The 57,671-nt window shown below is 42.9% G+C and carries 41 protein-coding genes, 1 tRNA gene and 10 pseudogenes (1 of these 52 running past the window's edge); 24 read left to right on the plus strand and 28 right to left on the minus strand.

The genetic code is table 11. From position 1 onward, the window contains the following. Both JCM16496_RS01555 and JCM16496_RS01560 read left to right on the plus strand, forming a co-directional pair. A partial coding sequence (locus JCM16496_RS01555; protein ID WP_025831847.1) for a hypothetical protein occupies positions 1-226 on the plus strand: 226 nt, incomplete at its 5' end. A 1-nt stretch (position 227) separates the two neighbouring features. Further along, entirely contained in the window at positions 228-995 is a 768-nt protein-coding gene (locus JCM16496_RS01560) for a metallophosphoesterase (RefSeq protein ID WP_025831849.1), read from the plus strand. A 627-nt stretch (positions 996-1,622) separates the two neighbouring features. Here the strand turns inward: JCM16496_RS01560 and JCM16496_RS01565 are convergent. After that, the gene (locus tag JCM16496_RS01565; RefSeq protein WP_025831851.1) at positions 1,623-2,048 is read right to left on the minus strand and encodes a YdeI/OmpD-associated family protein; all 426 of its coding nucleotides are present in this window, start codon (positions 2,046-2,048) and stop codon (positions 1,623-1,625) included. A gap of 159 nt (positions 2,049-2,207) precedes the next feature. On the opposite strand from JCM16496_RS01565, the gene JCM16496_RS01570 reads away from it, so the two are divergent. The 6 genes and pseudogenes from JCM16496_RS01570 (at position 2,208) to JCM16496_RS01595 (ending at position 9,416) form a co-directional block, all read left to right on the plus strand. After that, on the plus strand, positions 2,208-2,411 hold the full coding sequence (locus JCM16496_RS01570; RefSeq protein ID WP_025831852.1) for a helix-turn-helix domain-containing protein: 204 nt from the start codon (positions 2,208-2,210) through the stop codon (positions 2,409-2,411). 1 nt (position 2,412) lies between these two features. Beyond that, positions 2,413-5,642, plus strand: a pseudogene (locus tag JCM16496_RS01575) (type I restriction endonuclease subunit R). A 5-nt stretch (positions 5,643-5,647) separates the two neighbouring features. Further along, positions 5,648-7,308, plus strand: a pseudogene (locus tag JCM16496_RS01580) (HsdM family class I SAM-dependent methyltransferase). Next, a pseudogene (locus JCM16496_RS01585) lies at positions 7,301-8,300 on the plus strand (virulence RhuM family protein). The pseudogenes JCM16496_RS01580 and JCM16496_RS01585 overlap by 8 nt, the downstream one beginning before the upstream one ends. A 133-nt stretch (positions 8,301-8,433) precedes the next feature. Beyond that, entirely contained in the window at positions 8,434-8,736 is a 303-nt protein-coding gene (locus JCM16496_RS01590; RefSeq protein WP_025831853.1) for a hypothetical protein, read from the plus strand. Then, a complete protein-coding gene (locus JCM16496_RS01595; protein WP_025831854.1) occupies positions 8,733-9,416 on the plus strand; it encodes a restriction endonuclease subunit S in 684 nt (227 codons plus the stop codon). Before JCM16496_RS01590 ends, JCM16496_RS01595 begins: the two co-directional genes overlap by 4 nt. On the opposite strand, the gene JCM16496_RS01600 is transcribed toward JCM16496_RS01595, so the two are convergent. Both JCM16496_RS01600 and xerA read right to left on the minus strand, forming a co-directional pair. Then, positions 9,352-10,623, minus strand: a complete 1,272-nt coding sequence (locus tag JCM16496_RS01600) for a restriction endonuclease subunit S (RefSeq protein ID WP_025831855.1) — start codon at positions 10,621-10,623, stop codon at positions 9,352-9,354. The genes JCM16496_RS01595 and JCM16496_RS01600 overlap by 65 nt on opposite strands. 56 nt (positions 10,624-10,679) lie before the next feature. Beyond that, a complete protein-coding gene (gene xerA / locus JCM16496_RS01605) occupies positions 10,680-11,672 on the minus strand; it encodes a site-specific tyrosine recombinase/integron integrase (RefSeq protein ID WP_025831857.1) in 993 nt (330 codons plus the stop codon). Positions 11,673-11,734: 62 nt separating this feature from the next. On the opposite strand from xerA, the gene JCM16496_RS01610 reads away from it, so the two are divergent. Next, a complete protein-coding gene (locus tag JCM16496_RS01610) occupies positions 11,735-12,415 on the plus strand; it encodes a restriction endonuclease subunit S (RefSeq protein WP_025831859.1) in 681 nt (226 codons plus the stop codon). A gap of 52 nt (positions 12,416-12,467) precedes the next feature. Continuing rightward, positions 12,468-13,190: a DUF2971 domain-containing protein gene (locus JCM16496_RS01615; RefSeq protein ID WP_439644504.1), complete on the plus strand. Its 723-nt coding sequence runs from the start codon at positions 12,468-12,470 to the stop codon at positions 13,188-13,190. An 86-nt stretch (positions 13,191-13,276) separates the two neighbouring features. Here JCM16496_RS01615 and JCM16496_RS01620 read toward each other — a convergent pair whose 3' ends face one another. The 6 genes and pseudogenes from JCM16496_RS01620 to JCM16496_RS01645 all read right to left on the minus strand — a co-directional run bounded on the left by JCM16496_RS01620 (position 13,277) and on the right by JCM16496_RS01645 (position 18,002). Then, entirely contained in the window at positions 13,277-13,681 is a 405-nt protein-coding gene (locus JCM16496_RS01620) for a hypothetical protein (RefSeq protein WP_025831865.1), read from the minus strand. A 35-nt stretch (positions 13,682-13,716) separates the two neighbouring features. Further along, positions 13,717-14,657, minus strand: a pseudogene (locus JCM16496_RS01625) (relaxase/mobilization nuclease domain-containing protein). After that, positions 14,647-14,955 carry a MobC family plasmid mobilization relaxosome protein gene (locus JCM16496_RS01630; protein ID WP_025831866.1) on the minus strand — a complete coding sequence of 103 codons (309 nt, stop codon included), beginning with the start codon at positions 14,953-14,955 and terminating at the stop codon, positions 14,647-14,649. The pseudogene JCM16496_RS01625 and the gene JCM16496_RS01630 overlap by 11 nt, the downstream one beginning before the upstream one ends. Before the next feature lie 138 nt (positions 14,956-15,093). Then, positions 15,094-16,173 (minus strand): DUF6371 domain-containing protein, encoded by a 1,080-nt coding sequence (locus JCM16496_RS01635; RefSeq protein ID WP_025831867.1) that lies wholly within the window; start codon positions 16,171-16,173, stop codon positions 15,094-15,096. 75 nt (positions 16,174-16,248) lie between these two features. Beyond that, complete coding sequence (locus JCM16496_RS01640) at positions 16,249-17,625, minus strand: DUF3987 domain-containing protein (protein ID WP_025831868.1); 1,377 nt, start codon at positions 17,623-17,625, stop codon at positions 16,249-16,251. Between the two features lie 11 nt (positions 17,626-17,636). Next, on the minus strand, positions 17,637-18,002 hold the full coding sequence (locus JCM16496_RS01645; RefSeq protein ID WP_025831869.1) for a helix-turn-helix domain-containing protein: 366 nt from the start codon (positions 18,000-18,002) through the stop codon (positions 17,637-17,639). 160 nt (positions 18,003-18,162) lie between these two features. Here JCM16496_RS01645 and JCM16496_RS01650 point away from each other — a divergent pair, with 160 nt between their 5' ends. Both JCM16496_RS01650 and JCM16496_RS01655 read left to right on the plus strand, forming a co-directional pair. After that, a complete protein-coding gene (locus JCM16496_RS01650; RefSeq protein WP_008018663.1) occupies positions 18,163-19,347 on the plus strand; it encodes a hypothetical protein in 1,185 nt (394 codons plus the stop codon). Positions 19,348-19,356: 9 nt separating this feature from the next. After that, positions 19,357-20,397 (plus strand): hypothetical protein, encoded by a 1,041-nt coding sequence (locus JCM16496_RS01655; protein ID WP_025831875.1) that lies wholly within the window; start codon positions 19,357-19,359, stop codon positions 20,395-20,397. A gap of 175 nt (positions 20,398-20,572) precedes the next feature. Here the strand turns inward: JCM16496_RS01655 and JCM16496_RS01660 are convergent, their stop codons facing one another. From JCM16496_RS01660 to JCM16496_RS01700, 9 genes and pseudogenes are all read right to left on the minus strand, one after another. Then, on the minus strand, positions 20,573-21,460 hold the full coding sequence (locus tag JCM16496_RS01660; protein ID WP_025831877.1) for a hypothetical protein: 888 nt from the start codon (positions 21,458-21,460) through the stop codon (positions 20,573-20,575). Positions 21,461-21,725: 265 nt separating this feature from the next. Further along, positions 21,726-22,091, minus strand: a complete 366-nt coding sequence (locus JCM16496_RS01665; protein ID WP_025831878.1) for a hypothetical protein — start codon at positions 22,089-22,091, stop codon at positions 21,726-21,728. A gap of 8 nt (positions 22,092-22,099) precedes the next feature. Continuing rightward, positions 22,100-23,206, minus strand: a complete 1,107-nt coding sequence (locus JCM16496_RS01670; protein WP_025831880.1) for a site-specific integrase — start codon at positions 23,204-23,206, stop codon at positions 22,100-22,102. A gap of 84 nt (positions 23,207-23,290) precedes the next feature. Continuing rightward, the gene (locus JCM16496_RS01675; RefSeq protein WP_025831881.1) at positions 23,291-24,202 is read right to left on the minus strand and encodes a helix-turn-helix domain-containing protein; all 912 of its coding nucleotides are present in this window, start codon (positions 24,200-24,202) and stop codon (positions 23,291-23,293) included. A 266-nt stretch (positions 24,203-24,468) separates the two neighbouring features. Beyond that, positions 24,469-25,862, minus strand: a pseudogene (gene mnmE, locus JCM16496_RS01680) (tRNA uridine-5-carboxymethylaminomethyl(34) synthesis GTPase MnmE). Positions 25,863-26,141: 279 nt separating this feature from the next. Further along, positions 26,142-27,020 (minus strand): nucleoside phosphorylase, encoded by an 879-nt coding sequence (locus tag JCM16496_RS01685; RefSeq protein ID WP_025831882.1) that lies wholly within the window; start codon positions 27,018-27,020, stop codon positions 26,142-26,144. Positions 27,021-27,114: 94 nt separating this feature from the next. Further along, positions 27,115-28,115, minus strand: a pseudogene (floA, locus tag JCM16496_RS01690) (flotillin-like protein FloA). Positions 28,116-28,163: 48 nt separating this feature from the next. Next, positions 28,164-28,633, minus strand: a pseudogene (locus JCM16496_RS01695) (NfeD family protein). A gap of 8 nt (positions 28,634-28,641) precedes the next feature. After that, positions 28,642-30,072 (minus strand): tetratricopeptide repeat protein, encoded by a 1,431-nt coding sequence (locus JCM16496_RS01700; RefSeq protein WP_025831883.1) that lies wholly within the window; start codon positions 30,070-30,072, stop codon positions 28,642-28,644. Between the two features lie 470 nt (positions 30,073-30,542). On the opposite strand from JCM16496_RS01700, the gene JCM16496_RS01705 reads away from it, so the two are divergent. After that, positions 30,543-31,292: a PP-loop family protein gene (locus JCM16496_RS01705; RefSeq protein ID WP_025831884.1), complete on the plus strand. Its 750-nt coding sequence runs from the start codon at positions 30,543-30,545 to the stop codon at positions 31,290-31,292. Positions 31,293-31,306: 14 nt separating this feature from the next. Continuing rightward, the gene (locus JCM16496_RS01710; protein WP_005826856.1) at positions 31,307-31,675 is read left to right on the plus strand and encodes a DMT family protein; all 369 of its coding nucleotides are present in this window, start codon (positions 31,307-31,309) and stop codon (positions 31,673-31,675) included. 21 nt (positions 31,676-31,696) lie between these two features. Here JCM16496_RS01710 and JCM16496_RS01715 read toward each other — a convergent pair whose 3' ends face one another. From JCM16496_RS01715 to JCM16496_RS01745, 7 genes are all read right to left on the minus strand, one after another. Beyond that, entirely contained in the window at positions 31,697-32,713 is a 1,017-nt protein-coding gene (locus JCM16496_RS01715) for an FAD:protein FMN transferase (protein ID WP_025831891.1), read from the minus strand. Positions 32,714-32,739: 26 nt separating this feature from the next. Continuing rightward, positions 32,740-33,318 carry a manganese efflux pump MntP gene (locus tag JCM16496_RS01720; protein WP_025831893.1) on the minus strand — a complete coding sequence of 193 codons (579 nt, stop codon included), beginning with the start codon at positions 33,316-33,318 and terminating at the stop codon, positions 32,740-32,742. Positions 33,319-33,325: 7 nt separating this feature from the next. Then, entirely contained in the window at positions 33,326-34,096 is a 771-nt protein-coding gene (locus JCM16496_RS01725) for a DUF6048 family protein (protein ID WP_025831895.1), read from the minus strand. Continuing rightward, on the minus strand, positions 34,065-34,550 hold the full coding sequence (locus JCM16496_RS01730) for a DUF6452 family protein (RefSeq protein ID WP_025831897.1): 486 nt from the start codon (positions 34,548-34,550) through the stop codon (positions 34,065-34,067). Before JCM16496_RS01730 ends, JCM16496_RS01725 begins: the two co-directional genes overlap by 32 nt. Positions 34,551-34,552: 2 nt before the next feature. Continuing rightward, complete coding sequence (locus JCM16496_RS01735) at positions 34,553-35,506, minus strand: glycosyltransferase family 2 protein (RefSeq protein WP_025831899.1); 954 nt, start codon at positions 35,504-35,506, stop codon at positions 34,553-34,555. A gap of 54 nt (positions 35,507-35,560) precedes the next feature. Further along, the gene (locus JCM16496_RS01740) at positions 35,561-36,106 is read right to left on the minus strand and encodes a DUF4199 domain-containing protein (protein ID WP_025831900.1); all 546 of its coding nucleotides are present in this window, start codon (positions 36,104-36,106) and stop codon (positions 35,561-35,563) included. A gap of 147 nt (positions 36,107-36,253) precedes the next feature. Beyond that, positions 36,254-36,327, minus strand: a tRNA-Thr gene (locus tag JCM16496_RS01745). Positions 36,328-36,756: 429 nt separating this feature from the next. Between JCM16496_RS01745 and JCM16496_RS01750 the strand changes: the two genes are divergently transcribed. From JCM16496_RS01750 to bglX, 7 genes and pseudogenes are all read left to right on the plus strand, one after another. Continuing rightward, positions 36,757-39,648: a triple tyrosine motif-containing protein gene (locus JCM16496_RS01750; protein ID WP_025831902.1), complete on the plus strand. Its 2,892-nt coding sequence runs from the start codon at positions 36,757-36,759 to the stop codon at positions 39,646-39,648. A 291-nt stretch (positions 39,649-39,939) separates the two neighbouring features. Next, a complete protein-coding gene (locus JCM16496_RS01755) occupies positions 39,940-43,143 on the plus strand; it encodes a SusC/RagA family TonB-linked outer membrane protein (RefSeq protein ID WP_005826839.1) in 3,204 nt (1,067 codons plus the stop codon). 18 nt (positions 43,144-43,161) lie between these two features. Further along, positions 43,162-44,751, plus strand: coding sequence for a RagB/SusD family nutrient uptake outer membrane protein (locus tag JCM16496_RS01760; RefSeq protein ID WP_025831903.1), 1,590 nt, complete (start codon positions 43,162-43,164; stop codon positions 44,749-44,751). 31 nt (positions 44,752-44,782) lie between these two features. Beyond that, complete coding sequence (locus JCM16496_RS01765; RefSeq protein ID WP_025831904.1) at positions 44,783-46,156, plus strand: hypothetical protein; 1,374 nt, start codon at positions 44,783-44,785, stop codon at positions 46,154-46,156. Between the two features lie 498 nt (positions 46,157-46,654). Next, complete coding sequence (locus JCM16496_RS01770) at positions 46,655-47,650, plus strand: family 16 glycosylhydrolase (protein WP_244440192.1); 996 nt, start codon at positions 46,655-46,657, stop codon at positions 47,648-47,650. 89 nt (positions 47,651-47,739) lie between these two features. Further along, positions 47,740-49,031: pseudogene (locus JCM16496_RS01775) on the plus strand (glycoside hydrolase family 2 protein). A gap of 2 nt (positions 49,032-49,033) precedes the next feature. Next, the gene (gene bglX / locus JCM16496_RS01780; protein ID WP_025831905.1) at positions 49,034-51,286 is read left to right on the plus strand and encodes a beta-glucosidase BglX; all 2,253 of its coding nucleotides are present in this window, start codon (positions 49,034-49,036) and stop codon (positions 51,284-51,286) included. A 111-nt stretch (positions 51,287-51,397) separates the two neighbouring features. Here the strand turns inward: bglX and eno are convergent, their stop codons facing one another. The 3 genes from eno to crcB all read right to left on the minus strand — a co-directional run bounded on the left by eno (position 51,398) and on the right by crcB (position 53,272). After that, positions 51,398-52,687, minus strand: coding sequence for a phosphopyruvate hydratase (gene eno / locus JCM16496_RS01785; protein ID WP_025831906.1), 1,290 nt, complete (start codon positions 52,685-52,687; stop codon positions 51,398-51,400). Positions 52,688-52,752: 65 nt separating this feature from the next. Continuing rightward, positions 52,753-52,881 (minus strand): hypothetical protein, encoded by a 129-nt coding sequence (locus JCM16496_RS24520; RefSeq protein WP_262482738.1) that lies wholly within the window; start codon positions 52,879-52,881, stop codon positions 52,753-52,755. 13 nt (positions 52,882-52,894) lie between these two features. Then, a complete protein-coding gene (gene crcB, locus JCM16496_RS01795; RefSeq protein ID WP_025831908.1) occupies positions 52,895-53,272 on the minus strand; it encodes a fluoride efflux transporter CrcB in 378 nt (125 codons plus the stop codon). Between the two features lie 185 nt (positions 53,273-53,457). On the opposite strand from crcB, the gene JCM16496_RS01800 reads away from it, so the two are divergent. From JCM16496_RS01800 to JCM16496_RS01810, 3 genes and pseudogenes are all read left to right on the plus strand, one after another. Continuing rightward, complete coding sequence (locus JCM16496_RS01800; RefSeq protein WP_025831909.1) at positions 53,458-54,297, plus strand: helix-turn-helix domain-containing protein; 840 nt, start codon at positions 53,458-53,460, stop codon at positions 54,295-54,297. A 16-nt stretch (positions 54,298-54,313) separates the two neighbouring features. Further along, positions 54,314-57,035: pseudogene (locus JCM16496_RS01805) on the plus strand (PAS domain-containing hybrid sensor histidine kinase/response regulator). A gap of 151 nt (positions 57,036-57,186) precedes the next feature. Continuing rightward, positions 57,187-57,671, plus strand: a pseudogene (locus JCM16496_RS01810) (glycoside hydrolase family 97 protein); it runs 1,675 nt beyond the window's last position.

A 57,671-nucleotide genomic window follows, 5' to 3' on the forward strand; every position in this document is an offset into this window, starting at 1 on the left:
GAACCATTATCCTTTTCTATGCTTTGATGGTGGATACAAAGATGTGTGGCAATTGTTTGGGCACGTTCACACGAGGAAAAATAACACTGGAATTGACGCTGCCCGGCTTCAGTATCTCTATCCAACGCAATACGATGTCGGAGTTGATAATAACAACTTCACACCTGTATCATTTGAACAGGTTAAGAGAATTATAAACAAACAAATAGAAAAAGGAGAACAGTAATATGAAGATACAATATATGAGCGACCTGCATTTGGAGTTTAGTGATAACAGCAGGTGGTTAAAACATAATGAATTACCTGTAATAGGTGATATTTTGGTGCTTGCCGGAGATATATTTTACTTGAAAGACAAGGTTGCACCTTTGACGAATTTCTGGAAATGGGCATCTGCTAATTATCGCCAAGTACTTATTGTACCCGGAAACCATGAGTATTATAATTATTGCGATGTGATGGATAGAGGATTGCAATGGAAATGGATGTTCAAGGAAAATGTAGGGTATTATCAAAATCAAGTGGTATGGATAGATGATACAGATTTTATCATGAGTACTTTGTGGTCTCAGATTTCTCCTGCTGATGAATATTTTGTATGGAAGGGTATGAATGATTTTCGTCAGATAATGTATCAGGGTAAATTGCTTCAAACGGAGGAGTTTAATCAGATGCATACTTTCTGTTTGGATTTCATCAAGCAAAGTCTGGCAGAAAGTACAGCAAAGCACATTGTGGTTGTGACACATCATCTTCCGACATTGGAGGTGGTAGCCAATCATCATAAAGGTTCTGTTCTAAACAGTGCGTTTGCCACTGATTTGAGCGAACTTATATCCAATAATCGTATAGATGCTTGGATTTATGGGCACTCACACACCAATATTGATACTGAAATAAATGGTACAAAGGTTGTCTGCAATCAGATGGGATATATCTTTCAAAATGAACATATAACCAATGGCTTTGACCCAAGTAAATGTTTAATCTTGTGATAGGTGATTGCTTATCCTATAATTAATCTTATGCCTCAATGTGTCATATAGTAAATAAAAACGAATGGATTTATATACTATATGATATGTTGAGGCTTTTGGTTGGGCAAATAGGTATGTTACCGATATTCAGAATAAATATCTTGTAACGTATCATAGAATCTCCAACCGCAATCAGATACGCTGTCAATAAGTTCTCGTTCCACTTTCGATTGAACTATCCCAATTTTTCGGATAGTTGCCTCTTTTAGTATGCTCTACTGATTCGTAAATCTGTCTAAGATGGTAGTTGATAGTTCGTACATTTACTCCAAACAAATCAGCCATACATGTTAAATGTATATTTTACACGTTGCGAAATGAGCCGAATACTAATCTAACCATTTCAACCGTATGGTTAAAATGCTCTGTTGTATTAAGTCCTTTATGGTTGGCTATCGCAATGGCTTTGCTTATTGTGCGTGTGAATTTTGATAGGTACTATAACCTGATGCAACACACAAATCACGAGAAATCTAATACTCTGAACCGCTTTTATGCAGCTTTTTTATTTGTTCAAAATCAGAGCGGATAGGGGATGTGTTGTTTTCTTCCATTGTCCTTATTACATTTTAGAATTGCGAAAGCCTACTTATATAAATCCGGTCTCAATTCAATATTATGCTTCTTGATAATTTCTTCTATCGGAGAGCCTTTGGGAATTACTTCGTAGGAATAAGATTTCTCAAATGCTTGTCGTCCGGCATCTGTCGTAAGTCCTCGGTCTTCAAGATTCATACAGCGTTCTTTGTTTAACTCAGTCCAATGACTTCTTTTGCGACGAGGTGAAAGCCGTTGTGCAAGACGTCCGTCAGGCAATTTCTTTATGGTTGAATCAATCCACCCGAAGCATAATGCTTCCTCAACGACCTCAATGTATGGAATACATGTGTATGTGGGCTGTTTAGAGCGTGAAGTGATAACCCAACACGATTTCGCTTGGTTGTGGTTATCCTTCAGCCAATTCCTTAGCTCGTTGCGGTCTGTGAAGTCCAGTAGATTGATAATTTCCATTTCTGCCTCTTGCTTGTAATTCAATTGATATAGTTATAATTCAATTGTTTTTGATTATTATGGGGCATAACTCATTTGAGAATTGCCTTTTCTTAATGCAAATATACTCTATTGTCGAATATAATTCACTATATTTGCACTATAAAATCGAATCAAAGAATGAAACTGAATAGAATAAAGGCTGTATTATCTGAAAAAGGTATCTCTCAGACATGGTTGGCAAAGAAACTTGGCAAGAGTTTCAGTATGGTAAATGCTTATGCCTGTAATAGGATTCAACCGAATTTGGAAACCTTGCAACAGATAGCAGAGATATTGCAGGTCGATTTGAAGGATTTGATAACCGACAAAAAGGATAGGTGATATGAAGCAGTTTTCGGAAGCTACACGGGTGCAGATGCCTGCAATGGTTCACCTGACCCGAATAGGATATACTTACTTTGGTAAGTTGAGTGAAGATAAGAATGGCACGGTCTATGACGGTGACACGAATATTCTTTTGCAGGTATTTGAACGGCAGTTTAAAAATCTGAATCCCGGACACGAGGGAGAGTTTCTTCAAGTTTTGAAAGATATTCGCAAGGAACTGAACGATGATGATCTCGGTCGAGGCTTTTACAATCGCCTCAAAGCCGTTTCGCCTGTAAAGCTGATAGACTTTGATAACATTGGGAATAATACGTTCCATTTCACAGCCGAATTTACCTGTAAGAACGGACAGGATGAATTTCGTCCTGACATTACTTTGTTCGTAAACGGGTTGCCACTTTGTTTTGTAGAAGTGAAGAAACCCAACAATCATGGTGGTATGTTGGCAGAGAGCGCACGAATGAACAAAGAACGTTTTCCCAATAAGAAATTCCGCCGTTTCATCAACATTACGCAGTTGATGATATTCAGCAATAATATGGAATATGATGCGTTGGGCGGTATCGTACCCATACAAGGGGCTTTCTATTGTACTGGGGCACGTTCATACGCACCATTCAATTGCTTCCGTGAAGAAAATTTAAGCGGTCAGAAAATTGCACCATTCCATCGTGACTACCTGTATAAGGAGATTGACAAAACGGTGGAAAAACTGATATTGTCTGATTACAACTGCCAAGTTATTCATACAAGCCCTGAATATCAGACAAATCTCGGTTTCAATACTCCTACAAACCGAATTTTAACCTCTATGTGTTCACCTGAACGGTTGTTGTACATCATTCGATATGGTATTGCCTATGTCCGTATGGAGCGTGAGGTGGATGGAAAGATAGAATCTACCGACCAAAAGCATATCATGCGTTACCAACAATTGTTTGCATCGTTAGCTATTCGCCAAAAACTGGCAGAGGGGATAAAATCGGGCGTAGTATGGCATACACAAGGGAGTGGTAAAACCGCCTTGTCATACTATCTGACCGATATTCTTAACGATTTCTACTCCAAGCAGAACAAGGTTGCCAAATTCTATTTCATAGTTGACCGTCTTGACCTTTTGGAACAAGCCACACAAGAGTTTGAAGCTCGTGGACTGGTAGTATCTACTGCCAATACAAGAGCCGAACTGATGGAGCAGTTTCGCAGTAATCAGGCTCAACAGGGTGTAAGCGGACAGGCAGAAATTACGGTTGTGAACATTCAACGCTTTGCCGAGGATAAAGAAAAAGTACGCATCAGCATTATGCAACCAATCTTCAACGCATCTTCATTCTTGACGAGGCACATCGAGGATATAAACCCGGTGGCTGCTTTCTTGCCAATCTCTTTGATGCCGACACCGATGCTGTCAAAATCGCACTTACTGGTACACCGTTGTTAAAAGAGGAACGTGCCAGTTGCAAGGTGTTCGGTAATTATCTGCACACCTACTATTACGACAAGTCCATTGCCGACGGCTACACGCTGAAAATCATACGCGAGGATATAGAAACCTCCTACAAAGAACGTTTGTCTGATGTGTATGACAAACTGGAAACCCTTGTGCAAAAAAAGGACATCCGTAAGTCGGAAATCATAGAGCATCCAAGTTATGTAAACGAGTTAGCTCGTTACATTATGACGGACTTAAAAGAGTTTCGCAAGATACAGGGTGACGATACTTTGGGTGGTATGGTTATCTGTGAAACCAGCGAACAGGCAAGACGGCTTTATGATGTATTCCAAGAAGAGTGGCAGAAGTATCAGCCGAAGCCCATCAAGATAAAACTTGCCGATGGTTCGTATGTGGTGGGTGAGCCGGAAGTGGATTACAAATCAAAATACAGACCGCTGAAAGCCGGAATCATTCTTCACGATACGGATGATAAGGAAACTCGTAAGCAGATAGTCAAGGACTTCAAGAAAAATATGACAGTGGATATTCTCATTGTCTTCAATATGCTTTTGACTGGTTTTGATGCGCCACGTTTGAAACGCCTGTATTTCGGGCGCAAATTGAAAGACCACAATCTGCTTCAAGCCATAACACGTGTAAACCGCCCTTATCCCGGTATGCGTTACGGTTTTGTCATTGACTTTGCCGACATCAAGCGCAACTTCAAGGAAACTAATGAAGCATATTTGCAAGAGCTAAACCGCTTTAATGATGTAGATGAGACTGGCGAATCCGCTGCTACCGACACCTTTACCCAAGTCATTGAGGACAAGGAAGAGATATTGAACCAAATGAAGAAAGTTCGGCAAACGCTCTTCAATTACACATATGACAATGCAGAAGAATTTTCTTCTGAAATCTCCACTGAAGAGGATAAAGCTGTATTGCTCGACCTCAAACAGGCATTGGAATCAGCCAAGAACATGGCGAACATCGTGCGTACATTCGGTGATGATGAAATGAAAGAGCAATTTGTCAAACTCGAAATCACCAAGTTGCCGCAACTACTCTCTGAGGTACAGAGACGGATTAGTATCATCAATCAGAAAGAGGCTTTCAATACAAACGAGGAAACGAAAACTCTTATCAATGAGGCAATGATGGATATTGAGTTCACTTTCTCCAAAATAGGACAAGAGGAAATGCACCTTATATCCGGTGGTGTGGAATTGAAAGAGAAATGGCAGCGTACCATTTCTTCGTTTACCCAGAACTTTGACCAAGACGACCCGGAGTTCATTTCGTTGCGTGAAGCATTTATGGAACGCTTCAAGGAACATGGTTTTGTGATTGACACGATAGCCAAGTTCAACGAGGAAACACAGGCTTTGGATGAAATCATCGGTCGCCTGCAAGACCTACAAAAGCGCAACAATGTCTTGTTGAAAAAGTACAAGGGCGATGAAAAATTTGCTCGTGTACACAAGCGCATACGTGAAGTGAATAAGCAAAGGGAAGATAAAGGACAGAAGCCTATGTTCTCTTTCCTTGATGAAGAGATTGCAGCTATCCTCAATATTATAAAAGAGGATGTAGATGCCAAAGTGTATGACCGTAACGACATTCTGAAAAAAGATGCTTATTTCGGGCGCACGGTAATGGCTCTCATCAACGGATGCCTGTTTCATTTTCCGCAAATCAAGCCGGAGATGGACGATTACAAGTTCATCCAGACACGTATTTCACAACAGTATATCAACCAATATAACGCCACTTACGGCATTGCATAAAGATTATGTCAGGGATTAAAGAAAAAACATTAAAACTCATCGATGGGCTTAAAGCCACCTGCCAATCATACGGTATGGGAAACGATGGTAACGAATATAAGATTATCACTCAGGTATTTCTATATAAATTTCTGAATGACAAATTCGGCTATGAACTGAAAAATGCGAAAAGCGAAATAGCCAAGAAACTGACAGGAAATGTAAAATGGGAAACGGCATACGAGAATCTTTCAGACGATGAACGTATGCTTATTCAGAGTGCCATTTCGCCTGATGTTCCAATGCTCGAACCATACCATCTGATTGCCAATCTTTGGAATCAGCAAGGGAAAGGTGATTTTGACGCGATATTCGACTCCACGATGACGGATATAGCGGAACTGAATGCAGATATATTCTCCACGCAGACCACAGCCAACACAAAGATTCCATTGTTCGAAGCATTGACACCGTTTGTGACCGATTCGGCACAACGTGCGCCATTTGCCCGTGCTCTGGTGGATAAGCTCGTGAATTTCTCTTTCGAGGAAGCGTTTGCACAGAATTACGACTTCTTCTCCAGTATCTTTGAATATCTGATTAAAGACTACAATACAGCCGGAGGTGGCAAGTATGCGGAATATTATACGCCTCATGCCATTGCCACGATTATGGCTCGTCTGTTGGTGGGCGACAATGCCGACCTGCATAGCATGGAGTGTTACGACCCCTCGGCAGGAACAGGTACATTGCTTATGGCGCTCAGTCATCAAATAGGCGAAGACCGCTGCACCATCTTCTCGCAGGATATTTCCCAGCGAAGCAATAAGATGCTGAAATTAAATCTATTGCTTAACGGACTTGTGTCTTCGCTTGACAATGCTATTCAAGGCGATACACTTGTAAGCCTTATCACAAGAGTGATGACGGACAGCAGTTGCGCCAATTCGATTTTGTGGTGAGCAATCCGCCCTTCAAGATGGACTTCTCTGATACCAGAGAGAAGATTGCTGCCATGCCAGCCCGTTTTTGGGCGGGAGTACCTAATGTGCCTGCCAAAAAGAAAGAATCAATGGCTATATATACCTGTTTTATTCAGCACGTTATCAATTCACTGAAAAAGACAGGCAAGGGTGCGATTGTTATCCCTACTGGTTTTATTACGGCCAAAAGTGGCATTGAGAACAAAATTCTTCATCGGATTGTAGATGACAAAGTTGTGTTCGGATGTGTTTCCATGCCAAGCAACGTGTTTGCCAATACTGGTACGAATGTCAGTGTGCTGTTCTTTGATAAGTCGGCAACCGCTGACAAAGTAATCTTGATTGATGCCAGCAAATTAGGCGAAGAATATAAAGATGCTAACGGGCTGAAAAAGGTGCGCTTGAACGATGACGAGATAGAAAAGATTGTCGGCACATTCCAGCGAAAAGAAGCTGTGGAAGATTTCTCTGTGGCTGTTACTTACGATGAGATAAAGGAAAAGAACTATTCTCTTTCTGCCGGACAGTATTTCGACATCAAGATAGATTATGTAGATATTACGGAAGAAGAGTTTAATTCCCGAATGGCGGACTACAAGCAAATCCTTTTCGAGCAATTTGCAGAGAGCCATCGTTTGGAAGAAGAAATCATGAAACAGTTGGATGCTTTGCACTTCAACGTAAATGTAGGCAACAATGAGTAACGAAATACAGTTTTTGTTATATAGCCTCCCCGATGAAGAGGTAAGGTGCAGGTAGTTATAAAAGACGAGACCATTTGGTGTACACAAAAGGCTATGGCAGAGCTTTTCGGTATTGATAAATCGGGTATCAGTCGGCATATAGCAACATCTTTAAGGATGAAGAATTACAGCAAGACACGACAGTTGCAAAAATTGCAACCGTCGTAAATCGAGGTATAAGAGGTGAGGTTGAAGAGTTGGTCGATTTCTATAATCTCGATATGATTATTGCAGTAGGCTATCGTGTTTCTTCTCCCAAAGCAACCAAGTTCCGCCAATGGGCAACTAAGATTCTTAATGAGTATATTAAGAAGGGCTTTGTGCTTGACGATGAACGCTTAAAGCAAGGCACGGCACTATTCGGTAAAGACTATTTCCGTGAATTGCTTGAAAGGGTACGCTCCATCCGTGCCAGTGAACGGCGTATTTGGCAACAGATTACTGATATATACGCAGAATGTAGTATCGATTATGACAAGAACTCGCCTACCACACACGATTTCTATGCCATGATACAAAACCGTTTTCACTATGCCATTACTGGGCAAACGGCAGCAGAGATCATCTACACGAAGGCTGACCATACCCAAGAACACATGGGGCTGACCACATGGAAGAATGCACCTGATGGGCGTATCTTGAAATCAGATGTGTCAATAGCCAAGAACTATTTGCAGGAAAATGAAATTCGTCGGCTGGAACGTGCCGTAACAGGGTATTTTGATTATATCGAAGACCTCATAGAGCGTGAGAATGCGTTTAATATGGAGCAATTTGCAGCCAGTGTCAATGAGTTCTTGACTTTCCGCAAATATCAGATATTGCCGGATAAAGGATGTATTTCTGCGGCACAAGCCAAGGCAAAGGCTGAAAGCGAATACGATATTTTTAATAGAACCCAACGGATTGATTCTGACTTCGACAAACAGATTAAAGGAATGTTGGATAAGTAATTCTTCCACAAGTTGTGGAAAATTTATTTATCCAATGTCTACATTTACTCCACAAGTTGGGGAGCAAATACGGTTATTATAGAAGAGAATGAAGCTAAGTTGGGATACATAAACAATAAATTGAAGGAAAGACATGATTGATTACGATAAGATTTCACAATATGAAACCACTATGGCAATGAACCTTGTTAGTGGTGCTAATTTAATTGGCATGGCGATTTCAGACCTTATAGGAAACAAAACTCGATGTATATCTGAGAATGATTTACATAACGGTATTGAATACTTGATTGCCAAACAAAAGAAAGAAATAGAAGAAAACCAAAATCTTTCTACAACACAGAAAAATATAGCAAAAGAACAAGACGAATACCAATTAAAGATTCTGGAAGAATGGATAAAATCATATCTTAAGAACCAAAATAGATTACAATGAAATTGACAAAATATAAACTGAAAGAAATCCTTGACGTTACAAGAGGAGCAAGTCTCAGTGGCGAGTTTTACGCCACTGAGGGACAATATGTTCGTTTAACTTGTGGAAACTTCGACTATCAAAATAATTGTTTCAAGGAAAATAAGTCAAAAGACAATCTTTATTATGTCGGTGATTTCAAGTCGGATTTCTTAATGGATGAAGGGGATATTATTACCCCTCTGACAGAACAGGCTATTGGTTTGCTTGGCTCTACCGCCATTATCCCAGAAAGCGGTAAATATATTCAAAGTCAAGATGTGGCAAAGATTATTTGTAAAGAAGAACTGTTAGACAAGGATTTCGCTTTCTATCTCATATCTTCTACTTTAGTCAAACAGCAATTAAGTGCAGCTGCCCAACAAACAAAAATTCGCCACACTTCACCAGATAAAATCAAGGATTGTACCGTATGGATTCCTGAATTAACTGAGCAGAAACGTATTGGCAAGTTGCTTCGTAGCCTTGATCGTAAAATCGAGCTTAACCGAGCGATAAATCAGAATTTACGTACAAGCCGAGTGCAAAGCCAAACGAAATTTGAGTTTTGCCGAGACGCAACCGTAAATGCCGATGTCAGTCGGAATTTACCGACACTTGACCATTCATCAGAAGAGGTAGAAGCTCGTCACGCTGCTTGATTAACTGAGATATTTCTTGATTATTTTGCACAATAGCCTTACGAATAGCATTCGCTTTTCTATTATACGACATTAATATATCCATAGACGGAATAAAGCACTCTGTCTTACAGAGTTCAACAGGACTAAGATTTGCTTGTGCTGCACCATTAGCCAAATTGTCAACAACTGTTCGCATTGTGCCACTATTAAGATAATTGTAGAAATACTCCAAATACGATGCGTCACAATACAACAATCCTACACGCTGATTTAACAATAGATTTTTTTCACATACAATACACAATCTTCCACAATTTCCAGTTAACGAAATCAACCTGTCTCCGATTTGGAGAGAGATGTAATTTTTTGCACGGTTCGGAATCTCGTCAACATAATCACAGCCAGATGTTACGAGTTCGCCGTCTTGAACATTCTTAATGGTAATAATTTTATAGCGTCCTAATGGCTTGTATGTCTCAGATTTGAATGGAAACCCTGACTTTATTTCAAGCCAACTATTGAGAGGTTTCACTTCCCAAGACTTTGGTATATATTTTTTCAGTTTCTCATTCCACACCATTTCGCCACCACTTGATTTATATGGCTTGCCCTCTTCATTCGGGAAATCAAATTGCACAAACCAGTAATCATAGAGTTGCTTTGCCATTACCTCTAAATTCTGATTTATCTGACGATTGAGCTCAATCTTTTTGTCTAAAGCAGAAAATATTTCGCCAATTTGCTTCTGTTCATGCAATGGAATTATTGGGACAGGAAAAGAATTGAGTGCTTCTACGGATAACGCATAGCGTTGTCCGCTTCCAGAGGCATTGCAAGCGAAATATTTTTTTGCGTAGTCAGTATGTAGAAGTGCATTCAGATAACGTCCATCTAAAATATCTTTGTTTGGAGATATTAGAGCGCAATGATAGCCCAGTATAACATCCTCAAAATCAGCTGCTATATAAGTAGGAATACCAATGTCATAACGAGTTTCACTGTCCTTTGTTAATGCAACTTGCCCTTTCTTCAGTTGGAACTTGGAAATTTCATTGGGACGAGCAGTGGCAAGCATAAAACTATCATGCTGAGCTATGGTGATAGCCCAGTTATAATAAACATCGACAAAATTACAGAGACGGATTTCTTTTTCTCCGTCTGTTATTTTTTTATCAACGCCACTGATTTCAACAGTAGCAATGTCTCCCAATTTATATTTTTCCATTTGCATCCAAATTAAGATGCAAAGTTATATAATTTTAGGCAGATTCCTGTGTTCGGTTACCCCAAATATTTCTTATGAGCTAACTTTACATTGTTTTGATTCACAATAGCATAATGCAGTGTGGTGTCAATGCGTACATGACCAAGTAATCGCTGTACCTGTTCGATGGGCATCCCTTTGTCGATAGCCATTGTTGCAAGGGTACGACGGAACTTGTGAGGATGAATTTTAGGCATAGAAAGGGATTGACCTAACTTTCGGATTCTGACTTCCACACCGCTGATAGTCAGTCGTGAATGTGGCAAATTGAGTGAAACAAATAAGGCGGGATTACTGTCTGTTCGCTCATTAAGATATTGTTGCAAATGTAATTTTGTACGGGCGTTGAAGTAAACTACACGCTCTTTGTTGCCTTTACCGAATACCACACATTGCCGCTCATGGAAATCTATATCCTCACGGTTCAGTTTAACCAACTCACCCACACGGATGCCTGTGGATGCAAGAATGTCTATAATGGCAAGGTCTCTCTTGTTAGTGCAACTATCCCTAAGTTGCTCTAATTGCTCGTCAGAAAGTACCTCCTTTACAAGAGAATCTGTCTTTACCTTGTGAATCCGTCTGACCGGGCTTTTGGCGATATAATCTTCATCTTCAAGCCATGCAAAGAAGCTGGAGAAGATGCGCCTCATATTGTCAATAGTTACTTTGCTTGATTGATGTTCTTCTTGATAATCGGATAGATAGGAGCGGATGTCTGTTGTGCTGATGTGGTAAATAGCCAAAGAGAGTGTAACCAACAATCGCTCAATGGTATTGCGGTAATATGCTAATGTCTTGTCCGAACATCCCTCTATCTTTTTAGCTGATATAAAGGAGTTAAGAAGATGCTCATTTTCTTGCGTTTGCTGTGTGGCGCAATCGCTTTTTTCTATGATTTCTACATTATGCAGTTCTGCTGCAAGCACGGCTTTAAGCCGTGCTATTTGTCGGCAATCCAAGTCACGCTGCATTTCCGCAACTATCGCCTGAATGATGTTCTCTTTCATAATTCTGATAATTTTATCCTTATATATAATATAAGAGACTGTTAAATCAGAATTTAGAGGTAATGGCAAAGCAACTCTATGATTACTGGTTTGTGCAATTTGATTTCCCGAATGAAGAGGGCAAGCCGTATAAATCGAGTGGTGGCGAAATGGTTTGGAATGAAAAGTTGAAGCGAGAGATACCAAAGGGGTGGAATGTTGCAAAATTGACAGACGAGATTGAATTACAATACGGTTTCCCATTTTCGACTGAATTGTTTACAGAGCAAGTAACGTCTGTTCCAGTTGTTCGTATTAGAGATATTCTTGATAATTCTGTTTCAGCATATACTACAGAAGAAGTTGATGAAAGGTATTTACTTCAAAAACAAGATTTACTTATAGGGATGGACGGAAATTTCCATATGAATTATTGGACTGATAATATTTCCTACCTTAATCAACGAAGCGTAAGATTAAGAGCAAAGAATAGCTCAAATGTATCTATTGTTCAAGCCAAATACGATATACAGCCATACATCAAGGCAAAAGAGGAAAGAGCAAAAGGTTCTACTGTGGGGCATCTTTCAGATAAAGACATGAAAGACCTATATGTCTTAGTTTGCCCTAATAAAAAATTAAGGGAGAAATTTGATTCAATTCTTTCAATGATTGTGAAAAATCGGAACGAAATCACTTTCCTCACTAAGCAGCGTGATGAGCTTTTACCACTTTTAATAAATGGACAAATAACAATAGAATAAAAAAATGTCTCGCATACTCTACAAATATTTAGATATAGTTGGCGCAAAGTGCATGATTGGAAACCAGAATCTCCAATTCACGAATGCGTCTCAACTGAACGATCCTTTCGATTGTCATCCAAAACTAATTGACTACTCAAATGTACCTGATACTAAACTTCAAGGATGGATATCTAAGGAATGGTGGATAGAGAAAGAAGAAAACGATGCCCTCAATTTGCGCAATGATACATGGCTATGTAGCTTGTCGAAAGTCAATAATTCATTACTAATGTGGAGTCATTATTGCTATAACCACAAAGGTGTTTGTATAGGACTTGACATAGACAAAGTGATGGAATCTGTTCCGCCAATGTTTGGTACAATATATCTTGAACCGCTTATTCTTGATGTTCAATATCAGGATATAATAGAGCGTCCTAACGCATATCATACCACAAAAGATTTATTCAGTTATCAATGGCGGACAAAAGCAAAGGAATGGGAATATGAGCAGGAGGTTAGATTAGTCGTGCCAAGCCCCTACGCTGCGTATGCCGCTTTTACACCACAACAAGCTGAACAGAACAAGGAAATATGGGATTGGCGAGAGATACGCCATTATATGCCACTAAAAGGCGAATGCTTTGAGTCTATCTATTTGGGTGTCAATATCGAACAAACTGAGAAAGAAAAAATAATCCAATATGTTCGCAAGGAACTAAATCCGCAAATTAGGTTGTACCAAATGGAAGTAGATGAAAATGCTTTTAGATTACGACCTGTAATCATATGAACGGTCAGGTGTCGGTAAATTCTGATTTATCGGTATATAAAAAGTTAAGGAGAGGAAAAATCCTCTCCTTAACCTTAAACCAAGTGTCAGACATTCAAATCTTTCATTGCCAATCCATAGTTCTCTTGCCCGAACAGGTCTTGATGGATGAGTTTCAGACCGAGCGTCTGATAATACTTGTAGTCATCACCTTCGGTGCAGAGGTATCTGTAACCGTAGCGCGGCATGTACTCCTTGAAGAAACGAGCCAAGTCCTTCAGACTTTCGGCTTGATTCTTCTTGAAATTGCTGCGCACGATGATGATAGACCAGTCGGGGAAGTTGCCTCTTCCGTTGCTATACTCCCAGAAACGGATGTAGCAGTCCAAATCACGCTCACGGATGTCCACACAAAAGCCATTGGCATTTTGCATCACGCTACAACTGTTTCTGTAGCCGAACTTCTCACACAAGTAGAGATTGAAATCAAGAATCAAATCTTTCTGTTCCATAAATAATTGAATTTAAAGTATTAATAAAAAGTGGATTATAAATGAAAGCCTCGCTTACGCTTAGCCTTTTTCTTTTTCATCAGACGATTGAACTCTGCTTCTTCTGCGGCAGTGGCATCATAGGAGGAACTGCCATTCAACAGACCAAGACTGATACTTGAACCATTGTCGGAATGGGAAACGCTTTGCTGCACCTCTTCATCTTTATGCGTGAACCCTTGTTTATGGTATTCAAATGAAGATGCACAAGCATTCTGCTCCAATCGGTTGTCGATATTCAAATAGCTGAACTCCCGGCTGACTTTTGAGCCGGAGAAAGAAAAGCCGTTGTACTCAAACTTGACTCCTTGTATCTCTCTTGTAGTCCGGCTGACCTTGAATTTCATATCAATGTCACGGTCGGCAAGGGCTTCTTTCAGTTCATCCAACTTTGAGCTTTGGGCAGTTCCTCTTTCAACGCTTTGTATATCTCGTGCTTTGCCCGGTCGTATGGGCGCAAGCGTTCCTCCTTGATATGGTCTTTGCCATTGGCAAAATGTAGTCGGTATTTTGCCGTCAGCATCTTACACGCCTTTTCATTTCTGCGGAAGTCATTCTTGTCGCTAATCGTCTTACCGTCATTGTCCACACGATTGAAAACGATGTGGCAATGCGGATGCTCACGGTCGATATGCCGGGCGATGATGTACTGCGTGTTTTCGATGCCCATCAGTTTCATATAGTCATGGGCGATTTGCAACATCAACGTATCATCAGACTTCAGGCGTTCGCCATCTTCAGGAGAGAAGTTGAGTGAGGTGTGTCCGACAATATTCTTTACCTTATCGTTGAGCAACGCCTGTAATTCAAATTGCTCTGCCATCTGTTCAGGTGTACCATCCACTCCGGCTGCTTCCAGCAATTTGGATTTTTCCTCTTTGAGGACATAGCGGACACAACCTCCGAATGATGTTCCTTTTGTCTGCTTACCTATCATCTTTCAGTTGCTTTATGAGTTGGTTAATATGCTGCGCCACCTCCTCGCATCTTTTGGCAACGGCAAAGAAGCCGTAGGTGTTTGCCTGTTTCGCCAACTGGTTGAGATTGGTACTTTCACCTATCAACTGACGGATGATGTGGATATGCTCTTTCGTGATTCGCTCACGCACCGTTCCATTCTCAATGAGTGAGCGGATGACTGCGCTTTGGGTCTGCCTGCTCCGTCTGCAAAGCGCGCCGAGCCATGCGAATTGGTCGTAAGACAGACGGAGAGTTATTGTATATTTCTTTTCCATTTTGAATTGCTTTTAGTGAATAATTTGTGACCATCGGGAGCCGCCTCCTCAGACTTTTTGAGGAGCAAGTGGTCGGGAAATGTAATACACCGACATTAACTTGCTACAGTAAAAAAGTCTCGATTTCTCTCCCTTTGCTCAAAGTCTGAATCCCCGTTTCTTAGGCGGTGAAATCTTCGGTTGAGGGATATCTTGTTGTACGCTGGTGAGCTTCAAATCGAATGTCTCTATCAGTGTTTTCAAGTTTGGATTTCTCTTAATCATCTGCTGGAGTATGGCTTCATCGGGGCGTACCTTCAATAGATAATCGGCAATGTCGTACCCTTCTTTCCGTTCGTTTTTGGTTGCTTTGGCTTCCAGATAATCGAACAGTTGCACATCAATTCCATAGCTTTTCATCAACCCGATTTTGCTCTGCCAATAGTCGGTAGCTCCCAAATCGGGGAATAACACAACGCTTCTTCCGGCAAGGACGGACAGACTGTTGGTATTGAAACAACCGTTCTTTCCACCCGATGCAATCCATAGGAATTGGGGTAGGTAGTAGGATGCAATGAGAGCGGTTTTCTCGCTTTCGACCAATGCAACAGGACGGCTTTTGTCTTCTGGAAGCAAATGCTCACCAAAGAAGCATTGCTTCAGATTATAGTCCTCTTTATGTAGTACGGAGTGTACCCACGTGACATGATTGTACGGCTCTTTTATCCGTTTGCCCGTTGCCGGGTTGTAAAGCATTATCTTACCCGTGCGGACTCTATTCTGATAATCCATTTGCCAAAATACGGTTGCACCGTTCCAATACTTGGAAGTACCGACTTTGTATTTCTTCATCAGTTTCAATGTCTCGGCTTCTCCGAATTGAGCCGATAAGAATTGAAACAGTTTGTTGTCGGGATAGCGTTGCAATGACTGATTAACTATGTCCAAATCAATGTAGGAGGTGACTTTCGGCTCAATTTCTTTAATAGGCGTATAGCTCCGGAAGTTATCCTCGGACAACTTTTCTTTCTCAGACGGATTCCGTTCAAAGTAATCACGGGGCGTGAAATGATAACCGCATTTCTGCTCGTGGTCGCAACGCCCAACATAATCAGGGAACTGGATTCGTTTTTCCGTATCAATGTACTTGGAAAAACATCTTTTGCGATGGCAGTTCGGACAAGTATGCCGGGTACTGACACCTTTGTAGGGTTCTAATATGAATCTATGTGTACTCATTGTTTTTTTGTTTTGTGTGTCACTTCTGTCGTTATTGTCGTTTTCGTTTGGAAAGTGTCAAAACCGACAAAAATGTCACGGGTTAATCTTAGAATATTCTCCATGCTTCTCTTTGCGGAACAGAGTCCCGATATTGTCATTGAGAAAGCGTTGAAATGTCCGCTCCTTCATTCCGTTTTGTTCGGCTATCTGTATAGCTTGGGCGGTGGTAAAGGAAGGAGGTAGCAGATTGACTATCGCCTGTTGCTGACTGTTGAGGGCATTCTCATTCAGAATATTTTGTACGCTCAATGCGGACTCCTTGAAATATTCCGTCAGTTTAATGGCTCTCTCCACTGTCAGCAGGTCGATACACGTCTTGTCGCACTCTCCACAAGTCCATCGTGCCAGTTGGATAATCAGACAGAAACGGATGATGTATATCTCTAGTTTGCAATAGACACTTACGATGGTATCGTTCGTTTCTCGATCGCACAATTCAGAGAAATGGTGCTGCCATTCGTAAAGCCGTTTCTTTGCATCCTCTGAGAAGAAAATAATTTGCGGCTCAATCTCTCCATGTTCATTGAGATTGCACTCCGATTGTATCAGCTTGTCAATGACAGCATTCCATTCTTGTTCTATATCTTCCGGCAGTTCCTTGTCATTCCACCGTGCCTTCTGTTGCAGGTTGGGCATCACAAACAAGATGCGGTCAATAAATCCGTTGCTGGAACGTTCACCTTTAGCCAACTCGTTCAGGATTTTCTTTTGGATAGTACCAATGACCGATATATACGGACGCTTGATGAAGATGGAACTCTTGGCATTCTTGCGGTCGGACATGGTGGTCTTGGCACTGAACACCGAGAGCCAGAACTGTTCTTCCGAACCGTTATTATAGCGGTTGAAATTCTTGAACCAAGCGGATAATTCATCGGCCCACAAGCATAGCCCACGTTTGTTCTGCGCATGAATGAGGCTCAACCCTTCGGGCGTTACATCCGAAACCAAGAAGCGTTTGCGGATAGGTTCTTGCGGAAATTGCTCTCCACCGCTTTCCGCACGTTCCTTGCGGCTCATGCTCATCAGCTCATCGTACTTGGCAAAAGCCTTTTCAAATTCCTGATTCTGTCGGTAGTCATAATCAAGAAACGGCTTCATCGCAAAGCTGAGCGGATGACTTTTGTTCGCTCCCGGTCTTCCAATCAATGCCATATACAGGATGGGGCTTTCCATCCAGCCTTGCTTGATTTGGACAAGGTACGTGTTGCCTATGCCGACTGCTATTGCCGTCAGGATAGCTGCGGCAATGTAGTCGGTAGGGTAGTTATGGCATTCGTGTACCTCACGGATGATGCGTTGGATTTTGTTTGGGAATATGCTGACGGGGAATGCCGTACCGGACAATCTTGTGCTTAAATCAATCGCTTCGTCAATGATGGATGCCGGATTAATAGAATATGTATCCATAGCCCAATCCATTAAAATTGCACTAATGATTTGGGCTTATGGCGTACACCGCTTTGCATATTGGCAAGCATCTCCTCGTAGGTCTGCTCGGCAGTCTTTCTCCTTCCGTTCTCAATCCAAGCAAGAAGCTCATCCTCATAGAAATAGAGTTTCTTCCCCTTCTTGTAAGCCGGAAGTAGTCCCTTACGTACCAATGTATATATGGTGGGCTTGGCTTTTCGGATGATACGGCAAGCATCCTCTATTTCCACCAATACATGTTTGTCGGATGGCTGTGGCTGGAGTCCCGCTACCATCTTTTTCAACTCGATGACCTGTTCTGTCAGATAACCTACCGCCTCGGGCAGCTTATCAAATGTTACTGTTTCTTTTTGCATACGCCAACTGTTTTTAATTGTTCGACGGCAAAGGAAACAAGTGTTTCAATGGTGGAATCATTCACCAAAATATAACTGATGAATAACTTTTTGATGGTGGTTAATGCTATTCTTGGGAATTAATCGTACCTTTGCAATAAATCATTTCAATTCTCTGATTATGAAAGTAGCATCAAAAGTAAAGGATGGTAGGATAAATGCCGTCAATGTATTGCTTGATATGAATATAAAGGAATATCTTGAAGTAGCTGGACACATTATTAAGAACAATGAGTTTCAAAGAAAGCGTGTAAAGAATTCTTCTACCGTTTATGCTCTGCTGAAAAAGGATTTGCGAAGTAACTGTACAATGCCTCCTATTGTTCTGGCTATTAAGGCGGAAAAAATGAACCATTTACTGAATCCATTTGATATTGAAGAAGATCAGATAAAATCCTTGTTTAAGCCTGAGAATCTGATTATACTTGACGGACTGCAAAGAACCTATACTATATTGGATTTAGTGGAAGAACTGACGAAGGAGAACAATAGTGAGGTTTTGGAGAATGTCATGAATAATAGTATACGTGTCGAAGTATATTTGGGTATAAACAAAATTGGTATTCTTTATAGAATGCTGACTTTGAATACTGGGCAAACACCAATGTCAATCAGGCATCAGATAGAGATGCTATATTCCGATTATGCAGAGAATAATATCGAGGATGTACGCCTGTTTAAAGAAACTGACTCAAAAAGTGTGAGGAATATTGGTGAATATCAATTTAGAGATGTAATTGAAGGCTTTAATTCATATCTGGATAGGGATGAACTTGGTATCAGCCGGAATGAGGTTCTTGAGAATATTCAGAATCTTGAAAAACTTGCTTTGGAGAATGGAAGTTCCGATTTGTTTAAGGATTATATTTTAACTTATAATAAATTGATAAAAAAAGTCGATTCATTTAACATTGGATGGGAAATAAACAAATCAGAAATTGAAATTAACGGACTTTTTGGAAAGAATATTCTACAGATATTTACCAAGTCGCAGGTTTTATCCGGTTTCGGTGCTGCAATTGGCAAATTGAAGGATTCCAAGGTTATTGAAGGGTTTGAAACGATTAAAAATGATATTGATAATATTGTAGTATCAAAAAAAGAAGATAGTAATCTTGATTTTGCTATGGTTAACTTACTTGGTAAATTGGATGATATTAAGAACAGAGCAAAGAAAATCGGAGTAGAGCAAAGGATGTTTTTCACTTATTTCTTTCGCGAACTGTTCAATCCTAATAGTGATTCGTATTTGGATATGAATTCAGCTATTGAAAGTGGGTTCAATAAGTATATCAGTCTGATTTGATTTCAGAATATGTTAGTAGACTATAATAGTGAAAGTCGTATTTTCTTTGTAGTAACAGATTCTTATGAGACGGTGAATGTCCCCTATCTGTTATTGGATAGAGACAAGAAAGGGGATGTGTTTAATGAGAATCCAGATAGTTATGGTTATAAGATATTCTATAAAAGAAATTATAAAGAGAATGATATTTTTCAAGTAATTGAGAGTGATTTGGATAAGAGGATAGGATGGATTTTCCCTATTTCATCGATTGTTTCTACTTCGCATGATTATGCAGATAATCCGCATTATTGTAGATATGCTCTTGTAGCTCATATGTTGTTATTACGAAATGAAATTGCTGAACAGGATATTGTTAGTAGAGATTTTAGCAGTATAATCGAGAGTGAATACTCAGATGATGCGATTATCCTTATCTATAAAAAAGATTTAGTGCAAGAGGTAACCGGCTTTAAACTTGATAATTATTTTGCAAGTTTATGTGAGTATGGATATTATATTGAGCATGGCTATACAAATACAAATATCAAGGAACCTGCATCAAGAGAAAAAATTCATCTACAGAGTATTTCAGAAGATATTATATCAGACAAATATATGACTCGCTTTTTCCGAATGCTTTGTAGAGAAGAACATTCGATTGTCAAATTTCATATATTATATCAAATTATAGAGCTATTAATAGAAGATATTCTGATTTATTCATTGGAAGATACAATCAGATTGTTCAAAGATAAGAAAATCTATACCCGGAGCTTGCGAGAAAGAATTAGTAAAGTAGAGTCTGAAAAAGACAGAATTTTGATTCTGATAGAAAAATGCGAATTACATAGTGAGAATTATAACAGCTTGCATGAGAAATGCGTTGCTTTTCTTGTGAAAAAAGGTCGTGAAAATGTGAATTTCCCTGAATCGCTTTATTCTGTCAGAAATTTTATTGTACATGATTATAGATTTATTGTCGAAGAGACAGAACTTGCGGAAATAAACGATATCAATGCTCTTTTTGAAATGTTTGTCTTGGATTTGATTATCAAGTATAAGCATTAGCCAGTCTCATAAAACGTGTTCTTGTAGATGATATAATTTAGATGTTCGGTTTTTTTGTTTGTAATAATAAATCTTCTATCAGTTTTTTTATATTGTTTTGAAAGTGTTAAAAACTATATTTGAAGACCTATGAAACGTTAAACTATTTAACGTTATTCTCAAATAGGTGTTGTAGCTATGCGATTTTTCTATCCAGTTTAATCTTACATACAGATTCGGTGTGCGACATTTTACGTTCAATGGTAGATATTTCCGAATCACGGAGGGTGTGAGCAAATACCCTCTTTATAAATGTGGCAGTCTGTAAACGTGGTTTGCCGAATGCCTTACCGATATTCCATCCGAAGTGCATGATGTCAATGGTCTTTAACTGAGAATCAACCTTTATTGGCTCAATTTTGGACAGAGAATTTGAGAGGTAATACCTTGTCACATATCCACATAAGCGATTAAGTGCCGTTTCATCAAGATAGGAAACCAAAGTTTGTTTTGTGTATGCGATAACCTTATTGAGTTTTTCTTGTGAGGTACGTTCTTTCTCAGCTATAGCGTTTGCACGGAGTATCTCATATTCTGATGGTTGGTTGGATTCTTCTATAAAAGTATTGTTGATAGTAGAAGGTGTGGCTTCTTCATTTGGAAGTTCTGCCACATCTTCGTTGAGTTCGGAACATAATGGAGTAGAAACTTCTTCTGTTATGTCAGATGTAGTTTCGATTTCAATTTCGGGTTCAGGCTCAGAAATGATAGGTTCTGAATTTATAGCACTTTCAGCAAGTTCCGAGTTTACTGCTGGAACTTCTACGACTACAGCCTTGTTGCGATAGCACTCAAATCTCATAAAGCACTTTTCTATTGTCGGTGAAAGAATTTGACTGAATACCATTTGCAGATTGAGATAGATAGCTCCCATGATAATGGAGCATACCACCAAAATAAGGTAGCTGCTGAACTCGTCCCAACCATAGTGAAGTACGGTTTGGCGGGCTAAAACACCAATGATGGCGATTGTACCAAAAACAATCAGATGCAATGTTATATGTTCTATCTTTTTCAGCTCCATAGTGGTATGTATTAATCGTTTGTGTGCAAATATATAGGATTAATTTTTGAGAAAATCCATAGTTTTGCCTGTTAATGGGCTTTTGACGATATATTTCATCGCTTTTCACTACGTTACACTCCTAATAATAAGCGCATTGCAAATTTCTTGTTTTTGGATGAAAATAGTTGGATAAATAGGCTTGTGTATCTTAAAAACAAAAATTATCTGCATCATTTGGGGTGAAACAATGCAGATAATCAATAGGGTATAGAGATATAGCTTATTAGCAATACAATGTCTGGTTTGTACCCTTGTTGAGATATAACAGGAGGTTGTAATCTTGTTTACGAGTGACTTTGTTTATTAGCCATTTCCTAAATGCAGCGGAATGCCCGGTGTCTATTTGATAGGATAGGGCTATAACTATATCGAGATTATACACATCGGCATTGTTCCCATTCTCCAATTTGAGGTATTTACAAACTTCGTGGCTCTTCAAAACATTAGATTTCAGGATTCTTTTGATTGCTGCGTGAATAGTCCCAGCCGTTGTATAAAACAAGCCTGCTATCTCCCAAGAGGTCATCCATATCTCACCATCGGAAATATAGATGCCTTGTCCGTTGTTGGTTATGATTCCTTGTTTCATAGTTATATCTATTTGAGTGATATTTTATTGGCTGTCTCTCGCTTCTTGGAATTGACCAAATCAGCATAAATCTGAGTTGTGGACACGTTCTTGTGCGTCAGCATCTTTGAAACGGTGTAAATATCTGTACCCAAGGATATTTGTATGACCGCATACGAGTGTCTGAACCCGTGAAAGGTTATCGGTTTCGTTATTCCAGCCTTTTTGAGCCAGCTTTTCAGCGGATAATTAATCATACTCCGTTTTAGCTCCTTGAATACTTTGCCTGTTCCGGGCGTACCGCATAGTTCGTAGGCTTCGTAACTGATGGGGAGTGTCGCTTCCGTCTGGGTTTTCTGTGTTCTGATACGTAAACAATAGCCTTGGTCGGGGGCGATAGTGAAGTCTTCCCATTGCAGGTTTAGAATATCACTGATGCGTAAGCCTGTTAGACAAGCAAACAAAGAGGCTGCTTTCAATACGGGGATGTCGCAAGGAGTGGCAGCGAGTTGTTTTACTTCGTCCAGTGTCAGATACTCCTTCTTCACATCTTGTGGCTCTATCTTATCAAGGTAATCATTGATATTTTCTCGAAACCATTTGTCCCGATAGGCAATCTTCAGCAAACCTCTGAAAGTAGAGTAGTAGCCGGATGCCGAATTGAGGGATATGGGGCGGTTGCTGTGTTTGAGTTGCTTGGCGTTCAACAGGTACTCACGGAACTTTTTGCATAAGTCCACATTCACATCGCCAAAGGTACATTGCCCCTTGACGAAATTGTGGAAATGCTGATAGACGAATTGCCATTTCTGGTCTTTGTTCCGGCACATCTTCTTGAAGTAGGCGAGGAAATCGGCTTTCTGTTTGGTCTTATCCAAGAAGCCAAACTCTTCATTGATGAGCGATTGCACTCTGATACAGCGGATAGCCTCTGCCTTGTTCAACATATCGTTGTTGAACTCCCGTTCCATTTCGTTTTTTGGGTGGGCATAGATGTAGATGCCGAGGTATTCCCTGCGGCTCATCTGCATAGTTTCGGGGTTACGGACTGCCGGATAATAATCCAGATACAAGGAGATACGATTATTACGAATCGCTCTCTGACGAACTGTTACTTTTGTACACGTGTGTGACATACTTTTTAATATTTAGAGTTTTACATTTGTTTGATGCAAAGGAATACAGTGATTCAATGGTGGGTACATTCACCGAAAAATAACTTATTCAATCTTTGGGGCTGCAAGCAACTTATCTAATTCGGGCTTGGAGATAAGCGTGTATTTGCCTTTCTTGACCTTGGGGATATTATGATACTTCGCATAATGATAGAGCTGGTCTCGGGTTAGTTTGAATTTCTCCATCGCTTCGGCTACCGTATAATATTGTGGTTCTTTGGGAGCAGCAATGCCCTTGGCTATATCCACGTGCTTCTTGGAATAGTACACCATGATGCCCTCTTTCTTTTTGGGAATGACATTCTTGGAAACGAAACAGTAGATAGCGGATAAGGTCATGCCGAACTTCTCTTGCATTTCTTGGGTGCTGTACCATTCGGTAATGTCAGGATTCGGGACTTTCTTGGCAAAGTAAGCGTCTATATGCTTCTTGCTCCAGTAGGTCTTACCACGATTGAAAGTCCGGGGTATGTTGTTTTTCTTGGCTACCACAAATATCCATGACTCGTTTACATGGTATTTCTCTTTCACTTCGGCTGTGGTGTAGAAGTCAGTGATGGGAATGGTGTCTTTAGGCTGTCGCTGTTCATAGGGACGAGCTTCTAACATTCGGTCAATATCTCCTTTACGGATAAAAGATAATCTACTGCTAATGCGGAATGCTTGCAGCTTTCCAGCATATACCATTTTATAGATGGCTTGTTTGCTCAGCCCTAATAAAGTTGCAGCTTCTTTGAATGACAGATATTCTTTGTCCTTAAAATCAGATATGGGTTGTTCTCTGATGACCGTTTGGACTTTGGTTTCTACTTCTTGTATTCTCTTTTGCCGAACAGTTTCCTTGTATGCAAGATTATTGCACCGATGAGAACAGAAACGTGTCGTTAGTTTCTGGGCATAGAATGTTGTGCCACACCATTCACATACCTTCTTGATTTTCATTTTACTTGTTGCCATATTCGTTACTTTTAGAGGTTTATTTCTCTTGTTATTTCTCCATTTTGTTCAACTATCGTAAATCATAGTCAACTATAGTCAACTTTCTCCACGACCTTTCCGACCTAAAATCGGAGAGTAACAAGCGAGCAACAAATGCGGTACAAAAATGAGCTAAAAAAGCCCTATAAACGATAACTATCGCTTATAAGGCTAAAAAGAAAGACGCTCAAAATGAACGCCTTAATAATCATTGATGATATATGCTAATCGTTGGTAATCACCACCTATTTGCCGATGCAAAAATGTTCAAAAATATTTCCAAGTACCATGTCGTTCGTAACTTCCCCCGCAATATCGCTTAGATGGAAAATACATTCGCGGATATCTTGTGAAACAAAATCTCCGGATAGATTTTCTGCTAGTCCTTGTTGGACCCGGTGGATGGCTTCCAAGGCATGGGTCAAAGCTTCGTAGTGGCGTATATTCGTGACAATGACATCGTTTTGGGTAACTGTGGGCAGGTTAGCGGCAGAGATTAGCATTTGCTGAAGCTTGTCGAGGTTGGTACGCCCTTTGGCAGAGATGGAGATGCATTGCACATTAGTAGCAGCCACGGTGAAACTGGGGTTGGGGATGGTTGAGGCATCCTGCACCAGATCGGCCTTGTTGAATACGAGAATGAGCCGTTTCCCTTCGCAACGGGGAAGTATTTGGGCAGTTAGTTGTGGCATCCGTGAGACGGCATTCGTGGCATCAACTATCCAGAGTACGATTTCCGCTTGCTCCAATTTCTGGAAGGTTCGCTCAATTCCTAGGTTCTCGATGGTGTCGCTCGTTTCGCGTATGCCTGCCGTATCAATAAACCGGAAAGTTATCCCGCCAAGATTGACTGTGTCTTCTATCACATCGCGGGTTGTCCCGTGTATGTCGCTTACAATGGCTCGTTCCTCGTTTAGTAGTGCATTCAGCAGGGTGGATTTACCAGCGTTCGTTTCGCCGATGATGGCTACGGGCACGCCGTTCTTGATGGCATTGCCTACACTGAAGGATTGCACTAAACGGGAAATTACCTGCTCTATGCCGTCTGCCAGGAGACATAGCTCGGAGCGGTCGGCAAATTCCAGTTCTTCGTGGTCGCTGAAGTCTAGCTCCAGTTCTATGAGTGATGTGAAGTGCAGCAATTGGTCGCGTAGTGAGGCCAGCTCTTTACTGAACCCACCGCGCATCTGGCTCATGGCGAGGCGGTGAGTGGCGGCAGAGGTGGAGGCGATGAGGTCGGCCACGGCTTCGGCCTGGCTTAGGTCCATTTTGCCACCCAAGAAGGCCCGTTGCGTGTACTCACCGGGAGCGGCCAGGCGGCAACCATTGCCGATGAGCAGTTGCAACACCTTCTGAAGAATATAGCTCGAACCGTGGCACATGATTTCTGTGCTATCCTCGCCCGTATACGAGTGGGGGGCACGGAATAAGCTTACAAGTACTTCGTCTATGATGTTTTCTTCTTCATGGATATGACCGAAGGTAAGTGTGTATGGCTTGGCATCCTTCAGTTTCTTCCCTTTCCGGCAGGGGTAAATATGCGGGATGTTATCTCTATGGCATCCGGTCCGGAGACACGGATGCATCCTATGGCTCCCCCTTGGGCGGTGGCTATGGCACAAATGGTATCTTGGTTCATTTTATCCGGCTTATTTTTATTCAGCAAAGATAATGGTTTCTTTACAAAAAAAGAGAGATGGCGATTCAACTTATGGGCTTTTGTTGTAACTTTGTGCAAATCGATAATGGATAGATGCTTATGAAGCCTAATCTGCCTCTGTGCCCATTGTGGGCATAGCAGGCATTGCTACTATACAGACCAGCAACGGGCATGTCAGGCAGGATGTGATGAAGTCATTACTAAACCCTACTCCCAGGACTTGCTGAAGGAGAGGGTGGAGCATTTCCTGAAGGATATTTAGATACGGTCGAGTACTGTTTTGATAAGCGTATCTATCGTATTCTTGTATCCCGTGTTCGCTTCTTTTATCAGGCGGTTGGCAATGACCATGCATACCGTCATGGCCTTGTGTCCCATCAGACGGCTCAAGCCTGCCAGGGCAGAACTTTCCATCTCGAAGTTGGTGATACGGTAGCCGTTGTATTCAAATTTTTCAATCTTCTCGTTCTGATGCGGGTCGGCAAGCGGCACGCGTAACTCGCGTCCTTGAGGTCCGAAGAAGCCCCCGGCGGCAATCGTTACGCCACGTACCATGTCGTCTTGTGCGATGCGGTCTATCAGTTCAGCACTTGCATCAATGACGTAGGGGGCAGGGGCACACATGTTGCCGGACCATCCCATATGGTTGAGGAAGGCACGCTCCATGGGTAGGTCGCACACGGAGTTGCGTCCGGCATAGAAGTTGAGCAGACCGTCGAAACCGATGGATTTTTCAGAACATACAAATGTACCCACCGGAGTGTAGGGTTGCAAGCCGCCGCAGGTGCCGATACGTACCAGCTCAAGGCTACGTAGGCGGGGCTTTTCTTCGCGCGTTTCGAAGTCGATGTTTGCCAGGGCATCCAGTTCATTCATCACGATATCGATGTTGTCACATCCGATACCGGTGGAAACCACCGTAATACGTTTTCCCTGGTAAGTACCGGTGATAGTCTTGAATTCGCGGCTTTCCACTTCACATTCCTTGTTCTCGAAATGGGAGGCAACCAGTGCCACCCGTCCGGGGTCACCTACCAAGATGACTTTGTCTGCCAGCCATTCGGGCTTTACGTGAAGATGAAATACAGAACCGTCTTCATTGATGATCAGTTCGGAAGAGGCGAAATATTTTTTCATTTGATTGAGCTTTTAATCTTTTGTTTATAAATAGAAACGCCGGGAACCGATTCTTGTTCACCGGTTCCGGCGTTTCTGTCAGTTGCTTTTCGAGTTATTTGCTCAACGGCTGGCTGGTATTGCCCGTCGTCGGTTTGGCAATGTTTTCGCGCATGGAAGTGTCTGCTTCTATGTTCTTCATCCGGTAATAGTCCATGATACCCAGATTGCCGTTGCGGAATGCTTCGGCCATGGCCTTGGGTACTTCCGCTTCTGCCTCGATAACTTTGGCACGGGCTTCCTGGGCCTTTGCTTCATTTCCTGCTCTGTGGCTACGGCCATGGCGCGGCGTTCTTCTGCTTTGGCTTGGGCGATGTTCTTGTCGGCATTGGCCTGGTCTATCTGCAGGGCGGCACCGATATTCTTACCTATGTCAATATCAGCAATGTCAATGGACAGAATTTCGAATGCTGTTCCGGCATCCAACCCCTTGCGCAATACCAGTTTGGAGATAGAATCCGGATTCTCCAATACAGACTTATGATTCTCTGACGAACCGATGGAAGACACAATACCTTCTCCTACACGGGCCAGAATCGTGTCTTCTCCGGCACCTCCCACCAATTGGCGGATATTGGCGCGCACCGTTACACGGGCCTTGGCAATCAACTGGATACCGTCTTTGGCAACAGCCGTCACGGGAGGGGTATCGATTACTTTGGGGTTAACGGACATCTGTACGGCTTCGAACACGTCACGGCCGGCAAGGTCGATGGCGGTTGCCATCTGGAACGGCAGCTCGATATTGGCTTTAGAGGCGGATACTAGTGCGTGCACCACCCGCTCTACGTGGCCTCCGGCAAGGTAGTGCGCTTCCAGTTCGTCGCGCGTGATGTTTTGCAATCCTGCTTTATGGGCTTCAATCATGCCGGGCACAATGATATAAGGAGGAACATTACGGATGCGCATCAGGAAAAGTTGTACCAGCGAGATGTTTACTCCCGATACTTTGGCGGATAGCCACAAGAAGAACGGTACATAATGGAAGAAAAGTACCAGGAAGATAATGCCTCCTATAATGAGGAAGGCGGTTAAATACATTGTGCTTGGATCCATGAGATTAAATATTAATTGTTAGTTATAAATAGGTTGATTTCTGAAATTTCACTGCTTGAGCCGTTCCACCAAGAGGACTCCGTCGGCAATACGTTCTACGATAATCGGAGTCTTTTCGTTCATGAAGCCATCTGATGACTTTACTTCCACGATGTCTCCGTTGATTTCGGCATAGCGATAAGAGCCAGGCGGGTAGTGGTTACACCTACATCGCCTACCTTGACTTTTTCCTCGGCACTACGGTCTACTTTGGAGGTGATGTTTTTTTTCAATGCAATTTTGTCGAGTGTCTTGGAGCGCATGAACCATATCAACGAGCCGATACAAGCCAGGGCAGATATGATAAGCGTAATGACACCTGCCGTGGTGCCCATATAGGCAAAGGCATAGTAGTTGGCAAAGATGATGCAACCTCCTGCCAGAAAACCGGCAACGCTGATGCCCGGAATTACGAATAATTCCACTAAGAACAAGATTACTGCTCCTATAATCAATGCGGCGATAATGAGTATATCCATAGTTGTCTTTATTTGGTGGCTTGTTTTTCCTGGTTGCGCACTTGAATGGCAGTCTGCTCCATCTCAGTGGACAATTGCCGTACACGTTGCTCCAGGTCGAGGATGGCGGCGGACATCTTGTCCTTTTCCTGCTTGTTGGCTCGGGAGTATTCCGAACGCATATCTTCCAATTTCTCCTGCAATTGCTTGTAGCTCTGCTCCAGCTGATTGTATTTGCCATACAAGGCTTTGGCCTGCGGGGAACGGAAATCGTCCAGCTGGTAGTAGGTAGAGTGGTCGTCAATGACGAATTGGAAATCGTGCTTCTTGGTGGTCCGCGGCTTTGCGTTGGCAGCGGTCCGAAGCCTTTCTTGGGCGGCCTCTACCGCATCGGTGTCCGTCCATGTGTCCTTGATAGCGTGAAGTTGCGCCAATGATATCATCTTGTCCGGGTCCATCCCTTCGTAGTTGTACACTTGCTTGGATGAGTTGGGAATGAATACATAGATGCACACTTTGCCTTCGGGCTGGTAGCGGTCGGAGGCAAACCATCCCAAGTCGTTGAATTCGTCGATGACGTACATATAGTCGTTGTAGGGCGAATTGAACGGCATGCCCACATTTTCCGGCATCAGATAAGAGTCGGTATTCGTATTATAGCGGGTGACGAAAATGTCATATCCTCCCATCGAGCCAGGGCCATCCGAGGCATAGTAAATAGTGATACCGTCCGTAAGTACATAAGGGCAGTCTGCATTCATGGCCTCGTTGATGCTTCCGGGCAACAAGCTGCCATCACTCCATTTGTCCAGCAATTTGTTGCGCGAAAGGATACTGAGGGTGCTGTCCGGCTGCATTTCGCTATAATATAGCTTATTGCCCAGCTCCGTTTCGTATACGGTTCCGCCTTCCTTACCGGAATCTTTGAAATAGGCGTCGTACATGAACAGCTTGCCCGATTCGGGGCTGATTTTGTATGCATCCAGGAAATTTTCCTTGTCTACCACAAAACTGTCGATGAAGCAAACCTTTTCCACACCTTTCAGCATGCGCAAGTTGGATTTGCTTTTTTCCAATAATTGTTCGGCCTCTTCGGTGGAGCGTTTTCTCTTTCTCAGGTCGGAAATGTAGGCCTCATAAGTCTCGATGGCATCTTCGAACCGATATAAATCATTATATGCCCGGGCCAAATAGAGTTGCCCGCTGGGGACGCGTCTTTTGACGGCGCTTTCCAGGTGTTTCAAGGCTTCTGCGGGTTCGCCGGTTTCCAGGCAGCATACACCGTACCATAGGTTGTAATTTCCATTACCGGGTTGTGTCTTGACGAGCTTCTTGAAGGCGGGCTTGGCTTCTCCGTATTTTCCCTTTTCGTACAAGGCTTTGGCTTCTGCCAGGCTTTGTGCGGAAATTGTTATGCCTAAAAGGCCGAATAGAAAGAAAAGGATATATTTTTTATTCATATTGATACATGCTGATTTGTTCAGTAGGTCAAAAATACAAATTTATCGTGAATAAAGCAGGTTTCCGTAATTCTATTTTGTTAATTCTTCTTTAAATCGTTCTTTTGCCTTACTTTTGCAGTCGGAAGAGCTATAACTCATGACTTATGCGAATCAGTAGTTGACAGACCGCTCGTTGGGAATATGAGTGTTTGCGGAGCCGTACTATATTCCGTGCCGTTGGATACTAATAAAAAAGATGTTGGCATTATATAGAAAAAGTTCCGGGAGCCAGTACTAAAACGTGTGGAAGTATAGGGAAAGTTCTATCCCAAGCCTTGGGATAGACAGACCAAACCTTGGGACAGACAGACCAAGCTTTGGGATACATATCCGCAAGGTGAGGATAACCTTACTCATGCAGCGCTGACGGACAGCCTTGAATAAGGGTGCAACTGCTGGTTTGCATAACTATAACTTATATTGTATCAATGGCACAGTTTACTGAAGAAGAAAAGATGTTGCGCCGCATAGACAAGCGGTTTAGCAAAGGTGTGGTGGAATATGGGCTGATAGAGGACGGTGATAAGATTCTCATCGGGCTTTCGGGAGGCAAGGACTCTTTGGCACTGGTGGAATTGTTGGCACGGCGTGCCCGTGTCTATAAACCCCGTTTTTCTGTTGTCGCTGCACATGTAGTGATGAAGAATATACCTTATCAAAGCGATGTAGACTATCTGAGGGAGTACGTAGAGTCGTGGGGAGTGCCTTTTGTTCTCTTTGAAACGGAGTTTGATGCCACGACCGATACCCGCAAGTCTCCTTGTTTCCTTTGCTCATGGAATAGGCGGAAGGCATTGTTTACCGTAGCCAAGGAGCAGGGATGCAATAAAATCGCGTTAGGCCATCACATGGATGATATTCTGGAGACCTTGCTGATGAACATCACCTATCAGGGAGCGTTCAGCTCCATGCCTCCCCGGCTGGTGATGAAGAAGTTTGATATGACGATTATCCGTCCGATGTGTCTGGTGCACGAGGAGGATTTGATGGAGTTGGCGCAAGTGAAGGGGTATCGTAAGCAGATGAAGAATTGTCCGTATGAGTCACAATCCAGCCGCAGTACAATGAAAGGCATTCTGAAACAATTGGAGGAAATGAATCCTGAGGCACGCTATAGTCTATGGGGGAGTATGACGAATGTGCAAGAGGAATTGCTGCCTACAATCATTAATCACTAATCATTAATCACTATATGAAAGCATTTTATACCATTTTGCTATTGATTGTATCTAATATTTTCATGACGTTTGCCTGGTATGGGCATCTGAAGCTACAAGAGACAAAAGTCATCTCCAACTGGCCGTTGTATGCCGTGGTGCTGTTTTCCTGGGTAATAGCTCTGGCAGAGTATTCATGCCAGGTTCCGGCCAATCGGATAGGCTTTTTAGGCAACGGAGGTCCGTTCTCATTGATGCAACTCAAAGTGATTCAAGAAGTAATCACTTTGATAATCTTTACGGTGTTTACAACGGTCCTTTTCAAGGGGGAAACGCTGCATTGGAATCATTTTGCCGCTTTTGTATGTCTGGTACTGGCGGTATATTTTGTATTTTATAAATGATGGGTTAATTGCATTTGCACATTATCTCATATACTTCTCCATTCCTTTTGTTAAGAACGTTTGAAGCTTTCCTTCTTCATCCGTATAAATGAAGCAGGCGTCGATATCCGGATGTGCATCCGCTACGCGTTCTGCTTCTTCCAGCCCCATCACCATGAATGCCGTGGCATAGGCGTCTGCACTCATGCAATCTTTGGCGATGACGGTGGCGGACAAGATGCTGTGCTGTACCGGATAGCCGGTACGCGGGTCAATGGTATGCGCATATTTCTTTCCGTCTTTATAGTAGTAGTTGCGATAATTGCCCGATGTAGCCATGCCTAAATCCGTGACTTGCAGCACTGCTTGCAATTCTTGGTTCACCGCCAGTGAGTCGTCTATCGGCTTGTTCAAACCGATGCGCCAAAGCCCGTTTTGAGGGTTTTGCCCGTGAACAACCACTTCTCCGCCTATATCGACCATGAAGTTGCGGATACCCTTCTTCTTCAGGAGTTGGGCTATGACATCTACTGCATATCCTTTTGCCACAGCGCTGCACGAGAGCATTATACGCGGGTCTGCTTTTACCACTTTTCCTTCATCGGACAATTTTACTTTTTCGTATCCTGTCATCTCCAGCAGGCTGTCTATCATGGCAGAGTCGGGGAAGTTACCCTTCTTGAACCCAAATCCCCAGGCATTGGCAAGAGGGGCAACGGTGATATCGAAGGCACCATCGGTCTCCCGGGAGATTTCCATGCTACGTCGGAAGACGTTGGTAAAGAATGTGTCGGGCACAATGTCCTCGTTGCGGTTGATGCGCGTAATGGTCGCCGTATCATTGAAAGGGGACAAAGAACCGTCGAAACGTTTGAGTTCCGCTTCTATCTCCGCCTTCAGATTCTGGTCACATTGATAAGTCACTTTATATACCGTACCGAATATCAGTCCGTTATCCGTCTGATAAGGAGTGACTTGGTTGTGGCGGGCAAGTATCCAGATGGTGCCCAGTACCAGCAGGGCAATCCATAAAAAATTCCGTTGTACTTTCTTCTCCATATCCTATCTGATTTTTTACTTTTTAATTAAAAGAAGAGATGTTCTATCAATATCTTGGTACCGATGATAACGAGGATAATGCCTCCCCAAAGTTCGGCGCGCAGTCTGCGGGCTATGCCACATCCGAAACGGATGCCGAACATCAGTCCGACCATCGACAAGGCGAATGATACAAAACCGATAATGCCGATGGGGGAAAGAATAGCTGAGAATTGCTTGATACCGAGGAATGCAAACGAAACACCTACCGCCAATGCATCGATGCTGGTTGCCACAGCCAGAGCGAGTACCACCTTCAGGCTGGTTGGGTCATACTCGTGCTTGCAACCTTCGTCCTTGAAGGATTCCATTATCATACGTCCACCCAGGAAGGCAAGGATGCCGAATGCTATCCAATGGTCAACACTTTCTATCAGGTGACTGAAAAAACTGGCGCCTATCCATCCCAGCAGAGGCATCAAAGCCTGGAAAAAGCCGAAACTGATGGCCATCACCAGCATAGGGCGCAGCCGGGCGCGTTTCAATATAATTCCGCTGGCTATAGAAACGGCGAAACAATCCATCGCAAGTCCTACGGCCAGTAGCCAAATCTCTAACCCTGTCATAAGTCGCTTAAAGAGGTAGTTTATAAGTTATCGTATAGGTTACTCCCATCGTGTTGGAGCCATATTTCCCAAAACCGGGCACATACCACGGGTCACCGTATTCATCGGCCGAGGCGGACAATTTGAACTTGAAGCGTAGTGACCAGCCCATGTACAATGCCTTCCAGACGTGTGCCCGGATACCGACACAAAATTCCGCCCATTGCATGGAGCCTTTCATTCCTTTATGGTTATAGGGCAGGCTGCCTCCCCATATCTCGTCGTCCAGATTCGGATTGCCTACGATGCCACCGTATATCGGGTCGTCCAGTCCCAAAGCGTCTACATCGTACTTGAAGCTACTTACACCGTAACGCAAGCCTACAAGCAGCATGTGTCCGTGCTGCTTCTTGTATAGTGTGTTATAGTCCATTCCTATGCGGAAGTAGGGGGCGTTGCTTTTGTAATGTATGCCTTTGTCGTTCCAGGTGTCTGTCGAGCCATACCCCAATTCGGCAATAGGGAAGAAGCGGTTCTTGAGGTTTACGTCTACGGCCACTTCAGAACTTAGGAAGTCGCTTCCCAATAGGCCTCCTCCGATTCCCCATAGGTCTACGCCGACAGACATGCCGTTGTACAACGGATAGTGCACCTCCTTCTCTTTCGTGTCCTTCTTTTCCTTCTTTGGGGCTGTTCTTTGGGGAGGAACGGTGGGATTCCCGTTCTGTGCCTGTAGGGGGAGGAATGTCAGCAGACAGAGCGCCAGACTAATAGAATAACTTAAGATTTTCTTTTCCATAGATGCCTGCTTCATTATCTTTGATATATATCGAATCCAGAGAGATGCGGGTACACGTAATACTTGTGATAGCCTGCTTCATCTGATAGCCGCAATCCATCGATAGGAAATAGGGGGTGTTGGTGTGGCGTATCACCATCGTGTCGCTCTTGGTCCGGCTATACTTGAATATCAGCTTGGTGGAATCCTCCGTATAGCGCAGTGGCAGGGAGATGTCGTGTACCTTCTTCTGGTTGTTGATGATGATGGAATCGGTGCCGTATGCCGTCACGGTGAGCGAGTCGAGCGTGTCGTTCTCCACGTATTGGGTTTCGGGGTCTATTCTATAAAGAATGCAATTCACCATGGGGCGTGCCGTCATGGAGCAATCGGCCTCTTCCGAACAGGAGATAGCTATGCTTACTATCGGGCCAAGGATAGCTCCGAGTATGACAAGTCTGACTAATTTTTTCATCGTTAAATGGTTTTCTCTATTTGATATTTGTTTCGTTCCGGGGCATTACGTGAAATCAGCTCTCCGAGGAATCCTGCCACGAACAGTTGTGTGCCGATAATCATGGAGGTCAGCGAGAGGTAGAAGTAGGGAGAGTCCGTCACAAGGCGGTAGGGCATGCCATGGTGCATGTAGTACAACTTGCTGGCACCCACTATGACCACGGCTATGAAGCCGAAGATGAACATCAATGAACCCAGCAATCCGAAAAAATGCATGGGCTTGATGCCGAACCGGGAAAGGAACCAAAGGGAAAGCAAGTCCAGATACCCGTTTACAAAACGGTTCAGCCCGAACTTGGTCTTTCCGTATTTGCGTGCCTGGTGGTGCACCACTTTCTCGCCGATTTTCTTGAAGCCGGCGTTCTTGGCCAGGTAGGGGATGTAGCGGTGCATTTCGCCGTATACCTCTATATTCTTGACCACCTCTTTGCGATATGCCTTCAGTCCGCAATTAAAGTCGTGCAGGTTCTTGATGCCCGATACTTTGCGGGCGGTGGCATTGAACAATTTGGTGGGGAGGGTCTTCGACAACGGGTCGTAACGTTTCTGCTTCCAGCCCGATACGAGGTCGTACCCCTCTTGGGTAATCATGCGGTAGAGTTCGGGTATTTCGTCGGGACTGTCCTGCAGGTCGGCGTCCATGGTTATCACGACGTCGCCTTGTGCTTGTTCGAAACCACAGAACAATGCCGGCGACTTCCCGTAGTTGCGGCGGAACTTAATGCCCCGTACCTTGTCCGGAGCTTGCGCCTGCAATTGTTCGATTACCTGCCAGGAACGGTCGGTACTTCCGTCGTTAACGAAAATCACTTCGTATGAAAAGCCGTTGGCATTCATCACCCGCTCAATCCATGCGAACAATTCGGGGAGTGATTCTTCTTCATTATATAGTGGTACGACAACTGAAATATCCATTGATGTATGATTTTTCTATTTACAATTGAAATAACATTTCTTTTTACTGTTCCGTCACTCTGCCGGAGCGTCGTCTTTCTTGCGTCTCATCACGAACAAGGCGGTGGGGAAAGCCAGTATCGACCCCCAAAACACATTAGACGATATCATCTGTAGCGTAATGTCGATAGGGCTGAGCAGTCGGGCTGTCTCCAGAGCTTCCTGATAGGTGGCGATGTACGAATCCATTCCCGGCATGTTGCTTTGGGCAAGCGTGTCTACCATCGTTTCGCACGTGTTTATCACATATCCGTGGTCTATGAACCTGAAGTAGATGTAGTGTGCCACGGCGGCAAGCAGCGCGGCAAACATATACATGAAAACGGTGAATATCCATGCATGCAGGAAGCTGATGCCGCCTCCGCATACCTGATTACGATACATCCGTGCATAATAATATCCCATAAAAGGTACGCATAGCGTGAGTCCCATGAAAAGGAAAAGTAAAAAAGGAACCGACAGTCCCACCGGAAAGAGTATGAACTTCAATATCCAAAAACCTCCCATATAGGTACCGAACAGCATTGCGTATCGTTGCATGTAACCTCTATTTTCTGCCATCTTTCTTAGAAATAATGTGCAAAGGTACAAATATAGTTGGATTCAAGGGCAAGCCGATGTGTAGATTTTAATTTTTAATTCTTTAATTTTTCATTATTAATTAAAAAAGAAAAGGTGATACATTTCGTATCACCTTTTCTTTTTCTGAGCCTCTTGTCGGATTCGAACCAACGACCCCGAGATTACAAATCACGTGCTCTGGCCAACTGAGCTAAAGAGGCGGGTGGGTAAGCTTGCTATATCGCGCCGCTACAACCAACTACCTTTGCTGCGATCAAGCCCTGGAGGATTCGAAGGGAGCTGGCCGTATAGGACTTACCCGTTTTCGTTTTGCGGTTGCAAAGGTAGACATTATTTTGAAATCTGCAATAGCTTGTGGCGATTTTTTTATTTGTTTTTTTTAGATTCCTTATTCTACCCCCTCTTCATGGCCTCCTTATATAGATACTTTGGAGGGGAGGTACGGATTCTTTTCGGCATTACGGTGGACAAATACTTCTTAGTATAGCGGAATCTAAAGTATAGTGATGCAAAAGATTGCCATTTGAGAAGAAAATAATAATCGGGGACGAAAAAACTGATAGGCTATTGTGCGCTACCTTGAAAATAAGCATTATTTTTGTGCAACTAACTATATAGTCATTATACGCATGAACAAACACATATTGTCATTCTACCTTTTTTTCTGCCTTTTTCTTTTTCCCCCTTTGGTCGAAGCAATTGCCGGCTGGAATAGCTTTATCGTCAATTTTGATAAAAGCGTTTATGGCAAGGGAACCCAGACTTGGCAGATAGCACCCTATGATGACAAGTGGGTATATTTCGCCAACAAGAACGGTATGGTGCAATTTGATGGCAATGTCTGGAACGTGTTTCCATTGAACAATGCTTCCGATGTGCGTTCCGTTCTGGCTTCTGCCACCCAAAAAAGAATTTATGTGGGAGGCATCAATGAGTTCGGCTATTATGAACCGGATGCGGACGGTTCTTTGGCCTATCATTGCCTGTCCGATACTTTGGAGAGCTCCGTTCGTTTTCTTGGAAACGTGTGGGGCATCCATGAGACTGACAATATCTTGTATTTCCAAGGGGACGGGTGCGTGGTGAAGTACCTGAACGGAAAATATACCGCCATTGAAATGAATGCCAAGATAGACTGTTCCAATATGGTCAATGGTATTCTTTACATCGGTACGGACAGAGGTGTATGGCTTTTGGTTGGAAACACTTTTTTCCCTCTTCAGGGGGCCGATGCGTTAGCTTCCAAACGTATCCGTGGCATTATACCTTATAAGAAAGGTGTTCTGGTGGTGACTGCATACAACGGACTTTACTATTGTGACGGGCGTACGATGGAACCATTTATCACCGGTGCCGAAGAGTTTATGCGTGAGAATGAAGTCTTTTGTGTGGCCCAAAAGGACGATAAGATTGCCTTGGGAACCATTCATAAAGGATTGGTACTGGTGGATTGCAGCACCATGCAACTGAAATATTTCAATGAGAACAACGGTTTGCGTAACAATACGGTGCTTTCTGTCTCCTTCGATACGACCGGAAACCTCTGGGCCGGTCTGGATAGCGGCATTGACTACGTCTGTCTGAGTTCTCCTTTTACGAATCTCTATTCCTATCCTTATTCCTACGGCACGGGATATACGGCGGCGGTAGAAGGCGGCTATCTTTATTTAGGTACCAATCGGGGTTTGTATTACACCTCTTATCCGGTACAGATGAACGGCGATTTGCCGGATGTCCGTCCGATGCCCCAATCCAGCGGACAGGTCTGGAACCTTTGCCGTATAGGTGATGAACTCTTCTGTCTGCACGACCGTGGTATTTTCCTTATCAATGGTACTTCCGTAAAACGCGTGACGGATATTGCCGGTGCCTGGTGTTGCCAACTTGTGGCAGGACGTACGGACCTTATGTATGTCGGGGTATATAGCGGTATTTATTTGGTTGGGAAAAAGAATGGAGAATGGCAGGTGGTTGGCAAGATTGAGGGTGTGAACGATTCTTGCCGTCTTTTTGAGCAGGAAAGCGATAAGGTGATTTGGGTGTACAATACAGACCACGTTACCCGTGTGGATTTGGATAATGATTTGACAAAAGCTGTCCGTATAAAGGAATATAGCGCGAAGGATGGTTTTCCGGTAGGACGTGATATGTATATAGCGAAGATAGAAGACCGAGTGTATTTTGCCACTCCCCGGGGAATCTATAAGCATAATCCTCATAAAGATGTCATGGAGCCTTGTCCGGATATGAACAACCTTTTGAATGGCACCGCGGCCTATTCGCGTGTCTTGGAGTATCACGATAAGCTGATTAGTTTGAGCCCTCACGAAATCTGTATTGCCAATCTGGGTACCTATAAGCGGGGGGCGAATACAAGCATTAATCCCATCCAGCAATCGCTGATTGAACTGGTACCCGGTTTTGAAACGATTATTCCTCTTTCAGATTCGCTGATGGTGGTTCCTAATGAAGGAGGTTTCGCTTTATTCAGTATCCCGGCCGTAAGGGAGCGTCAGGATCGTAGCCATTCCTTATATATAAGGAACATGTATCTGTCTTATCCCAAGGATTCATTGGTATATACCGCAAACTTTTTAGGAGAGAAGCCGGTTCCGGTGATAGCTTATTCCATGAATTCCGTTCGTTTTGACTATGCCCTTTCTTTCTTTGCGGTAGGAGATGATATCCGTTTTCAATATCGTCTGAATAAAGGGAGCTGGTCCGATTTCACAACGGTACGTACCAAGGAGTATAGCAGCTTGTCGGAAGGTGAATATACGTTTGAAGTTAAAGCGGTCTTTCCTGACGGTACGACATCATCGGATACAATCGCTTTCCGTATACTTCCGCCGTGGTATCGTAGTGCTGCTGCATACGTTTGTTATATCATCTTGGCTTTGCTTGCCTTATGGTATGTCTACCGCTGGGATGATGTCCGTGTAAAGCGGAAGAAACAGCAGGCGGTGGTCGAGAAGGACAAAGAGTTGCACGATATGGAAAGGGAGTACGAAGAGGAGAAAGCTCGTCAGGAAAAGCAGATTATGCAGCTGGAGAAAGAAAAATTGGAATACGATTTGCAACATAAGAGCCAGGAAATGGCCAATCTGATGATAAACTTTGTCCGTAAGAATGAAATGCTGACTGAAATCAAGTCAGAAATACTTAAAGTATCCGCCTTGCTGAAGGGTGAGGGGGCTCGGGAAGGAAAACAGCAACTCATACTTATTAATAATAAAATAGACGGTAATATACAGAGTGATGAGGTTTTGAAGCGTATTGAAGACCAGTTCGATTTGATACATAACAATTTTATGAAACGTCTTCATGCCAAGCATCCTGAACTTTCCCACAACGAACGCATGATGTGCGCTTATCTAAAGATGAATCTTTCCACGAAAGAAATAGCGCCTCTGTTGAACATTTCGGTTCGTGGAGTTGAAACAATCCGTTATCGTCTTCGTAAGAAGTTCGCTTTAGAGAGAGAGGATAGTTTGACGGATTATTTAAGCAATAAACTGTAGCCTTTAGATATTAACTTCCTTTAAAAGAAGGAAGTGCATGGAAGGGAGGAATGTTAAATTTCTCCCTTTTGTGTTCTATAACATATTGTGACGTAATACTTAAAAGTATATGTTAACTATTGATTATTAATAAGTTATTTGCTAATGACGTATTGATAACGTATTTGAATTTTGTATTTGACGTATTTAAGAATGATTGTTTCTTATTTGTTTTATTTGCTTTTACTCTATGTTTGCACTGTTCGATTGAGAACAAAACCGAGAAACGTTAATCTTAATTTAGTAAAACTTATGAAAAAGTTATTATCAGTTTTATTTCTGTTAAGCTTTACCTTGGCTTCTGTATATGCCCAAAATATACAGGTAAAAGGTACAGTGGTAAGCGGTTCGGATAATGAACCGTTGCCTGGAGTAAATGTGGTAGTTAAAGGAACTACCAATGGTGGAATTACTGATTTGGACGGTAATTTTACATTGTCGGTTCCTGCCGACGCAACACTTTCTATTACCTATATTGGTTTTAAGTCACAAGAAGTAGCGGTAAATGGAAAAAATTCCTTGAAAATAGTTCTTCAGGAAGATTCAGAAACGCTGGACGAAGTAGTAGTGGTGGGGTATGGTGTTCAGAAAAAAAGTGTGGTAACAGCATCTATTGCCAAAGTTAGTAGTGAGGATTTGGAAAACAAATCTCCGGTGCGTATGGATAATGCATTGAAAGGTTTGGCTGCAGGTGTGGATGTAACTTCAGCTTCTGGTCAGCCGGGTGATTCTCCTCGTGTACGTGTACGTGGTATTGGTACTATCAACAATAGTGATCCGCTCTACATTGTAGACGGTATGCCTATTGGGGGTGGTCTTGATTTTGTAAATCCTAATGATATCGAGTCTATCGAAGTGTTGAAAGATGCTGCTTCTGGTGCTATCTATGGTGCGCGTGCTGCTAATGGCGTTATTCTAGTAACTACCAAAAAAGGTAAGATGGGTAAGGCACAAATTAATTACAATTTTTCTTATGGCTGGCAGAGTGCATGGAAGAGACGTGATGTGACTAGTGCGACAGACTATGCTATCCTTCAGAATGAAGCCAATGTGAATGGTGGTCAGGCTCCAATTTATGCAGATCCTTATAATTTGATTGATGCTAATGGAAATTCTATCAAAGGGTTTGGTACTGATTGGCAAGATCTTGTTTTCTATGACAATGCTCCGGTAGTGAATCATGATGTGACAGTTAGTGGTGCATCAGAAAAAGTAAATTATTATTTGTCTTTGGGGTATTATTCACAAGATGGTATTGTTGGTGGTAATCACGGACATTCTAATTATGACCGTTTGACTATTCGTTCCAATACTCAATATAATCTAATTGATGCATCTAAAGAACGCGGTTTCCTTAATAAATTGGATTTAGGTGTAAATTTGGCTTATATGCGTACGCATTCAACAGGTGTTGGTACTAACTCTGAATTCGGTTCAATTTTGGGATCGGCTCTTTATCTGTCTCCTATTTTGACCCCTACATTGACTGGTGATGCAGCTGAAAAGATGATTGAAACTTATAAAGATTTTGATTTGCCTCGTGATGCAAATGGTGATCCTTATACAGTACCTGGCTATGGAGGAGCTTATCAGGAAATGAATAATCCGCTGGCTATGATGACATTGACTCCTACAAAGAATTGGTCGCATAAGTTTGTTCCAAAGTTTTCTATTGATCTTCAATTGTGGGATAATTTGAAGTATCACTTCAATTATAGTGCTGATATGGGATTTTGGGGTAATGAAGGGGCTACTAAGAGCAAGTATTATCTCTCAGCTAATAATAAGGCAACACATACTAATGCATCTTCATTCAAGGCACAGAATGTGACATGGCAGATTGAAAACACATTAACTTATGACAAAACTATCGGCAAACATACATTTGGTGTTGTATTAGGACAGTCTGCCCTTAAATATAAGGGAGATCAACTTGGTGGTAACCGTTGGAATCTGGTGAATCCTAATAAACCTTCTATTGATTATGCTACAGGGAATGTTGAATATACAAAGGATGCAGATGGTAATATTACTGGTGCTACAGTTCAGTATGGCGTTTATGGAGGTCCTTATACAGAACATAGAATGTCGTCTATGTTTGCTCGTTTGAGTTATAACTATAATGAACGCTATATGATTCAGGCTACAATCCGTCGTGATGGTTCAAGTCGTTTTGGTATTAATAATAAATATGGTACGTTCCCTTCAGTATCTGTGGGATGGAATGTGACAAATGAAGAGTTTATGGCTGATACGCGAGAATGGTTGTCTAACTTAAAGGTTCGTGCCAGTTGGGGTAAGAATGGTAATGATAACATAGCCGAATTTGGTTATACTTCATTGACGGCCATGGGTAACAATGTCCTTTTGGGTAAAGATGCCATCAAATGGAATGGTTCTAAAGCACAACGTTTGGCAAATCCTGATTTGAAATGGGAAGAGAGTGAGCAAACCGACTTAGGTATTGATTTGGGATTCTTTAATAATGCTTTAACATTCAGTGCTGACTATTACATAAAGAAAACCAATGGTATGATTATTACGATGCCTATCCCGAGTTATGTAGGTGAAACTAAACCTCTTGGTAACGTAGGTGATATGGAAAATAGTGGTTTTGAGTTTGAACTTGGCTATAAATGGAATATTGCTGATGCTAAATTTGCAGTAAAGGGAAATGCTACTTATCTTAAAAATGAATTGAAGAACTTGGGAAATGATACTGGCTATATGGATTTAGATGGTATTCAAGGATTCTCTGGTGGTGGTACACGCGGTTCTAACGGACAACCTTTCCCCTATTTCTATGGTTACAAGACTGACGGTGTTTTCCAGAATATGGATGAAGTTCGTGCTTATGTTAATAAAGATGGTAAAATGATTATGCCGGATGCGGTTCCTGGTGATACACGTTTTGTGGATGTAAATGGTGATGGTAGCATCTCGGCAGATGACCGTACTAACATTGGTAATGGTACTCCGGATTGGACTTATGGTTTGAATCTTAATGCTGATTGGAAAGGCTTTGATTTTAATATTTTCTTCCAAGGTGTAGCTGGTGCTGATGTGTTTGATGGCACTTATCGTACAGATGTTGCTTCTGGTAACTATCCTTCTTGGATGTTGGGACGTTGGACTGGTGAAGGTACTTCTAATAAGTATCCTCGTCTGGCTGTCGGTAATGCAACGAACTGGATGGTATCTGATCTTTATGTTTGTGATGGTTCATATCTTCGTCTTAAGAATATTACTTTGGGATATACATTGCCTAAGACTCTTACTCGCAAACTTACTATTGAACGTCTGCGTGTGTATGTGCAAGCTGAAAATCTTGTGACTTGGACCAAATATTGGGGATTTGATCCTGAAATTTCTTCAGGTGCAACTTCTCTTGGTGTTGACCGTGGTATTTATCCGCAGGCTCGCACATATACAGTAGGTGTAAATGTTTCTTTCTAATCTAAAAATAAGAACTATATGAAAACAAATAAAATATTAGCAATAGGCTTACTTGCTGCCGCTACAGTGTTGACTACCGGTTGCAGTGACAGTTTTCTTGAGGTGGAAAATCCGACAGGTGAACCATTGGAAGATTATTATACTACGGATGAGCATATTCAGGAAGCTCTGATTGCAGCTTATGACCCTCTCCATTGGCCAGATTGGGGATTGGGACAATACAATGCCTTGAATATTGACGGTGAAATTATGGGTGATAACTTTTGGGTAGGTGGTGCAACCAAGACCGATATGCAGAATTGGCATATGTTGTTTAATTATGAGGCTAATGAAAATAATACACTTGGCTCTCTTTGGACAGTGGACTATTCTGGTATCAAACGTTGTAATGACTTACTGAAGTATCTTGATTGGGGTACTGATGTTACTGAGGCTAATCGTAAACTCTATGAGATGCAAGCTCGTTTACTGCGTGTTTTCTATTATAACATGTTATGGCATTATTTTGGTAATGTACCTTTCTATTTGGAGAATCTTTCTGAACCTCCTTATACGGCTCCACAATATACTGCAGATCAGGTTTATGCTGAGTTGATTGCGGAACTTGAAGCTGTAATTGACTCTAAGGTGTTACCTTTGAAATATTATAAAACAATCAAAGAAGGTAAAGAAGTTGACGACGAAGGTCAGTTGGGACGTGTCACTCAAGCTATGGCTTATATGGTATATGCTGAAATGGTAATGTATCAGAATGATGAAAGTCGTTTCTCAAAAGCTTTAGGTTATATGAAGGAGCTTATTGATAGTCCTAGCTTTAGATTGAATCCTAGTTTTGCCAACATCTGGGAAACGGAAGGCGAATGGTGTGACGAATCTATCTGGGAAATTAATTATGAGCAAACTAATAACGAACGTGGCTGGGGAAGTCCGTTAGCTGTTGGTGGTACAGTGCTTCCTACTCTGATTTCTCCTAACTCTTTCCCAGGTGATGATGGTTGGTCAAAGGGTAATGATGGCTGGGGATTTATGCCCATGCGTCTTGAAACTTATCAAATGTTTAGTGAGCAAGACAAACGTCGTGATGCAACTTGCTGGGTGATTGCCGAAGATGTAGAATATACGAAACGTTATCAAGATACTCATATTTGGTTACAAAAATATCGTCCGTATGATAAGAACTTCAAGCAGTCTTCCGGTGACCAGAATTTGAACTATAATAACAATTATCGTTATTATCGTTATGCTGAGACATTACTAAATGCTGCAGAACTTTCTCTTCGTACAGGTGGAAGTGGTACAGGTGAGGCTAAGACATGGTTGAACGAAGTTCGCACCCGTGCCGGTTTGGCTGAACTTGCAAACGTTACGGTTGACGATGTACTTACAGAACGTCGTTTGGAATTTGTAGGTGAAGGCAAGCGGTATTTTGATTTGGTACGTGCTGAAGGAATCAGTGGAGCATCAGCCAGCAATAAGGCTACTACTGCACTGATCCCCGATCAATATGGTTACCGTACTAATTCTTGGACTGCAAAGAAGAAATATATTCCTATTGCACAGGGAGAGTTGGATTCCGATCCGGCTTTGGTTCAAAATGCTTATAAATAGTTTACCATAACTCCATTAACAAATAATTGATATGAAAAATATATTTAAATATATGGCAGGCGTGTTGGTTGCTGGTTTTGCAATGACTTCATGTTCGCCTGAAGATTTTACGGGAGCCAATGGCAATATCCCACAAGCATCGGATTATACTGATAACTTTAAAGTTACTGTAGATCAGACAACCAATTATGCAAACTTTGAATTTACTTCTGCTCCTGGAGTGTCTCCAATTTGGATAATTGACGGCGCTTATCAAGCCTCATATGGCTTTTCCAAATATTATCGTAAAAAAGGTTCATATACAGTAGAATGTAAAGTAAAGAACGCAAATGGTATCAGTGATGGTTCGGTAACCAAAACTTTTGAGATTGAGAAGACCATTATGAACGGTTTTGGTGGTTTTGTGGAAGATAGTGATTTCAACATGTTTAAGGGAGTGACTTTCAATGTGGCTTCTTTCTGGTATGCTCCGGGATGGGCTCAGATTGCTGACCCGAAATATACTTATCAGAATGGTGCATTCGTGGTTTCCTTGCCTGAGGCTACTACTGACCAGTGGCAGGCTCAGATGCATGTGGAACTTGACAAGGTAGTCGCTTTGCCGGCAGATAAGACCTATGATTTCTCTGTGATAATCACTTCTACTACCGCTCATCCGGGTGTGACGGTGAAAGTACAGCAGAAGGGTGATGACAATACGTTTATCAATATGCAGCGAGTGTCTTTGGATGCCAACGAACCTAAGTGCATATGGTTCAGCAATGTTCCTGGTGTGGATATTACCGATTTGAAGTTTGCATTCGATTTTGGCGGCAATGCGGCAAATACAGAGATTACGTTGGAGAGTTTCGTTTTGAAAGACCATGCTAATGATGACGGTACGGAAATTCCCGAAGTACAAGAGCCTGAACCTTCTTGGGTGAAGGTGGATAGTGAAGACAATCTTTGGAACGGGGCAACCTTTACCAATACTTTCTTCTATGCAAACCCGGATTGGAGTGCTCGACCTAACCCTGATTTAGCAGTAGATGGAAATGCTTATACACTTACTTTCCCTGATGCTACCGAGGCACAATGGCAGAACCAGTTCTCGTTCAGTACGGATTTGTCGGCTGATACAGAAACTACTTATGATTTCTGTGTCATTTTGAATCCCACTGTTGATTTGAAGGGGGTAACCGTGAAGTTGGTTCAGACAGATGAACCAGACATCAAGCATGATGATAATTTCTTCTTTGCAAAGCAGACCGATTTGCTGGGTAATGAAGATAATAAGTTCTGGGTTGCAAAGATAAAGGCACCTAAAGAAATGCATGCTATATCTTTAGTCTTTGACTTTGGTGGAAACCCTGCCAACACAAAAGTGACTATTAAAGATATTATTTTCCAGACTCATAGAGATTGACTAGTATTAGATAGAATATTGGTCTGCTAAAAGCAGTGAATAATAAAAAGGGGGAAGGATGTGTGTTATCTTGGCAATTGCTGGAGTTTCATCCTTTCCCTTTTTCTCTACTTATGTTGTAAAATATATATATATGAAATACTATTGTCTATTATCTATTCTTTTGTTTTCGTTGATTGCTTGTGGCAGTAGCGATGACAAGGAACCGCAATCCGAGGATGTTACCATTAAATGTTCTCCTGAAAAGATAGAGGCTGTTGCACAAGCTAGCCAATATGTGGTGAATGTGGTTTGTTCCGGTAAAGAGTGGACGGCTTTTGCCTCTGATGATTGCAGTTCATGGGTCAAAGTAAATGTAATAGGTTCTTCTTCTAGCCAAGGTACAGCGACGGTTATAGTCAGTGCTCATACGGTACTACTTCTCGTACTGGTACGGTGGTGGTTAAATCTGGTGCTACTCGTGTATCTATTCCTCTTACGCAAGCGGCTCCTTTATCAGTGTCACAGACTGAGTTGTATTCTAATTCTATAGGAGAATCTTTTATCTTATCTGTTATTGCTTCTGGTGAATGGAATGTGAAATCCAATGATAGTTGGATTAGCGCAGAAAAAAACAGCGGAGAGATTGTTGTGGCTACTTTAGCTAATGATGCAAAGATTTCCCGTACGGGTACAGTTGAAGTGGTGGCTGGTACAGAGAAAGTAACTGTAACAGTTATTCAAGAATCGGCTGAAGATCGGGATATCAATACCCCTGAGGGGTATCGGTTGGTTTGGCATGATGAATTTAATGAGGGCACATCTCTTGGCAATGATTGGACACACGAGGTTCAAGGAGCAGGGTGGGTAAATAATGAACTTCAAAATTACATCAATGGTTCTGCTGACGGAAAGCGTGTGACAGAACTTGTGGACGGTAAGTTGAATATTAATTGTTTCAAAGGCTCCGATGGTAAAATTTACTCTGGTCGTGTGTATGCTAAAGTGAATACTGGTTGGAAATACGGCTACTTTGAAGCACGCATCATGTTGCCTAAAGGCAAGGGGACGTGGCCGGCTTTTTGGATGATGCCGGTTGGTAATGACTGGAATACTAACCCATGGCCCATGTGTGGTGAAATAGATATTATGGAGGAAGTGGGAGTCGTACCCAACGAAGTCTCTTCGTCTATCCATACGCAAGATTATAATCATACTAAAGGTACGCAGAAAACACATGCCATGACTATAGAACAGGCAGAAGGAGAATTTCATCTCTATGCTTTAGAGTGGACGGAAGATGCCATCACTACATACGTAGATGGTAAGGTACAGTTGGCTGTTACCAAGCAACAATTGGGAACTGGGCATAATCAATGGCCTTTCCACTATGCTTTCTATCCCATTCTGAATCTGGCTTGGGGCGGTGATTGGGGTGGAATGAACGGTGTGGACGAGTCTGCTCTTCCAGTGACGATGAAGGTGGACTATGTACGCGTGTTTCAGAAAAAGTAGAGCTGTTTTATTTAAATAAAATTTGAATGCGCAGACTAAATGTTAGTTTTATCTATAACATAGATACTTATGCTTTAGGACAATTGATGATGAAAAAAGAAAAAATATTTATTTTTATCTGTTTAGTTTTGTTGTCTGCCTGTTCTCCTTCTTCTTTAGACGGCATTGTAATAGAGAAGGCGACAGACGGTTATAAACTTTCCATTGACGGAAGAGAAACTTATATTAAAGGCGTAGGCGGCACATATCGGTTGGACATTGCCGCCCAGAGTGGTGCCAATGCCTTCAGAACCTGGGGAGGTAATGTGGAGGAGATAAAGAAAAACCTGGCATTGGCTTCGGAGCACAACATGTACGTAATGCAAGGAATAGGCATGACCAAAGACTCCATACGCTATTACGATGATGAATATAAGAACAAGATGCGCGAAGAAGTCCGCTTGTTGGCAGAAACGTTCAAGAATGATACGAGTTTGCTGGCTTGGGGTATTGGCAATGAAATTGAGTTGGGAAATGCCAATATAGCTGCCGCATGGAAGTTTGTGGAAGAACTGGCACAGCTGATAAAGTCGATAGACAAGCGTCATCTGGTTTCGACAGTGATTTCCTACAATCCGTCGGCATTGGACTCTGTGGCAAAGTATGCTCCGTCTCTCGATTATGTGGGCATCAATGTATATGGTCCGATGGGAGAGGTGCAGATGGTTGTTGACAAGTCGGACTACAAGGTGCATTTATGATTACCGAGTGGGGACCGACCGGTTGGTGGGAAACAGCTTCTACCGAGTGGAAAGCACCCATAGAGCAGACCAGTGAAGAAAAACGGCAGGTGTACGAAGAGCGTTATACGCAATATATTTCTGCCAATCCCCGTTGCTTGGGCTCTTTTGTATTCTTGTGGGGACAAAAAGAAGAACGTACGCCTACCTGGTTCAGTATGTTTGTAGAAGACACGGTGGATATGCTGCCTCTGAAAGGAGAAAAGACTCCTATGGTAGAGGCTATGCAAAGAGTGTGGACTGGTAAGGAACTGGATGAAACGGCTCCGGTAATTCTGGGTATGATGACTGTCAATGGGAAGAGTGCTATTGATAATGTCCGCATCAAGGCAGGTGCTTCATTGAAAGCAGAGGTTGCGGCCATAGACAAGGAAAATGATTCTCTGACTTATGTTTGGGAAGTGCTTAAAGAAGCTACAGTACTGGGCTTTGGAGGTTCTTATGAACCGCGTCCGGAAAGAGTCGGTGAGGTGGCTATGTCAGATAAGAATGTGTATGAGACTGCAATTAAAGTTCCCGGAGAATATCGTTTGTACGTATATGTACTTGATAATACGGGCTTTGTCTCAACAGCAAATATTCCATTTCAAGTAATAGATTAAAGATGAAAACAATGAAAATGCTCTCTGCTTGTTTGTTGCTGCTTCCTTTTATATCTTGTACTCAAGTGCAGGATACAAAAAATGATGCAGTCATCGAGCAGAAAATAGAAACGCTGTTGTCCAGTATGACATTGGAGGAAAAAATTGGGCAGATGAACCAGATTTCTTCTTATGGCAACATAGAGGATATGAGCGGATTGATAAAGAAAGGTGAAGTCGGGTCTATCCTGAATGAAGTAGATCCGGTGCGTGTCAATGCCTTACAGCGTGTGGCAATGGAGGAGTCTCGCTTGGGTATCCCCTTGCTGATGGCGCGTGATGTGATCCACGGTTTCAAGACCATATTCCCTATTCCCTTGGGACAAGCGGCATCTTTCAACCCGCAGGTGGCTAAGGATGGTGCACGGGTAGCGGCTGTGGAGGCTTCTGCCGTGGGTATCCGCTGGACATTTGCACCGATGATAGATGTGGCTCGCGATCCCCGTTGGGGGCGTATGGCCGAAGGATGTGGCGAAGATACTTATTTGACTTCAGTGATGGGGGTTGCTATGGTCGAAGGTTTCCAGGGAGATTCGCTGAACAGTCCGACTTCCATAGCCGCATGTCCTAAACATTTTGTAGGTTATGGCGCTGCCGAGGGCGGGCGTGATTATAATTCCACTTTCATTCCGGAGCGTCGTTTGAGGGATGTATACCTTCCTCCTTTTGAAGCTGTGGCCAAGGCAGGGGCAGCCACTTTCATGACTTCGTTCAATGACAATGACGGAGCACCGTCTACCGGAAACACTTTTATTTTGAAAGATGTGCTTCGTGGTGAATGGGGATTTGATGGAATAGTAGTGTCAGACTGGGCTTCGGTAGCCGAAATGATGGCACATGGCTTTGCTGCCGATTCTAAAGAGGCAGCAATGAAGGCGGTGAATGCTGGCGTGGATATGGAGATGGTCAGCTATACGTTTGTCAAGGAATTGCCGGAATTGATAAAAGAAGGTAAGGTCAAGAAGTCTGCCATAGACGATGCCGTGCGGAATATTCTGCGTATCAAATTCCGGTTGGGACTGTTTGATAATCCTTATGTGGATGAGAAACGGATAGAGGAACTTTATGCTCCTTCTCATCTGGAGGCTGCCAAGCAGGCTGCTGTGGAATCGGCCATCTTGCTGAAGAACGAAAAGGAGACATTGCCTTTGCAATCTTCGGTAAAGACGGTTGCTGTGGTAGGTCCGATGGCAGATGCACCTTATGACCAATTGGGTACCTGGATATTTGATGGTGACAAGACAAAAACCGTGACACCGTTGAAGGCTATCAAGGAACTGGTGGGAGACAAAGTGCAGGTGATATACGAGCCGGGTCTGACTTATAGCCGTGACAAGAATATGGCAGGTGTTGCCAAAGCCGCTGCTGCCGCTGCACGTGCTGATGTTATTTTGGCGTTTGTAGGCGAAGAGGCTATTCTGTCAGGAGAGGCGCATTGCCTGGCTGACCTGAACCTGCAAGGTGCGCAAAGCGAACTGATTGCCGCTTTGGCGAAAACGGGAAAACCGGTGGTTACGGTCGTAATGGCAGGGCGTCCTTTGACCATAGGAAAGGAAGTCGAACTCTCGTCAGCTGTACTTTATTCGTTCCATCCCGGAACCATGGGAGGACCGGCATTGGCCGACTTGTTGTGGGGCAAGGCAGTACCAAGCGGCAAGACTCCGGTGACGTTCCCGAAGATGGTAGGACAAATACCGGTTTATTATGCTCATAACAGTTCCGGACGTCCGGCTACGCGGAATGAGGTTTTGCTGAATGACATTCCGTTGGAAGCGGGACAGACTTCATTGGGATGTACCTCTTTCTATATGGACGCTGGTTTCGATCCGCTGTATCCGTTTGGCTACGGTCTGTCGTATACGACGTTCAAATATGATAATGTGAAACTCTCGTCTGCCAGTCTGAAGAAGGAAGATGTGCTGACTGTGACTTTCGACCTTGAGAATACCGGAAAGTATGAAGGTACCGAGGTAGCCCAGCTTTACGTGCAGGACAAGTTTGCTTCGGTGACCCGTCCGGTGAAGGAGCTGAAACGCTTTGCCCGCGTCACATTGAAGCCGGGTGAGAAGAAAAATGTATCGTTTGAACTTCCGATAAGTGAACTTGCTTTCTGGAATATAGATATGGTGAAGACGGTGGAAGCCGGAGACTTTGCTCTTTGGGTGGCACCGGATAGCCAAAGTGGAGAAGAAGTTTTCTTTAAGGTAGTAGATTGATTGTTGATTTAAGGTTAAAAAGAGAAGGGGCAGACCGTGACGGTTCGCCCCTTCTTACGTTTATATAAATGCTTTCTTCTTTATAAGCCCCGCCTTCCGGCAAATAATTCATCACTTATCACTTATCACTTTCTTATATCCATACACCGCATTGCTTCCCAGTTCTTCTTCGATGCGAAGCAGTTGGTTGTACTTTGCCATACGGTCTGAGCGGCTCAGCGAACCGGTCTTGATTTGTCCGCTGTTGGTAGCTACGGCTATGTCTGCGATAGTCGCATCTTCCGTTTCACCGGAACGATGGGAAGTTACGGTAGTATATCCGTGGCGGTGTGCCATTTCGATGGCGTTCAGTGTTTCGGTCAGCGAACCTATCTGGTTTACTTTAATCAATATGGAGTTGGCACAGCCTTTTTCGATGCCCATTGCAAGGAAGTCCACATTGGTGACGAACAAATCGTCTCCTACCAACTGGCAACGGTTGCCGATACGGTCGGTCAGTTTTTTCCAGCCATCCCAGTCGTTCTCGCTCATGCCGTCTTCGATAGAGTCGATGGGATACTTGTCGATTAACTCTTCCAGATAGTCAATCTGTTCGTCGGCAGTACGTTTCTTGCCTTTGTCGCCTTCGAATTTGGTATAATCGTAGATGCCGTCATGGTAGAACTCGGAAGAAGCGCAGTCCATGGCAATCATTACATCTTTGCCCGGTTCGTATCCGGCAGCCTTGATGGCGGCAATGATGGAGTTCAAGGCATCTTCTGTACCCTCCAGATTAGGAGCAAAACCTCCTTCATCGCCTACTGCTGTGCTGAGGCCACGGTCTTTCAGGACTTTCTTCAGTGCGTGGAACACTTCGGCACCCATACGCAGACCTTCGCGGAAGGAAGTGGCACCTACGGGGCGTATCATGAATTCCTGGAAAGCAATGGGAGCGTCACTATGCGAACCGCCGTTGATGATGTTCATCATCGGTATAGGCATCACATAGGTATTTGTACCACCGATATATCGGTAGAGTGGGATGTCAAGGTAAGCGGCGGCAGCCTTGGCTACAGCAAGAGATACGCCGAGGATGGCATTGGCACCCAGATTGGCTTTCGTTTTGGTTCCGTCCAGTGCAAGCATGGCATGGTCGATACCCATCTGGTCGAGGGCGGACATACCGATGAGCTTGGGGGCAATGATATTATTGATATTGTTCACGGCTTTCAAGACACCTTTGCCTCCGTAACGTTTTTTGTCACCGTCACGCAGTTCCAATGCTTCGTGTTCTCCCGTGGATGCTCCCGACGGGACAGATGCACGGCCTATGAAGCCGGATTCCAAGGTTACGTCTACTTCTACAGTTGGGTTACCTCTTGAATCGAGGATTTCACGTCCGATAATCTTCTCTATTTTCATATTCAGTCAATTTTAATTATAAACTATCTTACTAACAAATGAAAACAAGGAATTGTTTTTCGTTTTTAATCCTTTATTGTAATACCTAAAAGAGCAGTCAACTCCATGGCTTGGGAAGTATTGACGATGGCTCCCCGTATGTCGGGCAGGTTGATGCGTACGGGAGGCATGACAAAAGGTTTGCTGGGTTTCATAGGGGCGTTTGGGTTATATACAGCGTCCGAAGGCGCCGCCGGCAAAGGCTGCCAGGACTCCTAATGTGATACTTAATAAGGTATATAAGGCAAACATTCCGTAGAATCCTTGCTTTATCAGAATCAGTCCGTCATTGCTGAAAGTGGAGAAGGTGGTGAATCCTCCGCACAGACCGGTAGTCAGCAACAGCCGTACCTCAGTAGAAAGGTTGAAACGGGCGGATAAGGTATAGAATAGCCCGATGAGGAAACTTCCGAGGATATTGACCGTGAATGTAGCCCATGGGAAAGAGTAGGGGACTATGCGCTCGTGGAGCATCATCTGCACGCAGTAGCGCAGTACGCTGCCGGTACCGCCGCCAAGGAATATAACTATCAATATTTTGCTCATAGGATATCTGAGTATGGTTTTGATTGCAAAGGTAATCACTTTTTGTATACCCGGCCATATGGTAAGGTCTGTCTTTTGTCTCTATGGCACCGAAATTTGCTGTTTGCGTTCTATATCTTGCATCTTGAAATTTGATTGGGGGGAAATCCGTATCTTTGTTATTCATTTTAACTGCAACATTTCAGATGGATGGCAATTTTTCTATATATACCGAGCTTTCTGCCTTTCCAGCAGATGAACATAAAGCGTATTCGGCAGAAGGTTTTGGGGGAGTTTGCACAAGTGGAACAGCTGTTATAGAGGTGTTTTCAATCAGCCGCCGAATATCCCAAAACGACTTGGTAACAGTTTTACCGCTACAGTCAGTTTCAATACGTGAGATAAGTCCGGATTTCTCCATGACTTTTTTCAAAATAGATAAAACAATGTTTTTGGATACTATGAGTGGCTTAGGAAAAATCACTCCTGATTTCTTCTTTTATATGCGTAGGAATTTCCAGGTTCAGTTGACTCGGGATGAAGTTCAAAGGTTTCTTGGCTTTTGCCGTGTCATTGATTTCCGGAACAGCTCCGACAATTCCGTTTTCCGGCGGGAGACTATCTTGCATTTCTTACGTATTTTTTATTGGGATTTTTATGTTCATTTCCGCAAGACTGTAAGTCGGAGGGGAATCCCGGTTCCATTGAATTCTAATAAGGAGAATATTGCTTTCCGGTTTGCAATGTTGGTCTATGAACATTATAAGCAGCATAAAGAGATGGCGTTTTATGCTGATAAGCTGTGTATAACTCCTCAATATCTGACCCGGGTTATTCAAGAGGTAAATGGCTTGTCTGCCCGAGAATTGCTCGCAGACCATATTGTACTTGAGATAAAGTCGTTGCTTCGTGATGCTAATCTTGAGATAAAAGAGATTGTACGGCAGACGGGATTTGCAAACCAATCGTCGCTGAGCCGCTTTTTTCGCCGCTACACAGGTATGTCTCCGACAGAATACCGGCGTACTATTCACATTATTCGATAACTGTAAAATCTAATAGATGGAACAACTGGAAACACAAGCTTGCGATGGAGATAACACATCTTTTGAAGAAGAGATGTCGGTATTGCTGCATGAACAGATATTCTTGACAGATGGCGTGTACGCCCGTCTGCCAATGGGTGTGGAAATTTACGACTCAACTGGTATTCTTCGCTGTTTGAACGAGCGGGCGCGGATGATGTATGGCGTGGAACTTGATGCGGTGATTAATAAAGTCAATCTGTTTAACAGCCTTATGTGGACGAGGCACTCTTAGCGAGGATTCAGTCCGGAGATGATATTGTACTTGAGTTCGAATATGATTTTGACCGGATGAATAAAGAGTATTTTCATACTTCTAATACGGATACCATTATTTACGAGGTCAAGATTGTTCCGATAACCAACAAGAAGGGGGCTATTGTAGGCCATATGTTGCTTACCAATGATGTGACTTCTACCAAGGAGGCGGAGTACCGCACAGAGGAAAGTAAGAAAAATCTGGAGATGGCAATGGAGGCTGCAAACATGTCTTCATGGATATATGATGTGTACAAAATGGAGTTCGGAGTATTACATGGGAGTTCTGTGTTCAGGAGTGGCATGTCCTTGGAGCACTTGCTGCCTATGCTTCATCCGCAGGACCGTACTCCCTTAAAGGAGCTGTTTTCCAGACTGATAAATAAAGAAGTGATGCAAGGGCAGCTTACTGTTCGTGTCTTTAATGAACGGGAAGGGGGATACCGGCATTATGAGAGCCGTATGCGGCTTTCGACCGAGCATTTGGGTAAGTTGCAGATTGTCGGGACTTTATTGGATGTAACTGAAAAAATCCGGTTGGCAAAAAACACGCAGGATTTGTTGGTAAAACGTGAGCTGGCCATGAAGGTCAACGATATAGTGCATTGGGACTTCAATGTGCAGACACAAAAATTCGAATCTTACAACGATCCGGTCAATGATTATGCTTCTGACAGATTGGTGTCTTTGGAAGATTACTTGAATGTGATTCATCCCGAAGACAGTTCATTGGTCAATGATGTTCTGCAATCCATGTTGCTGGGGCGGGATATCAACATTAATCTTACCTGCCGCATGCAGACCAAACATGATGAGACCTGGCAATACTGTAATATCACGGGAGTCCCTTTCGAATTCGGAGAGGATGGAGAAGTTATCGGTTATACCGGATTTAGGCAGAATATTTCCAAACTCCATCAGTTGAACGAGGAGCTTAAGGAACGGAACTACAAAATGGAACTGACTTTCAAGACTGTCGGTATGTCTTATTGGGATTATGATGTGGAGAACAGACAATACCGGTCGTTCAATGATCCGGTGAATGATTTCAATCCCGAAAGAGTAATTATGCCTGAAGACTATCTGAATGCTGCTCATCCGGAAGATACGGAACGTGTCCGTGAAAATATAGTTGCCATGTCTGCCGGGCAATATAATGAATTCTCATTTCAGTATCGTTCCCGGACCAAATGGGACCAGGATTGGCAGACATTGATTGTTACCGGACTTCCGTCCGAACGTGACAAGAAGGGGAAGCCCATTCGTTATACCGGCATTGCTTCAATAATACGAAATGGGAGACAATGGCCCAGGAACTGAAGGAGATGAAGGATAAGGCTGAGCTTTCCGATAGGTTGAAATCAGCATTTTTGGCTAATATGAGCCACGAAATACGTACACCGCTGAATGCCATCGTAGGATTCTCCGAATTGCTGGTAGACTGTGATAACCCGGATGAGAAGAAGGAGTATTGGGATATCATCGAATCCAATAATGACTTGTTGCTACGGCTTATCAATGATATTTTGGACCTTTCGAAAATAGAGTCGGGAATTATCGACCGTAAACGGGAGCGATTTAACTTGGCACAGCTGTGTCATGAACTCTATGTGATGATTCGGTCGAAGATTTCAAATGCTGATGTGGAATTACTCCAGGATAACCCTTGTACGGAATGTTGGATTTTTCTCGATAGGAGCCGGCTTAAACAGGTATGGATGAATTTCCTTACCAATGCGGTAAAATATACCGGAGCAGGATTTATAAAGATGGGGTATGCGGTTGAAAAAGAAGGAATCCGGTTTTATGTAGAAGACACGGGAGCAGGTATCCCTAAAGAATTGCAAGACCGGGTTTTCGGACGTTTTCAGAAACTGAATGATTTTGTGCAGGGTACCGGACTTGGATTGGCAATCTCCCGGGCGATTGTTGAAGCTGCGGGTGGAGAAATCGGATTTAGTTCCGAGCAGGGAGTTGGGTCTACTTTTTGGGCATGGGTGCCGTGTGAAATCTTCCAGCATGGTGATTCCAGTTGTCCAAAGATATCGCTTCCGGACCTTTGCCCGGTGTGGGACGGTAAGGATGACCGGAGACTTAAGATTCTGGTGGCAGAAGACAATGATAGCAATTTCTTACTGGTGCGCAATATCCTCAAGAATCACGACTTGTTGCGGGTGGACAATGGTGTGGATGCTGTTGGGGAGATTCGCAATGGGAAGTTTGATTGCGTCCTTATGGATTTGAAAATGCCTATTATGGGTGGGTTGGAAGCAACCCGGAAGATTCGGGAGTTCAATAGTGTCATTCCGGTTATAGCACTTACGGCTAATGCTTTTGATGCAGACCGTGCCGGTGCTACCGATGCCGGATGCAATGCCTTCTTGTCCAAACCGGTGAAGCAAAAGCAACTATTGGAACTTCTCTCAAGGATTTGTAGATAAGGTGAGAGTATAAGGGTAGCCATTGTTCAAGGGAAGTTGGTTTTCATGCAAACGTTTGCCGACAAATCATCATCATTTTAGTTTAATTGCGTCAGAGCGTATTTCTTTCCTGCCTATATTTGCATCTGGAACATAATTTTATAAATATAGCATGAGAAACATGAAAGCAATCTGTACAAAATTAGCCTGCTTCCTGCTCGTTTTGTTGGTGAGCGGCGTAGCAATGGCAGAGAGTATTACCTCTCCCAACGGACAACTTCAATTGAATTTTTCGGTAAATGCGCAAGGCGAACCCGTTTACGAACTTTCTTACAAAGGAAAGCTGGTGATTAACCCTTCCAAATTAGGACTCGAACTGAAGAACGACCCCGGTCTGATGAATGGCTTCACGTTGGCGGATGCAAAGACTTCCACTTTCGACGAGACTTGGGAACCGGTATGGGGTGAAGTAAAGCAAATCCGTAACCACTACAATGAGCTGGCTGTGACGCTCAACCAAAAGGCGCAGGATAGGAACATCATTATCCGCTTTCGTTTGTTCGACGATGGTATGGGCTTCCGCTATGAATTCCCTTTGCAGAAGAACCTGAACTATTTCGTGATTAAAGAGGAGCGTACTCAGTTTGCCATGACTGG

The organism is Bacteroides rodentium JCM 16496 (assembly GCF_000614125.1).
Lineage (GTDB): Bacteria > Bacteroidota > Bacteroidia > Bacteroidales > Bacteroidaceae > Bacteroides > Bacteroides rodentium.

Coding starts and splice junctions, on each gene's coding strand:
- JCM16496_RS01560 (WP_025831849.1), top strand. CDS start 228: ATGAAGATACAATATATGAGCGACCTGCATTTGGAGTTTAGTGATAAC.
- JCM16496_RS01565 (WP_025831851.1), bottom strand. CDS start 2,048: ATGGAAATTATCAATCTACTGGACTTCACAGACCGCAACGAGCTAAGG.
- JCM16496_RS01570 (WP_025831852.1), top strand. CDS start 2,208: ATGAAACTGAATAGAATAAAGGCTGTATTATCTGAAAAAGGTATCTCT.
- JCM16496_RS01590 (WP_025831853.1), top strand. CDS start 8,434: ATGATTGATTACGATAAGATTTCACAATATGAAACCACTATGGCAATG.
- JCM16496_RS01595 (WP_025831854.1), top strand. CDS start 8,733: ATGAAATTGACAAAATATAAACTGAAAGAAATCCTTGACGTTACAAGA.
- JCM16496_RS01600 (WP_025831855.1), bottom strand. CDS start 10,623: ATGGAAAAATATAAATTGGGAGACATTGCTACTGTTGAAATCAGTGGC.
- xerA (WP_025831857.1), bottom strand. CDS start 11,672: ATGAAAGAGAACATCATTCAGGCGATAGTTGCGGAAATGCAGCGTGAC.
- JCM16496_RS01610 (WP_025831859.1), top strand. CDS start 11,735: ATGGCAAAGCAACTCTATGATTACTGGTTTGTGCAATTTGATTTCCCG.
- JCM16496_RS01615 (WP_439644504.1), top strand. CDS start 12,468: ATGATTGGAAACCAGAATCTCCAATTCACGAATGCGTCTCAACTGAAC.
- JCM16496_RS01620 (WP_025831865.1), bottom strand. CDS start 13,681: ATGGAACAGAAAGATTTGATTCTTGATTTCAATCTCTACTTGTGTGAG.
- JCM16496_RS01630 (WP_025831866.1), bottom strand. CDS start 14,955: ATGGAAAAGAAATATACAATAACTCTCCGTCTGTCTTACGACCAATTC.
- JCM16496_RS01635 (WP_025831867.1), bottom strand. CDS start 16,173: ATGAGTACACATAGATTCATATTAGAACCCTACAAAGGTGTCAGTACC.
- JCM16496_RS01640 (WP_025831868.1), bottom strand. CDS start 17,625: ATGGATACATATTCTATTAATCCGGCATCCATCATTGACGAAGCGATT.
- JCM16496_RS01645 (WP_025831869.1), bottom strand. CDS start 18,002: ATGCAAAAAGAAACAGTAACATTTGATAAGCTGCCCGAGGCGGTAGGT.
- JCM16496_RS01650 (WP_008018663.1), top strand. CDS start 18,163: ATGAAAGTAGCATCAAAAGTAAAGGATGGTAGGATAAATGCCGTCAAT.
- JCM16496_RS01655 (WP_025831875.1), top strand. CDS start 19,357: ATGTTAGTAGACTATAATAGTGAAAGTCGTATTTTCTTTGTAGTAACA.
- JCM16496_RS01660 (WP_025831877.1), bottom strand. CDS start 21,460: ATGGAGCTGAAAAAGATAGAACATATAACATTGCATCTGATTGTTTTT.
- JCM16496_RS01665 (WP_025831878.1), bottom strand. CDS start 22,091: ATGAAACAAGGAATCATAACCAACAACGGACAAGGCATCTATATTTCC.
- JCM16496_RS01670 (WP_025831880.1), bottom strand. CDS start 23,206: ATGTCACACACGTGTACAAAAGTAACAGTTCGTCAGAGAGCGATTCGT.
- JCM16496_RS01675 (WP_025831881.1), bottom strand. CDS start 24,202: ATGGCAACAAGTAAAATGAAAATCAAGAAGGTATGTGAATGGTGTGGC.
- JCM16496_RS01685 (WP_025831882.1), bottom strand. CDS start 27,020: ATGAAAAAATATTTCGCCTCTTCCGAACTGATCATCAATGAAGACGGT.
- JCM16496_RS01700 (WP_025831883.1), bottom strand. CDS start 30,072: ATGAATAAAAAATATATCCTTTTCTTTCTATTCGGCCTTTTAGGCATA.
- JCM16496_RS01705 (WP_025831884.1), top strand. CDS start 30,543: ATGGCACAGTTTACTGAAGAAGAAAAGATGTTGCGCCGCATAGACAAG.
- JCM16496_RS01710 (WP_005826856.1), top strand. CDS start 31,307: ATGAAAGCATTTTATACCATTTTGCTATTGATTGTATCTAATATTTTC.
- JCM16496_RS01715 (WP_025831891.1), bottom strand. CDS start 32,713: ATGGAGAAGAAAGTACAACGGAATTTTTTATGGATTGCCCTGCTGGTA.
- JCM16496_RS01720 (WP_025831893.1), bottom strand. CDS start 33,318: ATGACAGGGTTAGAGATTTGGCTACTGGCCGTAGGACTTGCGATGGAT.
- JCM16496_RS01725 (WP_025831895.1), bottom strand. CDS start 34,096: ATGGAAAAGAAAATCTTAAGTTATTCTATTAGTCTGGCGCTCTGTCTG.
- JCM16496_RS01730 (WP_025831897.1), bottom strand. CDS start 34,550: ATGAAAAAATTAGTCAGACTTGTCATACTCGGAGCTATCCTTGGCCCG.
- JCM16496_RS01735 (WP_025831899.1), bottom strand. CDS start 35,506: ATGGATATTTCAGTTGTCGTACCACTATATAATGAAGAAGAATCACTC.
- JCM16496_RS01740 (WP_025831900.1), bottom strand. CDS start 36,106: ATGGCAGAAAATAGAGGTTACATGCAACGATACGCAATGCTGTTCGGT.
- JCM16496_RS01750 (WP_025831902.1), top strand. CDS start 36,757: ATGAACAAACACATATTGTCATTCTACCTTTTTTTCTGCCTTTTTCTT.
- JCM16496_RS01755 (WP_005826839.1), top strand. CDS start 39,940: ATGAAAAAGTTATTATCAGTTTTATTTCTGTTAAGCTTTACCTTGGCT.
- JCM16496_RS01760 (WP_025831903.1), top strand. CDS start 43,162: ATGAAAACAAATAAAATATTAGCAATAGGCTTACTTGCTGCCGCTACA.
- JCM16496_RS01765 (WP_025831904.1), top strand. CDS start 44,783: ATGAAAAATATATTTAAATATATGGCAGGCGTGTTGGTTGCTGGTTTT.
- bglX (WP_025831905.1), top strand. CDS start 49,034: ATGAAAACAATGAAAATGCTCTCTGCTTGTTTGTTGCTGCTTCCTTTT.
- eno (WP_025831906.1), bottom strand. CDS start 52,687: ATGAAAATAGAGAAGATTATCGGACGTGAAATCCTCGATTCAAGAGGT.
- JCM16496_RS24520 (WP_262482738.1), bottom strand. CDS start 52,881: ATGAAACCCAGCAAACCTTTTGTCATGCCTCCCGTACGCATCAACCTG.
- crcB (WP_025831908.1), bottom strand. CDS start 53,272: ATGAGCAAAATATTGATAGTTATATTCCTTGGCGGCGGTACCGGCAGC.
- JCM16496_RS01800 (WP_025831909.1), top strand. CDS start 53,458: ATGGATGGCAATTTTTCTATATATACCGAGCTTTCTGCCTTTCCAGCA.